The sequence below is a fragment of the Streptosporangium lutulentum genome (genome assembly GCF_030811455.1).
Classification (GTDB): Bacteria; Actinomycetota; Actinomycetes; order Streptosporangiales; family Streptosporangiaceae; genus Streptosporangium; species Streptosporangium lutulentum.
Window position 1 is genome coordinate 4,064,085 of sequence record NZ_JAUSQU010000001.1, and the last position, 57,671, is coordinate 4,121,755.

Here is a 57,671-nt window from a genome sequence, read left to right on the forward strand (position 1 = left end):
GGAACCAGTCCGACAGCAGGGCGACGCACGCCTTGGCCGCCGCGGTCGGGTCGTTGATGTCCCAGCCGAGCGGCGCCTTGGCGGGCCAGCTCTCCTCGAACTCGGTGAAGCCGGGAATGCTCCTGGCAGCCATGGTCCGGATCGGACCGGCGGCCACCAGGTTGACCCGGATGCCGTGCTTGCCGAGATCGCGGGCCAGGTAGCGGGAGCAGGACTCCAGGCCGGCCTTCGCCACGCCCATCCAGTCGTAGACCGGCCAGGCCTTGGTGGCGTCGAAGTCGAGGCCGACGACCGCGCCGCCCTCCTTCATCAGCGGAAGCGCGGCCACCGCGAGCGACTTGAACGAATACGTGGAGACCTGGACGGCTGTCGCCACGTCCTCCCACGAGGTGTTCAGGAAGTTGCCGCCGAGTGCGCTCTGCGGGGCGAACCCGATGGCGTGCACCACGCCGTCCAGGCCGTCCACGTGCTCGCCGACCCGGTCGGCGAGGGATTCGAGGTGCTCGGCGCTGGTGACGTCGAGCTCCAGCACCGGAGGCGGCTCGGGGAGCCGCTTGGCGATGCGCTCGACCAGGCTGAGGCGGCCGAAGCCGGTCAGCACGACCTTCGCGCCCTGCTCCTGGGCCAGCTTGGCCACGGAGAAGGCGATGGATGCGTCGGTCAGCACCCCGGTGATCAGAAGCCGCTTGCCTTCAAGGATTCCCATGAGTGCCGTTCCTCATCTGGTGTGTCGGTTCGTGTGTTCCAACGGGCGGGATCGGTCCGCCGCCCACCTCCCGTCTCCTGGCGCAGGGCGGGAGACCGCTCTCGCCGGGAGGCGGGGGACGTCAGGTCAGTGACCCATTCCCAGTCCGCCGTCCACGGGGATGACGGCGCCGGTGATGTAGGAGGCGTCCGCGCTCGCCAGGAAGGCGACCACCTTCGCGACCTCCTCGGGAGTGGCCTGCCTCCCGAGCGGGATGGACTTGCGGATCTGCTCCTGATAGGCCGCGTCCAGCTCGGCCGTCATGTCGGTCTCCACGAAGCCCGGGGCGACGACGTTGACCGTGATGCCGCGCGAGCCCAGCTCCCGGGCCGCCGAGCGGGCGAAGCCGATCATGCCCGCCTTGGAGGCGGCGTAGTTGGTCTGCCCGGCCGAGCCGAGCATGCCGACCACCGAGGAGATCAGCACGATGCGGCCGCGCTTGAGCCGCAGCATGCCGCGCGTGGCGCGCTTGGCCACCCGGTAGGCGCCGGTGAGGTTGGCGTCGATGACGTCGGTGAAGGTCTCCTCCTTCATCATCGGCAGCAGCGTGTCCTTGGTGATGCCGGCGTTGGCCACCAGCACCTCGACCGGGCCGTGCTCGGCCTCGACCTTCCCGAACGCCGCGTCCACGTCGGCCATGCTGGTCACGTCGCAGCGCACGCCGAACAGCCCCTCGGGGGGCTCTCCGGAGCGGTAGGTCACGGCGACGGCGTCACCGGCCCTGGCGAGTTCGCGGGCGATCGCGAGGCCGATGCCGCGATTGCCACCGGTTATGAGAACAGATCGAGCCATGGAGCTGACGTTATCGTCTATCCGGGGGTAACCCTCTTGTTCGGGGGGGACAAGATCGCAGGGTTAGGATCGTCGACATGCGCCAGATCGATTCCGACTTTCTCGCCCTGCCCCTGAGGCAACTGGCGGACGCGGCTCTGCAGCGCGCCCGTGACCTCGGCGCCGAACACGCCGACTTCCGGCTCGAGCGCGTCCGCGCGGAGACCCTCCGCCTGTCCGACGCCTCGCTCGAAGGCTCCATCGACGCCGACGACCTCGGCTACGCCGTACGGGTCGTCAAGAACGGCACCTGGGGTTTCGCGGCCGGCATCGAGCTGACCCCCGAGGCCGCGGTCAAGGTCGCCGAGCAGGCGGTGGAGGTGGCCGTCATCTCCGCGGCCGTCAACCGCGAGCCCATCGAGCTGGCCCCCGAGCCTGTCCACTCCGACGTCACCTGGGTCTCCTCCTACGAGATCGACCCCTTCGATGTGCCGATGCGCGACAAGGTCGCGCTGCTCGCCGACTGGTCGGGCGGCCTGCTGAGAGACGCGCGCGTGAACCACGTCCAGGCCTCGCTGATGCAGGTCAAGGAGCAGAAGTTCTACGCCGACACGGCCGGCACCTCCACCACCCAGCAGCGGGTGCGCGTGCACCCCGAGCTGGAGGCGATGAAGGTCCAGGACGGCCGCTTCGAGTCGATGCGCACGCTCGCCCCGCCGGTCGGCCGGGGATACGAGTACCTCACCGGCCCCACCTGGGACTTCCCCGGCGAGCTCGCCCGCATTCCCGAACACCTCCAGGAGAAGTTCGGCGCCCCCTCCGTCGAGGCGGGGCGGTACGACCTGGTCGTCGACCCGTCCAACCTGTGGCTGACGATCCACGAGTCCGTCGGGCACGCCACCGAGCTGGACCGGGCCCTCGGCTACGAGGCGGCCTACGCCGGCACCAGCTTCGCCACCTTCGACCGGCTCGGCACGCTGGCGTACGGCTCGCCGGCGATGAACGTGGTCGGCGACCGTACGACCGAACACGGCCTGTCCACGATCGGCTACGACGACGAGGGCGTGGCGACCAGGGAGTTCGACATCGTCTCGGGCGGCGTCCTGGTCGGCTACCAGCTCGACCGGCGGATGGCGCTGCTGAAGGGCATGGGCGCCTCCAACGGCTGCGCCTTCGCCGACTCCCCCGGGCACATGCCGATCCAGCGCATGGCCAACGTCTCGCTGCGGCCCGCCCCCGACGGCCCCTCCACCGAGGAGCTGATCTCCGGGGTGGACCGCGGCATCTACGTCGTGGGCGACAAGAGCTGGTCCATCGACATGCAGCGCTACAACTTCCAGTTCACGGCCCAGCGCTTCTACAGGATCGAGAACGGCCGGCTCGCCGGTCAGCTCCGCGACGTCGCCTACCAGGCCACGACCACCGACTTCTGGCGGTCGATGGAGGCCGTCGGCGGGCCGCAGACCTACGTGCTGGGCGGCGCGTTCAACTGCGGGAAGGGCCAGCCGGGCCAGGTCGCCCCCGTCAGCCACGGCTGCCCGTCCGCGCTCTTCCGCGACGTGCGCATCCTCAACACCGTGCAGGAGAGTGGCAGTTGAGCGAGCAGCGCGTGCGACCAGACGGACCCGACGGACCCGGCACACCGGCGACCGCCTCGACGAGCGGTGAGGACAGGAGTGGGATGAGCCCTCAGGAGATGATCGAGAAGGTTCTGGACCTCTCCACGGCCGACGACGTCGTCGTCATCGTGGACGAGGGCTCCAGCGCCAACCTGCGGTTCGCGGGCAACACCCTCACCACCAACGGCGTGTCCCGCTCCTCGCAGCTCACCGTGATCTCGATCGTGGGCCGGGGTGTGGGCGTGGTGTCACGGGCGGCGGTCCGCCCCGAGCAGCTCGCCGACATCGTCGCGGCGGCCGATCACGCCGCGGAGGACGCCCAGCCGTCCGAGGACGCCCGGCCGCTGGTCGAGGGCGGCCGTTCCTCCGACTGGGACGCCCCCGCCGACCCCACCTCGATCGGGGTGTTCGGCGAGTTCGCGCCCGCGCTCGGCAGGGCCTTCGCCACGGCCGAGGCGGGCGGGCGCAAGCTGTACGGCTTCGCCGAGCACATCGTCACCACGACCTTCCTGGGCACCTCCACCGGAACCCGGCTCCGCCACACCCAGCCCACCGGCCGCCTGGAACTCAACGCCAAGTCCCCGGACATGAAGCGTTCCGCGTGGACGGGCGTGGCCACCCGCGACTTCACCGACGTGGACGTGGCGGCGCTGGACGCCTCGCTGGCCCAGCGCCTCGAATGGGCGAAGAAGCGGATCGACCTGCCCGCGGGCCGGTACGAGACGCTGCTCCCGCCGAGCGCGGTGAGCGACCTGATGATCTATCTCTACTGGAAGGCCGGAGCCCGCGACGCGCTCGAGGGTCGCACGGTCTTCTCCAGCCCCGGGGGCGGGACCCGCGTCGGGGAGGCCCTCTCCGAGCTGCCGATCAACCTGTCCGCCGTCCCCGCCGCCCCGGGCATCGAGTGCGCGCCGTTCGTGGTGGCGCACGCCTCCAGCCGGCAGAGTTCGGTGTTCGACAACGGCCTGCCCCTGGAGCCCACCGACTGGATCGCCGGCGGCAGGCTGACGAACCTGCTGCAGACCCGGTACTCGGCCGAGCTGACCGGCCTGTCCGTGACTCCGGAGATCGACAATCTGGTCATGACGGGTCCCGAGGGCGGGCGCTCGCTGGAGGAGATGATCGCCTCCACCGAGCGCGGCCTGCTTCTCACCTGCCTGTGGTACATCCGCGAGGTGGACCCGCAGACCCTCCTGCTCACCGGACTGACCCGTGACGGCGTCTACCTGGTGGAGAACGGGGAGGTCGTGGGCGAGGTGAACAACTTCCGCTTCAACGAGAGCCCGGTCGACCTGTTGCGCCGTCTCAGCGAGGTCGGCGCCTCCGAGCAGACCCTGCCGCGCGAGTGGAACGACTACTTCACCCGCGCGATCATGCCCCCGGTCCGGGTGCCCGACTTCAACATGTCGACGGTCAGCCAGGCCAGTTAGGGCGATCCGGGGCCCGCCTCACGCGGACGCCGGCGGCCTCCGCGTGAGGCGTCTGAGCCGAATCGCCCGCCTGGACCGGACGCGGCCCTGACCCGCGCCGATCGCCTGCGGACGCCCGGAGACGGAGACGGGCGTCCGTGGCCGTCGTCACCCGGTCCGGACGGAGCGTTCGCGTCCGGACAAGGCACCGCTAAGCTTCCAATCGCCACAGCGCGCGGGGAGGCCAGCCTTGGATCGCACGGGAACGAACCTTCCCGCCGTCGGTGAGTACAACCAGACGGTCGTTCTCGACGCCATCCGCCGGCGCCCCGAGGGAATCACCCGGTCCGAGCTCGCCGCCCTGACCGCCCTGAGCGGGATGACGGTGACGAAGGTCTGCCGGCGGCTTCTCGACGCCGGTCTCGTCGACGAGCACGGCAGGCGCACGAGCGGCCCCGGCAAGCCGGCGGCGGTCGTCAAGCTGAACCCGAGCGGCGGTTTCGCGGTCGGGGTGCACATCGATCCCGCGGCGGTGACCTATGTGCTCGTCGACCTGTCCGGCACGGTCCGGGACCACTCGCGCACCGGCACCCCGACCGCGGGAGACCCGAGCGCGGTCATCAACGAGATGGCGGACGCGATCGAGGCGCTCATCGCGGGTTCCGCCGTCGACAGGTCCCGCATCCTCGGTATCGGTATCGCGTCGCCCGGCCCGGTGAACGTCGAGGACGGCGTGCTCCTGAACCCGCCGATGATGCCCAACTGGCACCGGGTGGCCTTGCGGCGCTCGCTCGCCGAGGCGACGGGCCTGCCCGTGCTGCTCGAGAAGGACGCGACGGCCGCGGTCGTCGCCGAGCTGTGGTTCGCGGGCCCCGACAGCAGCCGCGACTTCGCGTTCATGTACTACGGCACCGGTCTCGGCACCGGCCTGTCGGTGTCGGGCGAGGTCATTCGCGGCATCAGCTCCAACGCGGGCGACGGGGGCCACATCACCGTCGATCCCGACGGTCCGATGTGCACCTGCGGCCGGCGCGGCTGCGTCGGCTACATCACCGTTCCGCGGGCGCTCGTCGAACGCGCGGTGCTCGACGGCGTGCTCTCGGCGGCCGAGGCCGGCAACTTCGAGGACACGGTCGACGTGGACGCGGCGTTCAGCAGGCTGGCGGCCCTCGCCGCGGCCGGGAACCCCGCGGCGACCGCGATCCTGACCGACGCCGCGCGTTCTCTGGCACGCGCGATCGTCGTGATCGTGAACCTTCTCGACATCGACGAGGTCATCTTCGGCGGGCCGTTCTGGGCGCGCATCTCTCCGGTGATCCTCGGTGCGCTGCCGGACGCGGTGCGTAGCGATCCCGCCCTGGTTCCGCCGCATCCCATCCGGTTCGCCCAGTCCGCGATCCCCGTCGACGTCGCCGCCGTCGGGGCCGCGACTCTCGTGCTCGACAACACCTTCTCGCCCCGGCCGTCCGCCCTTCTTCTCGCGGCGGAGTGATCACCTCCACCTTTGTCCTGACAAAGTTTTGTCCCCGCAGGTGTTGCGGGCGATTATGAACACATGATTTGCTAATTCCCGCCACGGCGCTCGGCGCTGAACTGACACCGTCGCGTCCTGTCGATGCCCGCCAGAAGGCATTCCGGCATCCCCCTCGCCTGAGATGTCAACGTCGACCGGTCTAACGCCGTCACCAGTCGTTCCTCTGGAAGGAAAACATGAGCAACACCGTCACGCGCATCCGGATCGCGGGTGTCGTCATCGCCGCGGCAGCCAGTACCGCCGGACTCGCCGCGTGCTCGTCGCCCGCTCCGTCGAGCGGCAGCGCCGCAGCCGCCCCCGCGGCCGCCTGTGAGCCGGCGAAGGGCAACGTCACCCTCCAGTACTGGAACACCGTTCCGGGTATGGACCAGGTCGTCGCCCTGTGGAACCAGAAGAACCCGAACATCCAGGTCGAGATGAAGAACATCTCCACCGACCAGTACGGCACCATCGGCAACGCCCTCAAGGCGGGCAAGGCGCCGGAGCTCGCCCAGGTCGGTTACGACCAGCTCCCCAGCCTGCGCACCCAGGACGCCTTCGTGGACGCCTCGGCCTGCGCGGACGCCGTCGCGGCCAAGTCGAAGTTCGTGCCGTGGACCTGGTCGCAGTCCAGCTTCGGTGACACCGGCGTGTTCGCCTTCCCGCAGGACACCGGCCCGATGGCCCTCTTCGTGCGCAGCGACATCTTCAAGAAGCACAACCTCGAGATCCCCAAGACCTGGGACGAGTACGCGGCGGACGCGCAGAAGCTGCACGACGCGGACCCCAACCTCAGCATCACGTTCTTCGACCCGAACAACGCCGAGTTCTTCAACGGACTCCTCTGGCAGAACAACGCCAAGATGTACGGCTACTCCGGCGACAAGTGGCACGTCACCGTCGAATCCGACCAGAGCAAGCAGGTCGCCGAGTACTGGCAGAAGCTGATCGACGCCAAGCTCGTCCGCACCGACCTCGCCCACGGTTCGACCCCGATGTACGCCGCGTACCAGAAGAACCAGATCGCCAGCTACGTCGGCGCCGCCTGGGGCTACAGCATGTTCCGCGACAACCTGCCCGACCAGTCCGGCAAGTGGTCGATCGTCCCGATGCCGACGTGGGGCTCGAGCGCCGCGTCCGGCGACTGGGGCGGATCCACCGTCGCGTTCATGAAGGGCAACACGCACCTGTACGAGTCGGTCAAGTTCAACTCCTGGCTGAACACCGACCCGGAGGCCCTCGCCCTGGAGAACAAGCTGGGCGGCCTCTACCCGGCGGCCACCGCCGGGCTGGAGCTTCCCGCGCTCTCGGAAGGCGTCCCGTACTACGGCAACGAGAAGATCTTCGACGTCTTCGCCGAGTCGTCGAAGAACATCGACACCTCCTTCGCCTGGGGCCCCACCCAGAAGACGGTGAACCTGGCGCTTCAGGACGCGCTGGCCAAGGCGGCAGCCGGCGACGGCAAGCTCGCCGACGCGCTCTCGGCCGCCCAGGCGTCCGCACTGAAATCGATGCAGGATCTGGCGATCCCGGCTGTCGCGGGCAACTGACCGCGGCATGACTGACACCGCAACCCGCGCGACCCGCGTGGTGGCGACGCCCGGAGGCCGCAGTCGTCACAACGGCGGCGGCCCCCGGGCGGGCACCATCGCCGCCTTTCTGATCCCGTTCTTCCTCCCGTTCGTGCTGTTCTACCTGGTGCCGATCGCCTACGCGATCTGGCAGAGCTTCCTCGTCGTGCGCCGCACCGGTGGCCAGTACGGCACGTCGTACACGACCTTCGGTGGCTTCGAGCAGTACGTTCAGGTGTTCCAGAACACGGAGTTCTGGAACAGCATCGGGCGCATCGGACTGTTCGGCATCGTGCAGGTGCCGGTCATGCTGTTCATCGCGCTGATCATCGCGCTGCTGCTCGACACTCCCCTGCTGAAGCTCAAGGCGTTCTTCCGCATCGCGGCGTTCATGCCGTACGCCGTGCCCGGCGTCATCGCCGCGATCATGTGGTCGTTCCTCTACTCGCCGCAGCTCAGTCCCCTCGTCGATCTGCTGAAAGCCATCGGCCTCCAGCCCGACTTCCTCGGCCCGGGCGCCGTGCTGTGGTCGGCGGCGAACGTCTCCACCTGGCTGTGGACCGGCTACAACATGCTGATCATGTTCTCGGCGCTGCAGGCGATCCCGCAGGAGCTCTACGAGGCCGCCAAGCTCGACGGTGCGAGCAACTGGGCGATCGCGTGGCGGATCAAAGTCCCGATCATCGCTCCGTCGATCATCCTCACCACGGTGTTCTCGATCATCGGCACGCTGCAGCTCTACGCCGAGCCGGCCGTACTGCGCCAGATCTCCTCGAACATCTCGAGCACGTTCACCCCGAACATGCTCGCGTACGCGGTGGCCTCCGGGAACAACTACCAGCAGGCGGCGGCGATCTCCGTGGTCATCGCCGTCATCACCTTCGTCTTGAGCTTCGGGTTCATGCGACTGACCTCGAAGAGGGCCGGACTGTGAGCAACCAGACCCCGACCCGCGAGAGCCGCGTCAGCCGTACGGCCGCCATGGCCCTGATGTTCCTCCTGGCGATCTACTTCCTGCTGCCGCTCTACTTCCTGATCGTCGCGGCGACGAAACCGCAGGGCGACCTCGCCTCCACCTTCGGGCTGACGTTCTCGCACTTCGACCTGTTCACGAACCTGAGCACCCTGTTCACCCGCAGCGACGGCATCTTCGGGCGGTGGGCTCTGAACAGCGTGATCTACGCGGTGCTGGGCGCGGCCGTCGGCACCCTGATCTCCGCGCTGTGCGGCTACGCGCTCGCCAAGTTCAAGTTCCGGGGCCGCGAGTTCCTGTTCTCCGTCATCCTCGGCGGCGTCCTCGTCCCCACCACCGCGCTCGCGCTCCCGCTGTTCCTGCTGTTCTCGGCGACCGGGATCGTCAACACCTACCTCGCGGTGTTCCTGCCCAGCATCGTCAGCCCGTTCGGCGTCTACCTCGCCCGCATCTTCACCGCCGCCGCCGTCCCCGAGGAGATCCTCGAGTCGGCGCGCCTGGACGGCGCCGGCGAGTTCCGCACGTTCTTCTCGGTGGCGCTCAAGCTGCTGACGCCGTCGCTGGTGACCATCTTCCTGTTCCAGTTCGTCGCCATCTGGAACAACTTCTTCCTGCCGATGGTGATGCTGCAGAAGGAGTCGCTCTTCCCGATCACGCTCGGCCTCTACCAGTGGAACGGCCAGACCGCCCGTGCCCCGCTTCTCCAGGAATCCGTGATCACCGGCTCGCTGGTCTCGATCGTGCCCGTGATCATCTTGTTCATCCTCCTCCAGCGGTTCTGGCGCACCGGGCTCGCCTCCGGCTCGATCAAGTGACTCCGTACCACCGCCCCCCTGTCTCCCACGTTCCCACCAGCAGAAGGTCCCCTCTCCCCATGCAGAACTCCGCCGTCTTCGTGCCCCATTTCCACTGGGACCGGGAATGGTACGAGCCTTTCCAGGTGTTCCGGCACCGGCTTGTCACCGCTCTCGACACCGTGCTGGAGACGGCCGAGGCGAACCCGGACTTCCGGTTCACCGTCGACGGGCAGATGGCCGCGATCGAGGACTACCTGGAGATGCGGCCGGAGAACCGCGATCGCGTCGCGGCCCTGGTCGCCGGCGGCCGGCTCGCCATCGGGCCGTGGCTCATCCTGCTCGACGAGTTCCTGTGCTCCGGCGAGACCATCGTGCGCAACCTGCAGATGGGGTGGGCGGCGGCGGCGGACCTCGGGGGCTCGATGCCCATCGGCTACCTGCCGGACATGTTCGGCCACGTCGCGCAGATGCCGCAGATCCTGGCGCGCGCCGGAATCGAGCACGCGGCGCTGTGGCGCGGGGTTCCCGGCTCCGTCGACGGTCACGCCTTCCGCTGGCGCGCTCCCGACGGCTCCGAGGTGCGCACCGAGTTCCTCTTCGACGGCTACGACAACGGCCTCGACGTCCTGCTGATCCCCGACCAGATCAGGCGCGCGCTCGGCGAGTACGCGGAGATGACGGCCGAGCGGTGGGGCGGCGACCCGGTGCTCGCGATGGCCGGCACCGACCACAACGCGCCCGACCCGCACCTCGCGGCCTGGCTGCGGCGAGCGTCCAGCGACGAGCGCCCCATCACCATCGCGACGCTCGACGAGTACATCCGCAAGCATGTGCGCGACGAGGTCTCCGCCGTCGTCACCGGTGAGCTGCGCAGCCACGTGCGCGGCAACATCCTCCCGGGCGTGCTCTCCGTACGGCTCGGGCTCAAGCAGCGGATGGCCGTCGCCGAGCGCACCATCGACCACGCCGAGCGGGTGAATGCTCTGTGGTCCCGGCGCGACGACTCGCCGTTCCTCTCGCTCGCGTGGCACAAGATCATCGAGTCGTCCGCGCACGACTCGGTCGTCGGCTCCGGCACCGACGAGACCTCCGACCAGGTCGAGGCGCGTCTCGCCGAGGCCACGCACGCCGCGCGGGCGGTCCGGGACGCGGCCCTCGCCGAGCCCGCCGCCCTGGTGCCGAGCGACGGCTACCTGGTCGCCAACCCGCTGCCGTTCCCGCGCGCGGCACTGGTCGAGGTGGACGTCGTGGCCCCGCCCGAGGGAACCGTTCTGGTCGCGACCGCCGCCGACGGCTCGGCGCGTCCCGTGCAGCTGACCTCGCAGGCCCCGACCGTGCTCAGCGACGAGCGCATGGACGCCTCGCGGCTCGAACGCGTGCTGCGCCGCATCCACCGCCGCGAGCTCTTCGGCCGTCTGATCGACCACTACGAACTCACCCCGGGATCGCTCGTCTTCCACCTCGCAGAGGTGCCGGCCGGCGGACCGTTCGACCTGCTGATCCTGCGCCGGGAGGTCGCCGCCGCGGCCGCCGCGCATCCGGGTGAGTGGAGGGTGCTGACGCTGGAGGAGGCCCGCGCGACCGCGCTTGTGCCCGTGAACGTCCCCGCCTCCGGGCTTGCGAGCTTCCGGGTCGAACCGAGCGACCAGGCCGCCGTGCGGCCGACGACGTTCGCACCCGCGACGGCGACGGCCCGCGCGCTCTCGAACGGACTGGTCGAGGTCGCGATCGCCGCCGACGGCACCCTGGACGTGACCGGGACCGACGGCACCGTGCTGCACGGAGTCGGCCGCCTCGTCGACGGCGGTGACCGCGGCGACAGTTACAACTACGCTCCGCCGGCACAGGACGTGCTCGTGTCGGAGCCGGCGGAGGTCGCCGTCGAGATCCTCGAGAACGGCCCGCTGCGTTCGAGGACGCGGGTCACCCGCGTCTACGAATGGCCTGCCGCTCTCTCCTCCGAACGCGACCTGCGCGACGGCCGGACCGTGCCGACCCCGGTGGAGACCCTCGTGGAGGTGCGCGCGGGTGAGCCGTTCGTCCGCGTCTCCACGTCGTTCCTGAACTCCTCCGCCGACCACCGGCTGCGCTTCCACGTGCCGCTGCCCGAGCCGGCGTCCGTGTCCGCGTCCGCCGGGCAGTTCGCCGTCACCGAGCGTGGGCTCACCGCCGAGGGCGGCTGGGGCGAATACCCGATCCCGACCTTCCCCGCGAGCTCGTTCGTGTCGGCCGGCGCCGCCAACGTGCTGCTCGACCACGCCACCGAGTACGAACTCGTCGAAGACGGCTCCGAGCTGGCCATCACACTGCTGCGCGCGATCGGCTCGATCAGCGTCAACATCCATCCGCTCCGTGACGAGCCCGCGGCGAGCGAGATCCCCGCACCGGGCGCTCAGGATCTCGGCGTGCGCATCGAGAACCGTTTCGCCGTCGTGCCCTCGGCCACCGGCTGGCGGGGCGCGAACGCGGTCGCTCTCGCCGAGGACTTCCGCAACGACGTGCTGGTCGCCCGCGGGACCGCGCCCGCCGGGGACCGGCTGCCCGCCGACGCGACCGGCCTGCGGGTCGACGGCACGGACGTCCTCGTCTCGAGCATCCGCCGCGTCGCCGACGCCGATCGCGGCGCCGGCACCGAGATACGGCTGGCCGCGATGAGCGACACGGGATCGGCCGTCCGCGTGACCGGCGCGTTCACCGAAGCCACCACGGTCGACCTGCTCGGCCGGCCGCTCTCCGCGGCGCCGGTCTCGGACGGACTCGAACTCGCCCTCGGCCCATGGGAGATTCGAACGGTCGTGGTCCGGTAGACAGCCGTCATCAAGAAAGAGTTGTGACCTCGTGCCTTCTCACCTTTCCGCGTATGTTTCGGACACCGCACCGGGGCGGGGCGCGCTGCGCGCGGCGCGCTCGTGGCTGCACTCCGACGCCCCCTCTCTCTCGCTGAACGGGCTCTGGCGTTTCCGCCTGTCGCCGACGGTGCCGGCGGCCGAGGACTTCGCGGCCGGAGACTTCGACGACGGCGGCTGGGACGACGGCGGCTGGGACGACATCCCGGTGCCCTCCCACTGGGTGCTCCAGGGTGACGGGGCCTACGGCCGGCCGATCTACACGAACGTGCAGTTCCCGTTCCCGATCGACCCGCCCCATGTCCCGGACGAGAACCCCACCGGCGACTATCGCCGCCACTTCGACCTGCCCTCCGACTGGTCGGAGGCCGAGCGCGTCGTGCTGCGGTTCGACGGTGTCGAGTCGCTCTTCACGGTGTGGGTGAACGGTGACGAGATCGGCGGCGCGAGCGGCAGCCGGCTCGCCCATGAGTTCGACGTGACGTCGTCGCTGCGCCCGGGCGACAACGTCGTCGCCGTGCGCGTGCACCAGTGGTCGGCGGCCAGCTACGTCGAGGACCAGGATCAGTGGTGGCTGCCGGGCATCTTCCGCGACGTCACCGTGATCGCACGGCCGGCCGGGGGCATCGAGGACGTCTGGCTGCGAACCGGGTTCGACGATGGGCGCGGGCAGGTCGAGACGGAGATCACCGCCGACGCGGCGGCGTTCCCGGTCACCCTTCGCCTGCCCGAACTCGGCGTCGAGCAGGTCTGGGCGACGGCGGCCGACGTGGCCCCGTTCGACGTCGACGGTGTGGAGCCCTGGTCGGCCGAGCGGCCTCGCCTGTACGACGTCACCGTGTCGACGGCCGCGGAGAGCATCGCCCTGCGGGCGGGTTTCCGCACGGTCGAGATCCGCGGCGACCGGTTCCTGGTCAACGGCCGCCGCGTCGTGTTCCACGGGATGAACCGCCACGAGACCCACCCCGAGCGCGGCCGCGTCTTCGACGAGGAGCACGCCCGCGAGGACCTCGCCCGCATGAAGCGGTTCAACGTGAACGCGATCCGCACCAGCCACTACCCGCCGCATCCACGGCTGCTCGACCTCGCCGACGAGCTCGGGTTCTGGGTCGTCCTCGAATGCGATCTCGAGACGCACGGCTTCGACAAACTCGACTGGGCCGGCAACCCGAGCGACGACCCCGCGTGGCGTGAGGTGTACCTCGACCGCATCCGGCGCACCGTCGAACGGGACAAGAACCATCCCAGCATCGTGATCTGGTCGCTCGGCAACGAAGCGGGAACCGGGGCCAACCTCGCCGCGATGTCGGCCTGGGTCCACGCCCGCGACGCCGGACGGCCCGTGCACTACGAAGGCGACCACGCCGGCGAGTACACCGACGTCTACTCACGGATGTACTCCTCGGTGCTCGAGACCGAGCAGATCGGCACCGACGGCTCACGCGCGCCGCTGCTGAACTGCACCCCCGCGCAGGGCGCCCGGCAGCGCACCAGGCCGTTCCTGCTCTGCGAGTACGCCCACGCGATGGGCAACGGGCCGGGAGCGCTCGACCAGTACGAGGCGCTGGTGCACGAGCATCCGCGGCTGCACGGCGGCTTCGTCTGGGAATGGCGCGATCACGGCATCCTGACGACGACCCCGGACGGGACGCCCTTCTACGCGTACGGCGGCGACTTCGGAGAGGTCGTCCACGACGGCAACTTCGTGATGGACGGAATGCTGCTGAGCGACGACGTCCCGACCCCGGGCCTCCACGAGTACAAGGCGGTCGTGGCGCCGGTCCGCTTCGCCTTCGACGGCGACGAGGTCGAGATCGCCAACCTGCGGCACTCGGCCGACACGTCCGACCTGCGCTTCCGCTGGCGCGTCGAGCACGACGGGACGCTCGTGGACTCCGGGGACCTCCAGGTCCCCGTCGTCGCGGCGGGCGGGTCGGCGCGGGTGCCGCTTCCGCGGATCCCGGTGACGCGGGACGCGGAGACCTGGCTCACCGTCGACGCGATACTGGCGGCCGGGACCGCCTGGGCCCCCGGCGGGCATGTGATCGCGACCGCCCAGCTGGACCGTTCGACGCCTCGTCCCGCGCCTGCCGTCCGGCACCGGACCGACTGGCGGCGGAGCGACGGAACGCTGACGCTGGGAATCGCCGAGTTCGCCGGCGGGTCCCTCGTGCGTCTCGCCGGCCGCGCGGTGGCGGGCCCGCGGCTGGAGTTGTTCCGCGCCCCCACCGACAACGACGAAGGCGCGTCCCAGGAGGTCGAGGAGAGCGACGCGAGTATCGCCGGGGTCTCCAACGCCGAGCTGTGGCGTCGCGACGGTCTCGACCGGCTGACCACGCGGCGCCTGTCCGTGGAGCGCACCGCGGACGCCCTGCGGACGACCTCCAAGGTCTCGGCGGCGAACTCCGCCCTGTCGGTGATCGTGGAGTCCGTCTGGTCGCTTGAGGGCGACGAGCTCGAACTGCGTGTGGAGATCGAGCCCTCGAGGGGCTGGGCGACGGTGTGGCCGCGGATCGGGATCCGTTTCGATCTGCCCGACGGCGCGGCCCCCGTCGACGGCGCCGAGTGGTTCGGTCTCGGCCCGCTGGAGTCCTACCCCGACAGTCTCCGCGCGGCACGCACCGGCCGCTTCTCCTCCGCCGTCGGCGACCTCTCCGTCGGCTACGCGCGACCCCAGGAGACCGGGCACCGCTCCCGGCTGCGGCAGCTGACGCTGACGAGCGCCGGCACCGAGGTGCTCCGCATCGCGGCGTTCCCGGACACGCGCGGGCGCCGCCCCGGCTTCACGCTCAGCCGCCACACCCCACAGCAGATCGCACAGGCCGGACACCCGTTCCAGCTTCCGGATTCGACGACGAGTCACCTGATCGTCGACGCGGCCCAGCACGGGCTCGGCTCACGGGCCTGTGGCCCGGACGTGTGGCCCGAGTTCGCGCTTCGCCCCGAGGCTCGCACGATCAGGCTGCGCATCGCGGCGGGCTAGCCACGCGGTCCACCGCGTCCACGGCGCCACTGGGGAGCGGGCGAGCCGTACGCCGCCCGCTTCCCGGTCGCGCGGCGGCGCCGCGGCCGATCGAGACGCCCCGCCCGGCTCTCGGCGAGCCGGGCGGGATCTCGCGCGCGAGCATGACATTAAGACAGTATGTCAGGACAAAGTATTGACGTAGTATGTGGTCATCGGGCACGCCACCCCCCATCGTCGGATGCCGGAACAGGCCTCATGCCACAGCGGGCACGACCCAATCACGTATCGAAATGGGGATCACGAATGCGCATCGGGCTAGCGGGCGCCGGACGGATAGGCGCCTTCCATGCCAGGACCCTGGCGGCTCTCGACTTCGTCGACGAGCTCGTCGTGACGGACGCCGACCTCGGGGCGGCCAAGACCCTCGCCGACGAGCTCGGGGCCGACGTCGCCCCGGACACCGAGGCGCTGCTCGCGTCGGGCGTCGACGGCTTCGTGATCGCCGCGGCCACCCCCGCCCACGCACCGCTTTTGCGTCAGAGCATCGCCGCGGGGGTGCCCACCTTCTGCGAGAAGCCGGTGGCCTCCACTCTCGCGGAGACCATCGGCCTGGCCGACCTCGTCGCGTCCACCGGCGTGCAGGTGCACGTCGGCTTCCAACGACGGTTCGACGCCGGCTACCGGCGGGCGCGCGCCGCGGTGGAGTCCGGGGAGCTCGGGTTCATCCACAGCATCAGGGCCAACACCCACGACCAGGCCCCGCCGCACGCGTCCTACGTCCCGACCTCCGGCGGCATCTTCCGCGACTGCAACGTGCACGACTTCGACATCCTCCGGTTCGTCACCGGGCGGGAAGTGGCCTCCGTCTACGCGACGGGCGCCAACAAGGGCGCCGACTTCTTCTCCGCGGCCGGTGACGTCGACACCGCCGGAGCCCTGCTGACCCTGGACGACGGCACGATCGCCTTGATCTCCTCGACCCGCTACAACGGCGCCGGCCACGACGTCCGCATGGAGGTCCACGGCGAGAAGGGCACGATCGCCGTCGGGCTGGACCACTCGCTGGCGATGCGCTCCGCCGAGGAGGGCGTCGACTTCCCCAGGGGTCCCCAGAAGTGGTCGTTCATGGAGCGCTTCCTCCCCGCGTACCAGGCCGAGCTCACCGCGTTCGCGGAGGTCGTCCGCGGCGAGCGGACCTCCCCCTGCACCGTCCGCGACGCGCTCGAGGCCTCCCGCATCGCCGAGGCGTGCGAGCTCTCCCGGGCGGAGCGCAGGCCCGTCGCCCTTTTCGAGATCAAGGGAATCTGAGGACATGACCGCTGTGAGCACCGCAAGCATCCCGTCGTCGGGCGACCGCCGCCCGGTGGCCGATCGCGTCGCCGGAGCGCCCATCTCCTGGGGCGTCTGCGAGGTCCCCGGCTGGGGGTTCCAGCTCGAACCGGACACCGTGCTGCGCCAGATGCGCGAACTCGGCCTGAGCGCCACCGAGTTCGGCCCGGACGGCTTCCTGCCCGACGACCCCCAGGCCAAGGCGGCGACGCTGGCCGGCCACGGGCTGAAGGCGGTCGGGCAGTTCGTCCCCGTGATCCTGCACGACCCGGGCCACGACCCCCTCCCCGAGGTCGAGCGCGCCATGGAAGGGCTGGTCGCGGCCCAGGCCTCCACCGTCGTCATCGCCGCCGCCACCGGCCAGGAGGGCTACGACGACCGCCCGGTCCTCGACGACTCCGGCTGGTCGGCCCTGCTGGGCAACCTCGACCGCATCACCGACGCCGCCGCGGCCCACGGGCTCGTCGCCACCCTGCACCCCCACGTCGGCACGATGATCGAGAGCGGCGAGGAGACCGAGCGGGTGCTCACCGGCAGCCGCGTCGGCCTGTGCCTCGACACCGGGCACCTCCTCATCGGCGGCGGCGACCCCGTCGCCATCGCCCAGAGCAACCCCGGGCGGATCGTCCACACCCATCTGAAGGACGTCCGGGTCGACTGGGCCAGGCGCGTGCGGTCCGGCGACGTGACCTACACCGAGGCCGTGGCCGGCGGCATGTACGTCCCGCTCGGCGAGGGCGACGTCGACATCAGCGCCATCGTGGCCGCGCTCGAAGGCAGTGGGTACGCGGGGTGGTACGTCCTCGAGCAGGACACCATCCTCACCGGCCCGCCGGCCGCCGGAGGCCCGGACCCGGTGGCGGACGTGCGGGCGAGCATCGCGCACCTGCTCGCCGTGGCGGGCGACCCGAGCACCGCGGGGGCATGACCGATGGCCCCAGCGGCATACGATCTCGTGGCCATGGGCCGGGTCGGGGTGGACATCTACCCGCTCGACTCCGGCGTGGGTCTCGAGGACGTCGAGCGCTTCGGGAAGTTCCTCGGCGGCAGCGCGACCAACGTGACGGTGGCCGCGGCCCGGTACGGACACCGGTCCGCGATCATCACGCGCACCGGCCGGGACCCGTTCGGCCGATATGTCCACCGGGCGCTGCGTGACTTCGGCGTCGACGACACGTTCGTCACGGAGGTCGACGGCCCGCCGACGCCGGTGACCTTCTGCGAGATCTTCCCCCCGGACGACTTCCCGCTGTACTTCTACCGCTACCCGACCGCCCCCGATCTGATGATCGAGGCGGAGGAGCTCCCGCTCGACGCGATCCGTGAGGCGTCGGTCTACTGGGCCACCGTCACCGGCCTGTCCCAGCAGCCGTCGCGCACCGCGCACTTCGCCGCCTGGGAGGCCCGCGGACGGCGGTCGCACACCGTCCTCGACCTCGACTACCGGCCGATGTTCTGGCCGGACCGCGACGAGGCCGCCGTACAGGTCGGCAGGGCCCTCGACCACGTCACCGTGGCCGTGGGCAACCGCGAGGAGTGCGAGGTCGCCGTCGGAGAGACCGAGCCGCAGCGCGCGGCGGACGCCCTGCTCGAACGCGGGGTGGAACTGGCGATCGTCAAGCAGGGCCCCAAGGGCGTGCTCGCCGTGACCGCCGACGAGCGTGTCGAGGTCCCCCCCTTCCCCGTCACGGTCGTCAACGGCCTCGGCGCCGGGGACGCCTTCGGCGGCGCGCTCGTCCACGGGCTGCGGAGCGGGTGGGATCTGCACCTCATCCTGCGGTTCGCCAACGTGGCCGGCGCCATCGTCGCCTCGAAGCTCGAGTGCTCCAGCGCGATGCCGTACGAGGCCGAGGTCGAGGCCGTCCTCGCCGGCCAGGAACATGAGGTGGAACGATGACGACGACGTCGAGCCGGACCGGCATCGCCGAGCTGACCGAGATCCGGGTGCGCGAGCCCCGGCGGATCGCCGAAGGGTGGGCCGCGAGGCGACGCCGCGAGCTCGTGGGCGAGGACGGCCGGCTGCTCATCGTGGCCGCGGACCATCCCGCCCGTGGCGCACTCGGCGTCCGCGCCGACCGCCGTGCGATGGCCTCGCGCAGCAACCTGCTGGAGCGCCTGGCCACCGCGCTGTCCCGCCCGGGCGTCGACGGCGTGCTCGGCACCCCGGACATCCTCGACGACCTGCTGCTCCTGGGCGCCCTGGAGGGCAAGGTCGCCATCGGTTCGATGAACCGGGGCGGTCTGCAGGGTTCGGTCTTCGAGCTCGACGACCGGTTCACCGCCTACACCGCCGAGGAGATCGCGGCCAGCGGTCTCGACGGCGGCAAGATGCTGACCCGGATCTGCTACGGCGACCCCGCGACCGTCGCGACGCTCGAGGCGAGCGCCCGCGCGGTCACCGGTCTGGCCGAGCGGGGCGTGATGGCGATGGTGGAACCCTTCCTGTCCGTCCGCCAGGACGGCCTCGTGCGGAACCTGCTCGACCCCGACTCGACCATCACCTCGATCCACATCGCGGCGGGGCTCGGTGCGACGAGCCGGCACACCTGGCTGAAGCTGCCGGTCGTCGACGAGCTGGAGCGGGTCATGGACGCCACCACGCTGCCGACCCTCCTGCTCGGCGGGGATCCGAGCGGGCACCCCGACGAGACGTACGCCGCGTGGGGCCGTGCGCTCGACCTGCCCGCGGTGCGCGGGCTGGTCGTGGGGCGGGCGCTGCTGTTCCCGCCGGACGGCGACGTGGCCGCGGCGGTCGACATCGCCGCGGGTCTCGTGCACGGGAGGCGGCCGTGAGCGACAACGGACGCTGGGTCCACCCCCTCGGGACGGCCGCCTCGGGCGAGTTCGAGGTGTCGATCGACGACGCCCTGGACGGGTGGACGCACACGAGCCTGCGGGTGACCACGCTGGAGCCGGCCGGTCAGGTGACCGTCGACACCGGCGACGACGAGGTCCTCGTCGTTCCCCTGCGGGGAGGCGCCGAGGTCACGGCCGTCGACCACGCGGGTGAGCGGCACGAGGCCCGGCTCACCGGGCGGGAGAGCGTCTTCGCCGGTCCGACCGACGTCGCCTACGTGCCGCGCGGGTCGCGCCTCACCGTGCGCAACCCCGGCGCGGACCGGGTGAGGGTCGCGCTCTGCGGCGCGAAGGCGGCCAAGCGGCAGGTGCCGCCGCCGTTCCGGCACGTGGCCGTCGCCGACGTCCCCGTCGAGCTCCGCGGCGCCGGTACGGCCTCGCGCGAGGTGCGCAACTTCGGCGTGCCGCAGGTGCTCGACGCAGACTCGATCATCGCCTGCGAGGTCGTCACCCCGGCCGGCAACTGGAGCTCCTACCCGCCGCACAAACACGACGAGGAGCGCGAGGGTGTCGAGACCGAGCTTGAGGAGATCTACTACTTCGAGGTCGGGACCGAGCCCGGCGGCCCGGCCCGGGGCGCCGATCCCGTCGGCTACCAGCGGGTCTACGGCACGGACGCGCGGCCCATCGACGTGCTCGCCGAGGTCCGCTCCGGTGACGTCGTCCTCGTGCCGCACGGGTGGCACGGCCCGGCGATGGCGCCTCCGGGTTACGACCTCTACTACCTCAACGTGATGGCCGGTCCCGGCGCGACCCGGGCCTGGCTGATCTGCGACGACCCCGCGCACGGATGGGTGCGGGAGTCGTGGGCCCGGCAGGACGTCGACCCCAGGCTTCCGATCGGAGGATCGCGATGACCGCGACCGCGGGGACGGTGCGCCTGACCGTGGGCCAGGCCGTCGTCCGGTTCCTTGCCAACCAGTGGAGCGAACGCGACGGGCGGCGGCAGAAATTGTTCGCCGGCTGCCTCGGGATCTTCGGGCACGGCAACGTCGCCGGGATCGGCCAGGCGCTGCTGCAGAACGAGCTCGCCGGCGGCGAGGAGCGCCTGCCGTACGTGCTGGCCCGCAACGAGCAGGCGATGGTCCACACGGCGGTGGCCTACGCCCGGCAGAAGGACCGCCTGCGGACGTGGGCCTGCACCGCGTCCGTCGGCCCCGGTTCGACCAACATGCTCACCGGGGCCGCGCTCGCGACCGTCAACCGGCTCCCGGTGCTGCTCCTGCCCTCGGGCACGTTCGCGACCCGGGTGGCCGGGCCGGTGCTGCAGGAGCTCGAGGCCCCGTACGCCGCGGACGTCACCGTCAACGACGCCTTCCGCCCGCTGTCGCGCTTCTTCGACCGGGTCAACCGGCCGGAGCAGCTGCCCTCGGCGCTGCTCGGCGCCATGCGGGTGCTCACCGACCCGGTGGAGACCGGGGCGGTGACCGTCGCTTTGCCTCAGGATGTGCAGGCGGAGGCGTTCGACTGGCCGGTGGAGCTCTTCGCCGAGCGGGTCTGGCGGGTGGCGCGGCCCCTGCCCGAGGCCGTCGACATCGCCGACGCCGCCACTCTCATCCGCTCGGCGCGGCGCCCGCTCGTGGTCGCCGGGGGCGGGGTGCACTACTCCGGCGCGGAGGACGCGCTGCGCGCGTTCAGCGAGGCGACCGGGATCCCGGTCGGCGAGAGCCAGGCGGGCAAGGGCTCGCTGCCGCACGAGCACCCTCAGGCGATGGGCGCCGTCGGCTCGACGGGCACGACCGCCGCCAACGCCCTCGCCGTGGAGACCGACGTCGTCATCGGCGTCGGAACGCGTTACAGCGACTTCACCACCGCCTCGCGCACCGCCTTCCAGGACCCGGACGTCCGCTTCGTCAACATCAACGTCGCCCGCTTCGACGCCGGCAAGCTCGCGGGCCTGTCGGTCGTGGCCGACGCCAGGGAGGCGCTCACCGCGCTGACCGCCGCCCTGGACGGGTACGCGGTGGAGCCGGCGTACCGCGCCCGGCAGGCGGAGTTGTGGCGGGACTGGGACGCCCGGGTGGAGGCGGCCCACAACCCGCCCGTGGAGGTCACCGACGCGCTCGCCGACGGCGTGCTCACCCAGGGCACCGTCCTCGGCTGCGTCAACGAGCTGTCCGACCCGAGGGACGTGGTGGTGTGCGCGGCCGGCTCCATGCCGGGAGACCTGCACAAGTTGTGGCGGGTCCGCGACCGCAAGTCCTACCACGTCGAGTACGGCTTCTCCTGCATGGGCTACGAGATCCCCGGCGGCATCGGCGTACGGCTGGCCGACCCGGACAGGGACGTGTTCGTCCTGGTGGGCGACGGCTCCTACCTGATGATGCCGACCGAGCTGGTCACCGCGGTGCAGGAACGACTAAAGATCATCGTCGTCCTGGTGCAGAACCACGGCTTCCACTCCATCGGCTCGCTCTCGGAGTCGCTCGGGTCGCAGCGGTTCGGCACCGCCTACCGCTTCCGCGACGACGCCACCGGCCGCCTGGACGGAGAGCGGCTGCCCATAGACCTCGCCGCCAACGCCCGGAGTCTCGGCGCCACCGTGATCGAGGCGCACAGCCGCAAGGAACTCGAGCAGGCGATCAGGGACGCCAAGGCCGCTCCCGCGGACGGCGGCCCCGTCGTCATCCACGTCGAGACCGACCCCACCGTCCACGCTCCGGACAGCGAGTCCTGGTGGGACGTCCCGGTCAGCCAGGTCAGCGATCTCGACACCACGCGGCGGGCCCACGACGCCTACACGGCGCACAAGGCCACTCAGCGCCCCTACCTGGCACCGACGGAGAGGACCGGCCGGACCGGCCGATGAGCGGGCCGGCGCGAGGCCGGCCGTCCTCTTCGGCGCGGGGTCAGCCGTCCTCCAGGCGGAATCCGACCTTCATCCCGACCTGGAAGTGGCCCACCTCGCCGTCGACGATGTGCCCTCTGACCTCCGTCACCTCGAACCAGTCGAGGTGACGGAGGGTCTGCGAGGCGCGCCGGATGCCGTTGCGCACCGCGCCCTCGATACTGTCCCCCGATGTTCCGACTATCTCGGTCACCCGATACGTTCGATCTGTCATCACATCTTCCTGCCCCGGAAGCCATGACCGTATGACCGTTCGCATCCATCTGATCCGAGGTCTAAATTGGGAACTGTGAGGGGATGGCTCAGACGACCGGTAGTGCACCGGGTGACCGATGCCAAACCGTCCCTGAGCGAAGACATCGGTAAGCGGGAGAAGAGCTACTTCATCAAGATGGGGATCCGGCTGATCTGCCTGGTCCTCGCTTTTACCGTGCCCGCTCCACTGCCCGTGCGCCTGCTGCTCTTCGCGGGGGCGATCTTTTTACCATACGTTGCCGTGATCGGGGCAAACGCACCCCAGCAGGGGCCTTCACATGGTCCTGACGTGGAAGATTCGGGACAAAGTGAGATTCCACGCCACCGACGCGAGATCGGGTCGTGACTAAGTCTTGACGCATCTCAGGGGTTGTAGGTGTACGCTTTAGCCAAGTGCCCTGGTCCCCCGTCGGGGCACTGGTGCCGGCGTTCCGGGCCCCCGTCGGAACGCCGATGAAGCGGCGCCGGGTGGTTTGCCCCCGTAACCACCCGGCGTTGCCTTTTCCCAAACTTTTACTTTCTCCTGACAGACCTTTACTTGTCGCCCATCGTCTCCGTGGTCGCCTGTTCCCAGTTGTGCGCCAGCGTGGTCAGCCGTTCCACGGCGTCCGGCGGCGCCGTACCCGCTCCCTGGGCGAGCCCCAGCAGATACGCCGTCAGCGGCGCGGCCGGGCGGGCAACCCCGTGTGCGACCTCCTTCGTCAGGTCGAGCAGCTCATCCCGATCGATCTTCGCGGGATCGACGCCCAGCTCCCGGCAGACCAGCGCGGTCCACTCCATTAGCACGTTCAACTCTCACTCCTCGTCCGCGGTCGCGATCGTCTCGCGTTCCCGCCGTTTTTCACGGCCCTCGCTCAGTGCCCGTACTTCCGCTCTGGAACCCGGCTCACCGTCCCGGGCACGCCGCAGATCATCCAGGGTGTCGCAATCGAACCACGGTTCTCCGGTGAGATGCAGCTTGACCGGGGACAGCGGGGCGAGCAGCCCGTGCAGCGACCGCTCCTCGTAACCGGCCAGCGCCCGCACGAGGCTCGCCGTACGCCAGACTCCGGCGAGCCACTGCTCCCGGCCGTCGTCGTCGACGAGAACCGCGCCCGTCGCGGCTTCCACCGGGTCACCGCCCGGACCGCCATCGCCCGGACCGCCACCGCCCGCCGCCTCCAGCAGCGCCGACACGTGCTCGGCGGTCAGGAACGGCAGATCGGCCGCGAGCAACGCCACCCAGGGCGCGCTCACCTCGGCCAGTCCGGCACGCAGCGCGGGGACCGGACCGCCGCCGGGCGGATCCTCCCGCCGGAAGATCGCGTGCGGCAGCCCCGGGCGGATCGGCCCGACGACGATCAGCCTTTCCGCGTCCGCCACCGCCGCGGCCACCGTCTCGATCAGCGAACGGCCCAGGACGCGCAGGGCGGGCTTGTCCTGCCCTCCGAGCCTGCTCGCGCGTCCGCCCGCCAGGACGCAGGCGTCATAGCGGGAACTCATCCGCCGATGGCAGACATGGGGCGGGCCGGCTGCAGGAAGGCCGGGTCGTCGATGCCGTGCCCGGCCTTCTTGATCCGGACCGCGGCCAGCCAACGCTCGGCGAGCTCGTCGTCACCCGCGCCCGAACGCATCGCGGCCCGCAGGTCGGACTCGTCGGTGGCGAACAGGCAGTTGCGGATCTGCCCGTCGGCGGTGAGCCGTACCCGGTCGCAGGCTCCGCAGAACGGCCGGGTGACCGAGCCGATCACTCCGACCCTGGCCGGCCCTCCCCCGACGAGGAACAGCTCGGCCGGGGCGCTGCCGCGCTCCACCGGATCGTCGTCGGTGAGCTCGAAGGCGTCCCGTAATCTGGCGAGGATCTCATCGGCTGTGATCATGTTTTCCCGGCGCCAGCCGTGCTGGGCGTCCAGCGGCATCTGCTCGATGAACCTGAGCTCGTATCCGCGCTCCAGGCAGTAATTGAGCAGCGGCACGGCCTCGTGGTCGTTGATCCCCCGCATCAGCACCGTGTTGATCTTGACGGGGCGCAGTCCGGCGGCGTCGGCCGCCGCCAGCCCCTCCAGCACGTCGGTCAGCCGGTCGCGGTGGGCGAGCGTCTTGAACGTCTCACGGTCGAGGGTGTCGAGGGAGACGTTCACCCGGTGCAGGCCCGCCTCGGCGAGCGCGGCGGCCGTACGGCTCAGCCCGATGCCGTTGGTGGTCAGCGAGACCTGCGGGGCGGGACGGAGCATGGCGGTGCGGGTCACGATGTCGACCAGCTCCCGGCGGAGCAGGGGCTCGCCGCCGGTGTAGCGGACTTCGGTGATGCCCAGCCGTTCGACTCCGATGGTCACCAGCCGGACGATCTCGTCGGCGGTGAGCAGCTCGGGCTTCGGCAACCATTCGAGGCCCTCGGGCGGCATACAGTATGAACAGCGCAGATTACAGCGGTCCGTGAGGGACACCCGCAGATCAGTCGCCACACGGCCAAACGAATCCTGCAACATGGGCGTCACCTCCCATTCGGCTACCGATTCAAATAGGGGGCCAGCCTACGGCCAGCCCCCTGCCCGGCCCAAAACGCGGGCTCCATCTTCAAACAACATCATTTGCCGATGGTTGATTCCTTGAGAAGACGATCCATCAGCCCTTGATGTGGATGAGCCGCCTGAGGTGAGCGCGGATCTCGCCTCGGTGGTCGGCCACGAGCGGGCGAATCCAGGATGAAACCCCCGTCGCCGATCAGGGCAAGGTGTGCCCCGCATGACTGACGCGGCCTACTCCGTACCGTAGGCCGCCCACCGTCCGAGGACGAACCCGCCGCCCTCCTGCCGGACTTCCACGGCACCCGCCCCGCCGAAGTGCGCGGGGACGACCAGCTCCCGTTCGGCGGCCGCCCGTTCGAGAATCCGGCGGCGGCTGGCCACCGCCTGTTCCGCGTCCAGGCAGAAGCAGCTGTTGCAGGAGGGGCTGAGGATCTGCACCGGGCTGTGCAGAAGATCGCCGACGAAGACCGCCCGGTCGCTCCCGGATGCGAGCCTCAGCACGGACGAGCCGGGCGTATGGCCGGGCGCGGACTCCAGGGTGAGATGTTCGTCGATGCGGTGGACGCCGTCCCACAGCACGGTCCGCCCTGCCCGGTGGACGGGCGCGATGCTGTCCTCGTAGATCAGCCGGTCGTCCTCACGCAGGCCGTTCCCATATGAATTGTCCGGGCCGAAGTGGAAGTCGTCCACGGCCGGGATGAGGTACCGGGCGTTGGGGAACGTCGGCTCCCACCCCCCGTCGGCGCCGACGGTGTTCCAGCCGACGTGGTCAGCGTGGACGTGGGTGTTGACGACGACGTCGACGTCCTCCGGCCGGACGCCGGCCCGCGCCAGCCCACCCAGAAAATCGCCCTGCCAGTGGTGGAACTGCGGCGAGCCGGGCCGCTCGCGCCCGTTGCCCACCCCGGTGTCGACCAGGACGGTCCGTCCGCCGCTGCGCAGCACCCAGGTCTGCAGCGCCATCACCGCCCTGTCGCCGTCCGGCTCCCAATGATCCGGCGCCAGCCAGTCCTCGTTGCCCTTCCACACCTCGGCATCGGACTCCGGAACCAAGCCGCGCGCGGGCGCGAACGCCCCTTGCCACTCGACGACCCGGGTGACCTCGACCTCACCCAGCACGATTCTCTCGATCTTCATGCCCTCGACCCTAGGATGGACTGGTGAGCTCCTCAATGCCTGTTCGACTCATTGGAATACGCAAACGTCTCATCACTGACACCATTGATATCCTGACCCGATGGATGTGGTGAGCGACGCCGTCTCGGCCGTACGCATCGGGCGACCCTCCTCCCACCGGGTGCGGGTGAGCGGGAGCTGGTGCACGCGGCTCGCCCCCTATGACGGCGCGGGATTCCACGTGGTGCTGGAGGGCGGTTGCTGGCTGTTGCCCGATGGCGGCTCCCCGGTCTCGCTCGGCGTGGGTGACGTGGTACTGCTGCCGCACGGCACGGGACACGTGATCGCCGACACCCCCGCCGACGCCGTGGCCGTGGAACGGGCGGTGCCGTTCGACCGATGGCTCGACGGGAGTGAGCCGCGCCGGCCCCGAGCCGCCTCCGGCGAGGTGGAGATGCTGTGCGGCAAGTACCGGCTCGACCGCAGCCGCGTACACCCGCTCATGGCGGAACTGCCGAAGGTCGTCCACCTGCCGAACCGCGTGGGCAGTCACCCCGAACTGCGCGCCGCCGTCGACCTGCTGGGCCACGAGCTGGGCGCGCAACAACCCGGCTCCTGCATCGCGGTCCCCAGCCTGCTCGACCTCCTCCTCGTCTACATGATCCGTTCCTGGATGGCCGAGGGCACGACCGGAGCCTGGCCGGCCGTACTGGGCGACCCGGTGGTGGCCGCCGCCCTGCGGGCGCTGCACTCGGACCCGGCCGCCCCATGGACCAACGACCGCCTGGCCGCCGAGGCGGGCGTCTCCCGTCCCACCCTGGCCCGCCGGTTCACCACCCTGGTCGGCCGCCCTCCGATGGCGTATCTCACCTGGTGGCGGCTGACCTTCGCCGCCACCCTGCTCCGCGACACCCCGGACCCGCTGGTCATCGTCGCCCGCCGCGTCGGCTACGGCACCCCGTACGCCCTCTCACACGCCTTCAGCCGGGAGTTCGGGATCACCCCGGGACGGTACCGGGCAGAGGCCGCGGAGCGATCGGCGTCCGCGTGAGAACCCGGGCGAAAGCCGGCCTCTACGACCGTCGGCTGAGGCCGGACGACTCGTTCCTCGGTGGGAACCGACCGTACCTCATCTTGGGGGCACGCGTTCTAGTCGACCGTGACCGGCTGTTTCGGGCTGGGGATGCCGGCTCGGTCCTGCTCTCGGCGTGGCACATCGCCGTGTTGCCCGGGGCGTTTGCGTCGCAGCTGCAGGACAGCCACAGACGACAGCACCAGCAGCCCACCCGCCCACTGGACGGGGCTGAGGATCTCTCCGAGCGTGAGCGCCGCCAGCGCCGTGGTGACGACCGGTTCGAACGTCGACATGATGGCCGCCGTCGACGGTCCCGTGCGCCGCAGGCCGGCGAAGAAGGTCAGCATCGCCAGGACGGTGGACACGACAGCGATGCACGCGAGCCAGAACCAACCCTGCCATCCGAAGCCCAGGTCCGTCCCGTCCGTCACCAGTGCGCGGACGGCCATGGTGAGAGCGGCCCCGGTCATCACCAGCGCGGCCAGTATCACCGGTGGCAGCCGGTGCACGACGGTGTCCGCGACGAGGATGTAGACGGTGTAGGTGGCGGCGGCACCGAACGCCAGGGCCGTGCCGAGCGGGTGAAAGGTGACCTCACCGGTGCCCAGCAGGACGAGTAGCGTCCCGCAGGAGGCGACCACCAGCGCCGCGCAGCGTCCGGGTGTCAGACGGTCCCGGCCGAGCAGCACGGCGGCGAGGGTGACCAACAGCGGGTAGGTGTAGAAGACCAGGGACAGCAGCGAGGCGTCCATGAGTTCCAGCGCGGAGAAGTACAGGCCGGCCTGGGTGGCGTATCCGACGGCGCCCAGACCCAGGGCGGTCACCAGCACCACCGGTGTGCTTCGTGTCGCCGCCGTCCGGTCGGGGATCATCGGGTCGCGGCGCAGACCCGGCCGCAGAAGCAGCAGCATCCCCAGCAGCACAGCGCCCAAGGCGAAGCGCACCAGCAGTAGCGCACCGGGCGAGACGCCTGCGGCGTACGCGAGTTTCCCGAAGATCGCCATGGCGCCGAAACACGCGGCGGACAGAAGGCACAGAGCTGGACCCATGCCCTTCAGCATCGAGGCCACAACACTTCGAGTCCAGTGACGATTCCTGGGTGTCATTCATTAGTATTTCCGCATGGTCACGTTGGATCTCCGCCGTCTTCGCCTGCTTCGCGAGCTCGAGGAACGCGGGACCCTGGGCGCGGTGGCCGCCGCCCTGGACTACAGCCCCTCCTCTGTGTCGCAGCAATTGACCGTCCTGGAGAAGGAGGTCGGCGCACGCCTGCTGGAAAAAGCCGGGCGCGGGGTGCGGCTCACCGACGCCGGCCGACTGCTCGCGCAGCACGCCGGCATCCTGCTGGCCGCAGCCGAGGCCGCAGCAGCGGATCTGGCCGCCCTGGGCGTTGAGGTGCGGGGCACCGTACGCGCCGGCGGCCTGCAGTCGGCGACTCGCCGGCTGCTGGTTCCCGCGGTGGCACGCATGCTGGTCCAGCACCCCCAGGTACGCACCGAGGTCACCGAACTCGAACTCGAACAAGCCCTGCCCGAACTACGTCTCGGAACGATCGACCTGGTGATCAGCGACGAGTACGACGGCCACCCACGCCCCCGGCCGGCCGGACTACGATTCGCGCTGCTGCACGAGGAACCGCTGAAGCTGGTCCTGCCGTCCGATCACCGGCTGGCCAGGCACGGAGGGCCGGTCGCCTTGTCCGAGCTTCAAGACGAGGTCTGGGTGGCCTCGGACCGGGGGACCGGCCATCACGACATGGTCGTGGGAAGCTGCCGGTCCATCGGCGGCTACGAACCCGACGTACGGCACCGATCCAGCGACGCGGACGTCCAGCTCGAACTCGTCCGCGTCACCGGAGCCGTAGCTCTGCTGCCGGCCCTGACCCTGCCCACCGCAGCGGACCCGGCACTGGCGATCCGAGACGTCGCCAAGCAACGGCTCGGACGGCGACTGGTCATCGTCCGTCGAGACGGCCCCTCAACCCCCGCGCTCACAGCCTTCCTGACTGTCGTGACCAGCCAGGCGCACCACCTCGACAACAAGGACGGCCGAAAGCGGTAGGCAGATGTAATGCGGCCGTCGAGGCGCCATCGGCCGCCTTGGCAGAGAGCCGGTGAGCGACAACGGTGAAAGGTCCGCACGATCAACTGCCACCACGACTTCACCCAGCAGGAGAACCACCACGGCAAGAACCTGTGGATCACCCGCAAGGGAGCCATCAAGGCCGACACCGGCGACGAGGGCGTGATCCCCGGCTCCATGGGCACCCGCTCCTACATCGTGCGCGGCCTCGGCAACCCCGCTTCCTACACCTCCTGCTCACACGGCGCAGGCCGCCGCATGTCACGCGGCCAGGTACGCCGCTCCCTCTCCCCCGAGTCACTGACCCAGGCCATGAAAGGCCGGACCTGGAACGCCAACCGCGCCGCCGCACTGGTCGACGAACACCCCAAGGCGTACAAGTCCATCGACCAGGTCATGGCGGACCAGAAGGACCTGGTCACGATCCAGCACACCCTCCGCCAGATCTTCAACTACAAGGGCTGACCCCGTAGACCACGCGCCTCGTCGCCAACCACAGGCGGCGAAGCTCCGCGTTTGCCGACTCCCGAGCCGGCACCCACTAAGGCCCCACGGCTATCTTCCGGGCTCCAAGCGGCCCGAAGTCATAGATCGTGTTGTTCACCTGCAGTCCGTCGATCGCGCCGATGAAGGCGGTGTCCATGCTGAAACCAAGACTCAGTGTGATCACCGCATCCGGCATCGCGGCCTTGAGTTCGTCGAACGAACACGGAGAAGCCAAAGTGCAGTTGATCAAGATGCCCGTCGCCCCAGTGGCATACCACTGGCTGCCGGCTGCGCCGGCGTCGTATTGCTGCCAAGTATTGGGCAGCCGGGGGTCGGGAGTCGACGGGCTGACAGAGGTGTCAGGCAGATAGATCACGGTCGCGTAGCTCGCCGAGCCCACGTTGGGATCAACCTCTATGCTCAGTCTCGGCACGGAGACCGCCTCCGAAGAGTTGGTGCCCGCGAACGCCCAATATTTCAGCGTGATGAGATCACTGATCGACAACTCCGCGAAGTCCGTCTCGTTGCCGAAAGTGATCTTGTCTGGGCTGTCGCCAACGATGATTCCCAAGCTGCCGACGCCATAGGGCGGCGGTACGGTGGCCGCGGAGCTACTGGCAGGGTCTCGGCCATACGGGCCAACACGGTAGACGGCACTCGGCCCACTCTCTGATTCGCGGCCGATGACGCCCCACCTGTCGGTGCAACAGATGGCCGACCCAGGAGGTCCTTGAGGTCCCGTCTCTCCCTGCGGTCCTGCCGGTCCTTCCGGTCCGGTCGCGCCGGCCGCGCCGGTCGCACCCACCGGTCCTGCCGGTCCCGTCTCCCCCTGCGGTCCTGCCGGTCCCGTCTCCCCCTGCGGTCCTGCCGGTCCCGTCTCCCCCTGCGGTCCTGCCGGTCCCGTCGCGCCTTCCGGTCCTTCCGGTCCGGTCGCGCCAGCCGCGCCGGTCGCACCCACCGGTCCTGCCGGTCCTGCCGGTCCCGCCGATCCTTCCGGTCCTGCCGGTCCTTCCGGTCCGGTCGCGCCGGCCGCGCCGGTCGCACCCACCGGTCCTGCCGGTCCCGTCTCCCCCTGCGGTCCTGCCGGTCCTGCCGGTCCCGCCGATCCTTCCGGTCCTGCCGGTCCTTCCGGTCCGGTCGCGCCGGCCGCGCCGGTCGCACCCACCGGTCCTGCCGGTCCCGTCTCCCCCTGCGGTCCTGCCGGTCCCGTCTCCCCCTGCGGTCCTGCCGGTCCCGTCTCCCCCTGCGGTCCTGCCGGTCCCGCCGGTCCCGCCGATCCTGCCGGTCCTTCCGGTCCGGTCGCGCCAGCCGCGCCGGTCGCACCCACCGGTCCTGCCGGTCCTGCCGGTCCCGTCTCCCCCTGCGGTCCTGCCGGTCCTGCCGGTCCCGCCGATCCTTCCGGTCCTGCCGGTCCTTCCGGTCCGGCCGCGCCGACCGCGCCGGTCGCACCCACCGGTCCTGCCGGTCCCGTCTCCCCCTGCGGTCCTGCCGGTCCCGTCTCCCCCTGCGGTCCTGCCGGTCCCGTCTCCCCCTGCGGTCCTGCCGGTCCTTCCGGTCCCGTCGCGCCTTGCGGTCCTTCCGGTCCTTCCGGTCCCGTCTCCCCCTGCAGTCCTGCCGGTCCCGTCGCGCCTTGCGGTCCTTCCGGTCCTTCCGGTCCTTGCGGTCCTGCCGGTCCCGCCGATCCTTGCGGTCCTTCCGGTCCTTCCGGTCCTTCCGGTCCTGCCGGTCCTGCCGGTCCCGCCGGTCCTTCTGCACCAGGGCCGCCGGTCGCGCCGGTCGCACCCACCGGTCCTGCCGGTCCCGCCGATCCTTGCGGTCCTGCCGGTCCCGCCGATCCTTGCGGTCCTTCCGGTCCCGCCGGTCCTTGCGGTCCTTGCGGTCCTTCCGGTCCTGCCGGTCCTTCCGGTCCTGCCGGTCCTTCCGGTCCGGCCGCGCCGACCGCGCCGGTCGCACCCACCGGTCCCGCCGGTCCTGCCGGTCCCGTCTCCCCCTGCAGTCCTGCCGGTCCCGTCGCGCCTGCCGGTCCTTCTGCACCAGGGCCGCCGGTCGCGCCGGTCGCACCCACCGGTCCTGCCGGTCCCGTCTCTCCCTGCGGTCCTGCCGGTCCCGTCGCGCCTTCCGGTCCTTCCGGTCCTTCCGGTCCGGCCGCGCCAGCCGCGCCGGTCGCACCCACCGGTCCTGCCGGTCCCGTCGCGCCTTCCGGTCCTTCCGGTCCGGCCGCGCCAGCCGCGCCGGTCGCACCCACCGGTCCTGCCGGTCCCGCCGCTCCTTCCGGTCCTGCTGGTCCTTCCGGTCCGGCCGCGCCGACCGCGCCGGTCGCACCCACCGGTCCTGCCGGTCCCGTCTCTCCCTGCGGTCCTGCCGGTCCCGTCGCGCCGGTCGCACCCACCGGTCCTGCCGGTCCCGCCGATCCTTGCGGTCCTTCCGGTCCCGCCGGTCCTTGCGGTCCTTCCGGTCCTGCCGGTCCTTCCGGTCCGGCCGCGCCGACCGCGCCGGTCGCACCCACCGGTCCCGCCGGTCCTGCCGGTCCCGTCTCCCCCTGCAGTCCTGCCGGTCCCGTCGCGCCTGCCGGTCCTGCCGGTCCTTCTGCACCAGGGCCGCCGGTCGCGCCGGTCGCACCCACCGGTCCTGCCGGTCCTGCCGGTCCCGCCGGTCCTTCCGGTCCGGTCGCGCCGGCCGCGCCGGTCGCACCCACCGGTCCTGCCGGTCCTGCCGGTCCCGCCGATCCTTCCGGTCCGGTCGCGCCGGCCGCGCCGGTCGCACCCACCGGTCCTGCCGGTCCTTCTGCACCAGGGTCACGGGCCTTCACCCCGAGGTGTGGACATCTTGAGTGCCAGATCATAGAGATCTGGAGACCAAGGAGTTCCTCGTGGCCATGAAGGCCTACTCAGTTGAGTTCAAGACAGACGCCGTCGCGTTGTATCTGTCGGACCCGTCGCGGACGTACGCGTCGGTGGCCAAGGACCTGGGCGTCAACCGTGAGACGTTGCGCCTGTGGGTGCACCAGGCGCGGTCTGCCGGCACTGCTCCGAAGACGGGCTCGGTGAAGAGGCCGCCGACGGGATTGGTAACCTCCGGCAACGTGCTGGAAGAGGAGAACAAGCAGTTGCGGGCCCGGATCCGGGAACTGGAGCTGGAGCGCGAGATTTTGCGGCGGGCGGCCAAGTATTTCGCCGGGGAGACGAACTGGTGAGTCGCTTCCAGTTCGTTGCCGATCACCGTGACGCCTTCGGGGTGAAGCGACTGTGCCGAGTGCTGGAGGTCTCCCGGTCGGGGTTCTATCGGTGGGTGGCCGCCACACCGGCGAGGGCGGTGCGGACGGCGGCCGACGCTGCGCTCGCGGCGGAGATCAGGCAGATCCACGCCGACTTCGATGGCACCTACGGCAGCCCGCGGGTGACTGCCGAGCTGCGCGATGCGGGCCGGCGGGTCAATCACAAGCGGGTGGCGCGGATCATGCGGGTCTTCGGCATCGTCGGGCTGCATCTGCGTAAGAGGGTCCGCACCACGGTGCCCGAGCCCTCCCATCAGAAGATGCCCGACCTGATCAAGCGGGACTTCACCGCGGCCGCGCCGAACCAGCGGTACGTGGGCGACATCACCTATCTGCCCGTCGGTGAGGGACAGTTCTTGTATCTCGCGACGGTGCTGGACCTGCATTCACGTCGCCTGGCTGGTTGGTCGATCGCCGATCACATGCGCACCGAGCTGGTGACCGACGCGCTGCGGGCAGCCGCCGCCACGCGGGGTGGTGACCTGGCCGGGGCGGTCTTTCACTCCGATCACGGGGCGCAATACACCTCCGCCGACTTCGCCGCCGTGTGCAAGGAGTTCGGTGTTCGCCAGTCGATGGGCGCCGTCGGGACAAGCGCGGACAACGCTGCCGCCGAGGCGTTCAACGCCACTCTCAAACGCGAGACGCTGCAGGGCGCCAAACGCTGGTCCTCGGCCCGCCAGGCTCGCCTGGAGGTCTTCAAGTGGATCACTCGCTACAACACCCGAAGGAGGCACTCCAGCCTGAACTACCTCAGCCCGATCACCTACGAGCAGCGGTCCGATAGGGTCCTGCTCGCCGCATGACAGCTGGTGTCCACATTTTGGGGCCAAGGCCCCACCGGCCGTGCCCTGCGGTCCTGCCGGTCCCGTCGCGCCTTCCGGTCCTGCCGGTCCTGCCGGTCCTGGCGTACCAGTTTCACCTACGGGGCCTTCTGGGCCCTGAGGGCCATGTAAGCCGGTTCGACCCGTCGCGCCCTTCGGTCCTTTCCTGCCTTTCGGTCCGCGCGGACCACGCAGGCATACGCAAACCTCGTTCCTGCACCTACATGGCTTGCAGCACCTCTTCCGGCAATGCCCCCCCGCATAGACGTGCGGCTTTCGGGAGACGGCAACAGGAGGGCAAGCCAGAACCGACTTACTCTCCTTAACTTGTGCGATCAAGCGAACGCTGCTCAGCTTTTGCTTGGGGACGATTGCCTGCACTTGGAATGATATGGATAAAAAAACACCGATCAGAATCACCGTAACGCCTCGATTTTGAGCGCGTCTGCTGGACCATGGGATCACAATGCGCCTGCTATCGATGGAATTCATATCATTCCGTGTCATTCGGGGTCTTGAGGAGGGGCCTCTACGACGCATGGATAGTGATCATGGGATACCCGATGAATACCCTTAAATGCATCCCCCCGACCACCAAACCGTAAATTGAGAATATGGTGACAGGAAAGCGGCAGAGGAAAGCCTGTCGAGGTTTATATTCATGCACATAAGGACTTTATGTTGCGATCTTTGGCCTGTATGTCATTGAATTCGCAGTGAAGGCGTTTGGTGCATTTTGCGGGGGAAGGTGGGGGAACCCCTAGAGCTCGTCGGCGGCCATTGCGTTCACAGAGGATTGGCGTGGCGGGCAGGTCATACGCCCCGCTGTCGTGGACGGCAGATTGACTTGAGGCTCGCTGCCACACGTTGGCCCGCATTCCTCTAGCAGGCAGAAGCCCTGGGAGTCGACGGCCTGGATGAAGGCCGGTGACGTGCCGCCGTCCAGTTCGGTCGTGCCGGGGAAAACGGCGACGATCTCATGTACGCCTTCGGAGAGGGGAGCGACGGTCAATTCGGCGTGGCCTGTGCCATCGAGCTGGGCTGTGCCCAGGCTCACTCCGTCGCTGAAGAATTCGACCGGGCCGGTGGGAACGATCCCGCTCGGAGATCTCACCGTCGCGGTGAAGGTGATCGGGCTTTGCTGGCTGATGGCGCACGACGAGTTCACCGCGGTGGTGGTGGACCTGTCGGGAGGACCCGCGCAGGTAGACAGGATGATGGTGTTCGTGTCCAGCGTGACGGTGCCATTGTGAGCCAGGGTTCGACCGTCCACGGTCACGCCGCTGCCCACCGTGATCGAGGTCAGCGCGAGAACGTCGCCGGCGAAGTCGGTAGTGGCTCCGAGCGTGGCCGAGCTGCCTACCTGCCAGAAGACGTTGCATGCCTGTGCCCCCCCGGTGAGGGTCACCGTGCTGGCGGCCGCGGCGATGAGGGTGGAGGCGGTCTGGAAGATGAAGACCGCGGTGGGGTCACCCTGGGCGTCGAGTGTCAGATTTCCTGTGATCTGGAATGTGCCCGCGGCGGAATTGTAGACGCCGGGAGTCACGGTGGTTCCACCCAGCTGTGTCGGGATGGTGGCGTCAGGAGTGCGAGAGGCAGCGTCGTTGTAGGCGGCGAGCAGATCCGCCTGAGCCTGTGCGGCGGTGGCGTCGGCGGCGTGGAGGGTCCCGATCAAGGTGCCGGGCGGGAAGCCGGTCACCACGGAGCCCGGGCTGGTCCCCAGATCTCCGGTGACGATGGTGGGGCCGGTATTCATGACAGAGGCCCCGCCCAGGACTGCGAATTTCGCAGCCGTGCCCAGCGCGACCGGTGCCGCCAATGCGTTCGCGGCACAAGGTGTCGCAGCGATGCTTCCTGTCGCGATCAGGACCGCGAGGACCCATGCCGGCAAGGAGCGAACGATGCTTTGTGATACAAGACGGGGGCCACCGGCGTCTGTCATCAAACTGCTCTTTTCCTTTAGTGCGACTCAGTCCAGGCGCATTACCGATGACGCGTCATATCCTCCAACTTACTAATCGGCAGTTTGGTTCCTTGTCATCCGACATGCGGAAGAAAAATGCCGGGTGTCATTTCTGGGCAAAAGATGGGATCGCCATGGTGTCCGATAGTGCTTTTAATCATTCAGACGCTGAATGGCACTCATTTCCCGACATTTCGATATTAACAATTCAATATCCTCCAGAGGTGAGAGTCGACTGCCAGGCGATCGCCCATCCTGCACATGGAACCGCGCCAAGAGGCGAGGAGGCGTCGCACCTTAGCCTCGATCTTTCGTGATTTTTGTGTGATGGGTCTGTCGATCAAACGGCTCTGTCGCAGATTCGGTGGTGACGGAACGTCTCCTGCGTCATGGTGAGTCATGCGTGATGTCGACGAGCTTGTGAGTGTCGTGTTCTCGGGCTTCTTGCCGTTGGCCGTAGGGGATATGGCGGACGAGGGGGGAACATATCCGGTGCGGGCGCGGCCTCCTCCAGCGCCGGCACCAGGTCCACGACTCGCCCGGCAAGGGCGTCGGCCTGCTGGAGTGCGCACGCAGCCTGAACGTGTCCCTGGGTACCGTCAAGCGCTACGCACGCGTGTCCGAACCCGAACATCTGCGACGCGCCCCGCAGTACCGTCCCACCCTTGTCGACCCTTACCGCGACCACCCACGGCACAGCCGCGCCGACGACCCCGCTGTCCCCGTGCCGCACCTGTTCACCGAGATCAAAGCTCTCGGCTGTCGGGGCAGCTTCAACCTTCTATATCGCTACATCACCCCAGGGCCGGGCCGAGGGCGAGCACTCGCCAATTTCACCGCGTCGCCTGGCCCGGCTCTTGCTCACCTGGCCCGGCAATCTGACCGACACCCGTCGGCGCCTACTGGACGACCTCATCACCGCCTGCCTGGAGATGATCGACCTGGCCGGGTTCGCGTGTGCCTTCGCCGGCCTACTCCGGCCGCGTGACGGCAACGCCGTCCGTCTCGACGGTCGGATCGCCACCGCCCGGGCCGCCGATCTCCCTCATCTGCACGCTTTCACCCGCGGCCTCGACCAGGATCGCGATGCCGTCCGCGCGGCCCTCACCCTGCCCTGCCACAACGGTGGCGCCGAAGGCGTGAACGCCAAGACCAAGCGGATCATGCGCCAGACGCACGGCCGAGCCGGCTTCACGCCGCTCCGCCACCGCATCCTCCTGGGATAAACACACGGCTCTGTCACCACCGAAAGAGAGGCAGAGCCGTTTTTTCCACGGTCCCTGACGTAGAGAGCTCCGCACCTTGCTCAAGCGGCGGGCAGGAACCGGAGCCCGGCCCGTCTACCCGGCCGGGCGGCCCGACCAGCACGCCGATCACTACATCCGCGCAAGCAGATCGCGGGCATCGGGCGGGCTGAGCGTATCCGGCGAGGGCATCATGGCGAAGCTGTCCTCCAGCCCGGTGAGCTGAAGCAGTCGCCGTACCGCGGCCGAGACCCCGGCCAGCGTCAACGACCGGTTCAGCTCGGTGGCGTGCCGCCGGCTCACCATCAGAGCCGACAAACCTTGGGCGTCCATGAAGGACACTCCGGACAGGTCGATGACCAGGGGGCCGTCACCGGTGCGCAGGGCGTCGTCGATTCGCGTGCACAGCAGGGGCTTGCCGACGATGTCCAGCTCTCCACGCACCGTAACGACCGTCCACCCGTTCATCTGCATAGTGGAGATCATCAGTTCGTCCATCACCGCTCCCACCATCTAGGCGTTAAGCGGGGTCGGGCGGGGCACCCTCCGGGAACTCTCACCCGGACCTGCGCCCTCGCCGACGCCGCACCTACACGTGTGTCGCGGGTCCGGGCGGCACGGTCCACCACGAAACCTCGCGATGGACCACATGACCAAATCATTACTTTAGGCGATCGGTCATATACATAGCGCAGCATACGCCTTGAGAGGTAGCAGCCACACCCCCTGGTCCGGAGCTCTCACCCGGGAGGGCAGACCAGATACGTCGAAAAGGAGCAAGCAGGCCGCCGCGAAGACAATTCATGTGGCTGACCGACAGAAACGCCGAGCTGACGCCGATTAGCGGTATCGGGGCCGGGGTCTCACTCGGAGAGTGCGGCGGCGGCTTCGGCGCTGAGCTGGGAGGGTCTACCCCGCCGCCGGTGTCGACCGCCGTGCAGCCATGCATGGCTGCGGGTGCCAGGTGAAGCGGACCCGTGGTGACTCCCTGCCGCATCACCGGAAGGTCACGGGGCCAAGGCGGCTCAGGGAGCCGGTGATATCCGTGACGCACCGTGCGAAACATATAACACTTTGTGCGACTTTTAGGATGCATTCCGTAATACATGGCGTGTCGACCGGCGAACCAGTTATATGTCGGATCTGTCGATGGGGGAGGACCGCTGGATGTACATCAGCTCTGCCACGATCGCGTCCTGGTTGATCACTTGGCGGGCGATGGCCGACAGTTGCTGGTTGTGGTTGCGGGCGTAGGCACGTAACAGGATGAACGCCTCGCCGACGTCGATCTGACCGCGTTCGGCCAGCATGCCCTTGGCCTGTTCGATGACGATGCGGCTGTTGAGGGCGTGTTGCAGCTGCTCGGTGATGAGCTGATGCTCACGCAGGGTCCGCTCGTGGGTGATGCCGATGGTGGCCACGTCCGCCAGCGCCTGAGCGACGGAGGTGTTCTCCGGGGAGGGAACGCCGGGGGCGGAGCTGAACAGGTTCATCGCTCCCAGGACCTGGTCGCGTAGCCGCAAGGGGAAGGCCTGCACCGCGGCGAAGCCGGCATGGTGAGCCGCCGTGGTGAAGCGCGGCCACTGCTGCGGGTGGGCGGCCAGGTTGGAGCAGGTCACCATCTGACCGCTGTGGTAGCAGTCCAGGCAGGGGCCTTCCTCGTCCTGCAGCTGGAACAACTCCAGCAGCCGGGCCTGTTCGGTGGAGGCCGCCACCAGGGTCAGGCTCCCCCGCTGGTCTGCCAGCAGGATGCCTGCCGCGTCGACGTCGAGGAGATCCACGCAGCGTTCAGCCAATGTCTGCAGCAAATCGATGACGTCGAAGCCGACCACCAGTGTGTCGGCCAACTCCACGAAAGTCTGCGCTGTCCGTCGGTCGAGCACTGTCCTTCACCTTCGTTCTGAGGTTCATGCCCTATCCGGCGGTTCGTTGTCCGTGGCCGCCTTACACCGAATCTGGTTCGAATCGCAGCCGTCGCGCCACCACGTCACGGGCCACCTCCAGCAGGCTGCGCTCGTCGGCGAAGGCGTGGGCACGTAGCCGTACGAACGCGGCGCTCAGGTCGGTGCGGGACTGGACCGCGACCATACCGGTGGCCTGGTGCACCTCCGCCCAGCGTTCGGCTGTACCCCACCGTAACTCCTTCGACCCCCCGGCGGCGCCGTCGGGGGTCGCCAGTTGCTGTACCTGCACCAGCAACGCCGCATCAGCGAACACCAGCGCATCAGCCGCCTCCTGCGACGTCAGCCATCCCGCGCCGGCACGGCTGATCTCCAGCACACCGACCGAGATCGCCCCCAGCAGCAGCGGGAACGCGAAGATCGCGCGAACGCCTGCCTGCACGGCGGCCGGGGCGAACATCGGCCAGCGCCGCTGCGTGCCGTCCTCGGCCAGGTCGCCGACCAACACGGGCCGGTCCCTGGCGAGCGCGTCACATCCCGGGCCCTCGCCCAGCGTGACGTGTAAGTCCATCAGCCCATAGGCGCCGGAACCGCTCGCGTACACCGGTTCGTAACCCATGCGCCGGTCGTTGAGGGCCACGCCCACCCCCTGGGCGCGCAGCACTTGCACGCAGATCAGGCACACCGTGTCGAGGGAGACCGGCTTACCGTCATCGCGAGCGCGAGCGTTGATCGCCGCCCATACCGCTGACGGCCGCTGCTTGTCCATCAATCTCCACCGTCTACGGCGCGGGCATTCGTGGCGATCAGGAAAAGGCCGTTGTTCGGGGCGACCGGGATAGGGCTGTGTTCGTCGGCGTCGAGCTGCGCCTCATCCAGGCACACGGCAGGCGCTGGATCCCATCCAGGCGCCTCGTCCCAGCCGGTGAGCCGTAACAGACGGAGCACCATCGCCGGGGCCGCCACCATCCGGACGACACCCGCACTGCCACCACCCGGGCCGAGGCCGGCGGTGACCAGCACGCGCAGGCCGCTCACATCGATGAACTCCAGCCCGCTCAGATCGACGGACAACAGGCCATCGCCATGAGCCGCCCTGTGGGCCGCCCCGGCCAGCGCCGCCGTCAATGCGGGCACGCCGCTACGGTCCAGCTCTCCCTCCAGTCGTATCCCCGGCGGGTGCACCGTCGACGTGATACGCAACGTCTCGTCGTCGTAGACCGGTGAGCAGGTGGCGCCATCGGTATCGTCCATGCCAGATCCCCCAGAGGCTCGTCAAAGAGACAATCCGCGAGGTCAAGACGGCACGAGATCAATGCAAGTAGGGCGCCGTAGGCTCGGGGGCCCACCAGCGAAAGACACCGCTCTCTCAGGCTACTCGCCAACTGGGTGCCTGACCATCTCCACACCGACGCCATACCCCTGGCAGGGACGCGGTTGCCGGTCGCCGATGGTTAAGCAGGCAAGAGCGGGTAGTCACCCTCGTGTAGTTCGTCAGCAAGCGCCCTGAGTCTGGTAGGCGAATCCGTTAGCCCCTGGTGAGATCCAGCAGATACGGCATCCGCATGAGGGGATCTGTGTGAGCACCAACCATCGAGAACCTTGGCCGATCACCACCAACCTGGCCGCCCTGCGGCAACGGATCCACCACCGTGCGACGGATGCAGGGTTGACCGGAGCGCGACTGGAGGACCTCCTGCTCGCCGCCAACGAAACCGCCGTCAACGTCCTGGAACACGGCGGTGGAAGCGGCACCCTGGCCGTCTGGCACGACGAGACGGAGCTGACTGTCGACGTCGTCGACACCGCCGGTCGGCTCATGCCTCAGGGTGTCTACCACTGGCGCTCATCTCATCAGGCGGGCCGGGGCGTCGGATTGTGGCTGATGGGCCGACTCTGCGATGAGTTCACCATCCACCAGGACAGCGGACGATCACGCGTCCGGCTGCGGATGTACCTGCACACCCCGGCCTCACCGCCACTGGTGGCCGAGCCCCGCCGTACCGCCTCGAACTCCGTGCCACAGCGGAGTTCACGACAGAACACCCCTGTGGCCTGCGGGTACGACCCGGCCTCCGTCCTGGGACGGAGTTCGCCGTGAGCAGGTCGCCACATCAGCCGACGGCGCTGGACAGCATGCTCGGCACCGGGGCCGCCTGATCCTGCTGCAGGCCGGAGCGGCCGCCGCTTCCCCGTTCGAGGACAGCCTAAGACAGGAGATCAGAAGCAGAACCGATTAGCCCGACGCCCAATCGTCGCCCGTCCCACTTACCGAAACGAGTCACCGTCCCGATCGGACCATCACCACGTCATCCGATGGCAACCCGACCCGGAGCACCGGGCCGCCAGGCCCGAGCACCGGAGGCGGGGCGGCGTGACAGCCCCAACAACTCACCCGAAAAACGACGCAGCGGGGCCGAGAGAGAACGGAAAGCCCCCATGATGTGCTTCGCTCGCCTGAAAACTAGTTGGATCTTGCGACAGACCTGGGCAAGCTGGATCTCGTACCCGAAGGAGACCATCATGCCGAACCAGGCCGCACCGAACCTGCTGTCGTGGGCAAGTGACATCGAGGCAGGTGCCATCGAGCAAGCCGCACGCGCCTCCCGCCTGCCTTTCGTGGCCGGCCATGTCGCTCTCATGCCAGACGCGCACGTCGGGATCGGCGCGACGGTCGGATCGGTCATCCCGACCAAGGGTGCCATCATCCCGGCCGCCGTCGGCGTCGACATCGGCTGCGGAATGATCGCGACCGAGACGACGCTCACCGCCGCCGACCTACCCGACAACCTGGCCGCGCTGATGCCGCTGGTGGAGAAGCGGATCCCCGCGGGTGTCGGGCAGGGACACGACGACCCGGCCGTGGACCAGGCGCTCAGCGAACTCGACCGTCCGCACACCGACCTTTCTCCCAAGCAGGAGAAGACGGTCTCCTGCCAGTTCGGCACCCTCGGATCCGGCAACCACTTCGTCGAGGTCTGCCTGGACGAGCAGGACCGGGTGTGGACCGTGCTGCATTCGGGGTCGCGTGGCATCGGCAACCAGCTCGCGACCAAGCACATCGCCGAGGCCAAGAAGCTGATGCAGCGCTACTTCATCGAACTGGAGGACCCGGACCTGGCCTACCTCGTCCAGGGGACGCCGGAGTTCACCGCCTACATCGAGGACATGCTGTGGTCGCAGCGCTACGCCATGGCCTCGCGCGCCCGGATGGACAAGACGTTGAGCGCCGCGCTGTTCAGCGTCGCCGGTAAGGGCTCCAGGGTCCGCACGATCAACTGCCACCACAACTTCACCCAGCAGGAGAACCACCACGGCAAGAACCTGTGGATCACCCGCAAGGGAGCCATCAAGGCCGACACCGGCGACGAGGGCGTGATCCCCGGCTCCATGGGCACCCGCTCCTACATCGTGCGCGGCCTCGGCAACCCCGCTTCCTACACCTCCTGCTCACACGGCGCAGGCCGCCGCATGTCACGCGGCCAGGCACGCCGCTCCCTCTCCCCCGAGTCACTGACCCAGGCCATGAAAGGCCGGACCTGGAACGCCAACCGCGCCGCCGCACTGGTCGACGAACACCCCAAGGCGTACAAGTCCATCGACCAGGTCATGGCGGACCAGAAGGACCTGGTCACGATCCAGCACACCCTCCGCCAGATCTTCAACTACAAGGGCTGACCCCGTAGACCACGCGCCTCGTCGCCAACCACAGGCGGCGAAGCTCCGCGTTTGCCGATCTCTCGACCAGCACCTGTATGAGGAGATCGGGAATCGTGCTCATCGCGCGCACGGTCCAACACCGGTGGCACCCGCGTCACGCGCTTGATCATCTCGCGCGCGTTCCATGCTCGGTAGTCAGACAACTACAAAATGGAGCGGCCTGGCTGACGCCTCGAAGCAACGGGGTCGATAGCACCGCGCCCTCATAGAACTGCCGAGCCGGAACGGTGAACGGCGGTCACTCCGTCCGCGTCGGCTCGCCAACGCCACTGGGTTTCCCCCGTAGCACGGCCACCTCGACACCTGCAAAGCCCTGCGCAGCCGCTGAACATCAAAAATCCGGCGAACTCTGGACGGGGACCTGCTCCCGAGCGTGAGAACGACCTGAGGGAGTATGTGAAGATGCATTTTTCGATCAACATCCCGAACTTCGGGGACTTCGCGGACGCCAGGACCGTCGCATCGGTGGCCGTGGCGGCCGAACGTGCGGGCTGGGACGCGTTGTTCGTCTGGGACCACATCGTGCACCGCAAGCAGCTCCGCCGTACCTTTGGCGATCCGTGGATGCTGCTGACCGCCGCGGCGCTGGCCACCTCGCGGATCCGGCTGGGCACGCTGATCACCCCGGTCGCCCGCCGGCGTCCCCAGCAACTGGCCCGCCAGGTGGCCACCCTCGACGCGCTCAGTGGTGGGAGGGTGATCTTCGGGGCGGGCCTGGGCGCGCCGATCGACGACGAGTTCGGCAGTTTCGGGGAGCCGACCGACCCGGTCGTGCTCGCCGAACGCCTGGACGAGGGGCTGGACCTGCTGCGGCGCTATTGGTCGGGCGAGCCGGTGAACCATGAAGGAGCGCACTTCCAGGTGCGCGATGTGACCCTGCTGCCCGCCACGGTGCAACGTCCCCACCCGCCGGTCTGGATCGCGGGGTACTGGCCGCGTCAGCGCCCGATGCGCCGAGCCGCCCGCTGGGACGGTGCGGTGCCGCTGTTCGCCTCCGCCACTCATGGCGAGCCGCCGCCTGTAGAAGAGGTCCGCGACCTCGCCGCCTTCGTCCACCGGCACCGCGACGACAGCCGAGGCACCCCCTTCGAGATCGTCGTCGGCGGTGTGAGCCCGGCCGACCCCGCCAAGGCGCGCGACCTGATCGGCCCGCTGGCCGACGCCGGCGCGACGTGGTGGGACGAGCGGCAGCACATCAGGGGCGATGACCTCGACAAGCTCGGGCCGGTGATGCGCCGCATCGAACAAGGCCCACCGGTCATGTAGGCCGCGGACGGCGCCAGGCGAAGATGAAGATCGTGCCGCCCACCATCGACAGCGGCTCGCGCCGATGGTGGGGGGCTGAACAGCGGGCCAGAGGGGAGCCCCGTCACGCCGGTTTCATCGGCCGGGTCTCCTCGCGCTCGCCGGCGCTGTCCGCTCTGGCGGGCAAGAGCAGGGCGGTGACGACCACGGCCACGGACAGCACCGCGCCGATGATGAAGGCCAGCCGCATGCCGTCGAGGTTGGCGAGCGCCTCCGTGACTCCCTCGGATCTCAGGGCCTCGGTTCGCGCGCTCATCACGGTGATCACGAGCGCGGTGCCGATGGCCGCGGAGACCTGTTGCAGCGTGCTCAGGATCGAGCTGGCGTGGGAGTAGAGCGGCGGTGGAACCGCTCCGAGCCCGAGAGTGAACACCGGGGTGAAGGTCGCGGCCAGACTCACCATCAGCAGCGCGTGCAGAGCGAGGAGCTGCCAGAACGGCATGGTCATCGTGACCAGGGTGAAGCCGGTGAGCGCGAGCGTGATCCCGATCGCGCCGGGGATGACCAGGACCCTGCCGCCGAACCGGTCGAACAGGCGGCCGACGGTCGGACCGAGCAGCCCCATCGCGAGACCGCCCGGCATCACGAGGAGTCCGGCCTGCAGGGCACTGAGCTCGCGGACGTTCTGCAGGTACAGCGGCAGCAGGACCATCGAGCCGAGCATCGCCATGAAGGACACCGACATCAGGATCAGTGCGACCGTGTAGGTGCGGTAGCGCAGGGTGCGCAGGTCCAGCAGCGGCACACCGCGCTTCTGCAACGACAACTGGCGGAAGACGAAGACGACGATGGCGACCAGGCCGGCCGCCACGATCGCGGCGGCGACGCGGGCGTCACCGCCCTCGAACCGGCTGAGCCCGTAGACCAGGCCGCCGAAGCCGAGGGCCGCGGTCACCACGCTCAGCCAGTCGACGGTGCTGAGCTCGGGCTCTCCGACGTTCTTGAGCTGTTTCAGGCCGCGCCATGTGATCACGGCGGCGATGGGGAACACCACGGCGAACAGCAACCGCCAGGACCCGAACTGAAGGATCACCCCCGAGACCGTCGGGCCCATGGCGGGCGCGACCGAGATGGCCAGGGAGACGGCGCCCATCACCCGGCCACGTTCCGCCTCGGGCACCACCTGCATCAGCGTGGTCATCAGCAGCGGCATCATCACAGCTGTCCCGGACGCCTGGATGATGCGAGCGCCCAGCAGCACCTCGAACGACGGCGCGACGGCGGCCAACGCCGTGCCGAACAGGAACAGGCCCATCGCGGTGGTGTACGCGCTGCGGGTGGACACCCTCTTCAGGAACCATCCGGTGATCGGGATGACGGCGGCCATGGTCAGCATGAAGGCGGTCGAGAGCCACTGTGCGGTCTGCTCGGTGATGTGCAGCGCGCCCATCAGCCGCGGGATCGCGTTGATCATGATCGTCTCGTTGAGAATGACCACGAATGTGGCGAGCACCAGCAGCCGGATCACGGCCGGGGTACGACCCGGAACGGCGGTCGCCGGCTTGGCGGGTGAGTCGAGCTGCGGGCTTAACACGGAACCTCAATCGGGGTTGTCGGACATGACGTGGTCGTGGCCGGCGTCCCGGCCTCGGGTCTCACAAGAAGTCGTGGTCATGCAAAGACTGACCTACACCACCGACAAAACTCATCGCCCGCCCCCAGCATTCCGGCAAGTGCCGCGAAATGTCACCTCGTTTTCACCGGCGGACGAGGCAGGATGACCGTCCGCTTCTCAAGCGGAGCGATCACCCCGCTCACCCGCTGAGAACCGGGAGCAGTGGGGTGCCGACGGTGCCTGCCGTATGCCTCTGGCGGGGGACGTCGCCGTCGGCGTTCAGCGGGGAACGGTCTACGCCCGGGTCCCGGGTACGGCGTCGAACACGGCGGACGGATTCGTTGTGATCACGATCCTCCCGGTGACGACGGCCGTCGTGGTGATCAGCGGATCGGACTTCTGGTTGGCTGATGTCCATGACGACGAATGTGAGCATCCCGGGCCAGGCCCACCGGGACCCTTGGCGCATCTGCGCGGCGATCGGTACCGGCACCCTGATTCCCACCACCGTGTTCGCCTGGGTCCTCGTGCTGAGCACCTATGAGGCTTCCCGGTGCCTCACCTACGGGGAATGCAACCGGAACGTGGACGCACTGTTGTCGGTGGCATGGTGGGCCTTCTTGGGGAGTGTCGCCGCCGGCCTGCTCGCACTCGTACTTCCGAAACGGTGGCAGGCGATGAAACGGCTCCGGCCGGTGTTGGCCATCACCCAGCTCCTCCTGCAGGCGATCACCTTCGCCGCGATACTCGGCAGCGCGTGACGGTCGCGAGCACCGCCATGGACCGGCACAGGTCGCGGATCACCGGGATATCGGGCAGCAGCCGGGCCACGTCATGAGCGGTCATGAGCCCCATTCAATCGGACGCGGCGTCCTCCTCGCCGGGGCATGACGGTCGTCTCATCACGCCGGAGCAGCGACAAGAACACGACCAGCACCGCGCCGCCCACATAATGCATGACCGGCCCGGCCGCGATGATGTTCCACCCCCTGAAACGAAGCGCGTTCCGGCATTCATCGGTGACGACCTCGATGGCGAAGGGGATCGTGAACACCACGGCGATCACCACGAACAGCGCCGCCGTCGCCCAGCCGGCGATCGTGCCCCACCTCCCGCGAAGGGCGAGAACCGCACCCAGACCAAGCACCATCACGGCGGTGGGCCAGCCGTTCGACTCCGCGGAAACGGTCCGCCAGCTGATCTCCGTCAGCCAGCCGACATCCTGAAGGACGTACGACTCCGCGCTGAGAGGGCAGGTGAATCCTCTCGTGTAGGTCGACCATTCTTGGAGGTGCCACCAGACGGTACGCGATGCGGGGGCCGCCAGAGCCGCCAGGGTCAACACGGGTATCCCCCAGCGCGGGGGCGTCTGCGGTAATGGAAGCAAGATCGCCGCCGCTTCATCGTGAATGGAGGCGCCCAGCCTAGATCATTTGCGACAACGGAGACAGAGGCCATCCACCTCACGCCCGCCCGCTCCTGTCCATGGCGTCAACCGGTCAGCACTGCCATAAAAAACGACCCTCCTGCTCGTCGGCGCTGAGGAAGCCGTAGCCCATGCCGCCGTCGCCGAAGTTCAGTTCGTACATGTGCCGCTGGGAGGATCTGAGCTGGAAGAAGAACGTCCATGGACCGCCGTCCGGGTACTCCTCGAACTGCAACCAGGTGGGAGCGCCCAGAAGACGGGATTCCCACCGGTGACGCGGCTCCACCTGCTCGACCTCCTCCAGGTCGGCGAACAGCTCGCCGACGAGGCTCTCACCCCGGTCGGTGGCGACCGTCTGGACGAACCGCGGGATCCGGCCCGGCTGCACGATGAGTGCGTTCTCGCCCCCCTCCGGCCGCCACGACTCCTCGCAACCGTCACCCATGAACAGGTAGGCCATCCGGATGGACCCACCGGGCAACCTGAACTGCCCGATGAACCCCATCGGACGCTCGTGCCGCGCGCAGAGCGGCCATCGCGGCTCCTCCAGCCAGATCGGCTGACCGCCGAGTTTGGTGGCGAACTCCTCGATCACCTCGTCGACGCGAGAGAAGACCATCTCGTACGCGAGGCCGTCGTCACCGTCGATCACCGGGACATCTTACGGCGAGGCGCCGGTCCGGCTCATGAGACGAAAAGCCGGCCCGATCACCGAAAGCGGAATCGCCGGCTCTGTGCGCCGCCGTGAAGGTTCCGCTACATGCGGTTGGCCGGTCTGGGACGGGCGCGGCGGCGTCGGTAGTGCCGTACCAGCGCAGGCAGCCATGGCACGGCGCCGAGTGCGAGCAGTAACGACAACAGCGGCATCCACCACCATGGCGAGACACGCGCCGGTGGTGGGGACGGCGTCGGTGTCACCCATGGCCGTGCGGTCTTCGACCATGCCAGGAACGCGTCACCGATCGGGAGCAGACCGAAGGCGTACCGCTTGGTCCACGGGGTGCCGAGCGGCAGGCCCGCCACCTCGCCGTAGTTAGCCAAGGCTGCGGCCAGCGAGGCGTCGCCGTGGACCTGGGCCGCACCGAGAGTGACCGCGGTCGCCGACAGGCTCACCCCGAGTGGGAGCGGGCCGGAGTCGACGTCGGCCGGACCGTCCACACCGTCGGGGTATTCCCGCACGGCCGGCCCGAGGCCGAACGGGGAGATGACGTACTGGTCGCGGAAGCGCAGGTACTGCTCACCGGCGAAGACCGGGTCGACGTCGAGCAGGAAACGTTGAATGAGGCTCTGTGAACTGCCCCTGGCCATCTCGACCGGGTCGCCGGTGTCGGGGTCGACGCTATGCGGCAGCAGCCCAGTGCGTGGATCAAGCCGCTGGCGTACTTCTCGAAGCCACCGTTCGACGGTACTGGAGAAGCGCGGCGGCAGCAGCAGATCGTGCAGCCGTAGTGACGCCATCGCCACGGTCGAGTCGACCGGCCATGCCTGACCCGGGTACGCCGCCAGGTACGGCGACGCCGAGGTGTCGAACGCCACGCCGAGCGAGGCGGAATCATCGGCGAACCGGCGCAACTCGGTCGGATCGCGTTGCCCGGCCGGTTGCAGGCTCAGCACCCCGCCACGCAGCCAGTTGCCCCAGCCGCGGTAGAAGACACCATACGACGGGGTGAGATCGGGGCTGAACGGGGCGCGGCCGGATGGCGATTCCAACCGTCCCAACGCCCACCGTGCTTGTCGCAACGGCTCCGACCGCTCGCCGGCCGGTAAGCGCATCCCGAGTTCGACCCAGCTCAGGCCGTACAGCACGTGCAGGAAGAAGTACCCCTCCGGGAACAGACGCTGCGCCTCGTCGCCGGCACCGCCGTCCAACGCCGAGCGCAGGAACGCCAACTGCCGCTGGACCCCGGCCGGCTCACCGGTCGTCCCCGCGGTGGCCGGCGCGACCAGTCGCACCGCGGCCGCCAGCGCGCAGACGCTGACCACGACGGCGACCAGTCGACGCGACCATCGCAGCACCTGACGCATGGTTAACGGCGGCTCGGACATCCGATGATCTTAGCCCGGTGGGCACCGTCGGTGGGACGTCTCTCACCCCGATGATCAACATGCTTCGCAAGGGAACGCGCCGCATCCATCTCGAGACGGATGCTGTTGGTGATCTTCCTTGGCCTGCGGACATGGAGCGACGACGGTACTTGCCTGGGCATCTGATCCGCAGCAAGGTCGAGACGGTGCCGGAAAGGCCGGTTCGGAGACACCTCGCTCTTGACCGCCTTCCTCGGATGTCCACTCACATCCGGGGACGGTGTCAGCACTTCCGTTAGGAAGATCACATTCTGGGTGCCGTCCGCACGAGTTGACGGCCTCAGCGTTCACGCGGAGAAGCGTGATGCGGGTCATCGACCGTGACCGCCGAGCCGCGTGCACCGCCTCCGCGGACGCAGCCCGCTGCGCACAAAAATCAAAAGTCACTTACACCGCGCCCGCACTCCTTGATCGGAATACGATGCCTTCCACTGTTTCCTGGCTTGAGGTGCTGAATGGAACTGTTTCCTGAAGAGAGTCAGTGGGAGCTGCTGACCGCCGCAGGGCTGCGGCAGGATTTCCAGGCGGTGTGGATCGAAGGCGACGACCTCGACGCGATCACCGCCGAGTTGAGGATCGACCCCGCCGCAACGCTCGAATGCGATCTGGCCACCGCGCTGCGCTGGAACAGTATGGACATGCGTACCCTCATCCTCTGGATGGGCGGGCACTCGCCTGGCTGGACGTTCGCTCTGGTGCTCACCGGCATGGGGTCCGACCTGAACCTGCCGGGCCGGCGGGTCTTCGACTTCTGCTACGCGCGGGAGATCGACGAGTTCTACGGCGTCAGCGGCCTCTATGACGAGGAGGGGCTCGACGACCTGGAGCTCAACGACGACCAAGGCGGCGAAGAGGACCTCGACCCCCACCTGATCGCCATCGGGCGGGTCACCGGCCGGTTCATCGACCAGGACTGGCTCGCCGAACGACGAACCCTGTGCCGGGTCCCGATGAAAGCGAGAGCCTCATGACGTACGGAGAACAGTGGGCCCTGCTCTCGGCGCGTGGGTTCGATGACATGTTCGCCGGAACCTGGATCGAGGGCGACGACCCCGACGAGATCGCCCGCATCCTGGGCTCCGACCCGGCGGCGGCGGTGCCCTGCGGGCTCGACGAGGCGATGCGGGAGTACGAGCCGTACGCGTTCAAGGAACTCGTCTGGCTCGGCGAGCACGCCCCCGGCTGGACCCACGCCGTCACCATCGCCGGGCCGCGTCCGCGCACCGACCTGCTGGCCGCCAGTGGGCGCAGGTTCGTCCAGGTCGTGTGGGAGCCCCATGGCTTGGGCGTGCACGATCTGTACTATTCGGACGGGGTCACCGCCGGGCGGCAAAGCCCGGTCGCCATCGCCGAACCCGGCTGGCCCTTCCACGAGTACGTCGAAGGCCTCACGCGAAGCCGCCCCGGCCTGATCGACGTGTTCACCGGAGGTCCGGCCAAGCCGGTGGGCAGTCTGGGACTGTGGCTGGACAACTGGCTCATCCTGGCGGGTCGTGTCTCCGGGCGTCTCATCGACGAGCGGTACCTCGACGCCACCCGGCGGCTGTATCGCATTCCGATCTGACCGGCCGTACGGCCGACCATGTCCGGTCTCCCGTGGTTCACTCGTGATGGACGGACCTCCCCGGGGGACATGTCCGCGGCCCGGAACCGCGGCCGCTGCCGCTCGGCTGCGGACAGTCCCCCGGCCCTGTCGGATCGACTCATCCTTCAAGGCTGTCACCTGGACAAACGGCCGCCACCAGGTCACGCCCGCATTTCCCGATCGGTACAGCGGCCCCTACGCCGCCCGCTTTCGGCACCCGTCGGCGGCACGGCCGGGCTTCATGCCGATGTTTTCGGCCTGCCGGTCGTCATGGTCCGTGCGTCCGGCGGACGAGGACGTGGCGGGTGGCCGTGAGCCCCCGCCATCGGCCCTTGCTATTCGTCAGGCAGCAGGTACCGCCAGGAGAGCACGAAGAGTGCCCCCGAACCGGTCTTGAAGAGTGGCCGGCCGTGCCCCTGCCCGGCGGGCACCGCCTTGGTGATCGCGCTCACCGCCGCCCCCTCGATGTCCTTCTGCCAGATCGGGTCCACCGTGCCCGAAGGCTCCGGGACCCCCGCGGGCCACGGCGCCGGCGTGTCCTCCGCCGACGCGGCCCCTTCGGCGACCATTCGGACGCGGGTGGCGACATAGTCGGTGCCCTCGGCGGTGGCCCGGGTCGCCAAGCCGTCCATCAGCTTCCTCGCCTCCGAAAGCCCCTTCGGGTAGAAGCCCGCGACCTGGTCCAGGGCCGGGGCCCGGACCTCCAGCAGCTTGCCGTCCTTCCCCCGCACCCCGAGGACGGTGGTCGGCACGTCCGTCACCATCGGCGCGCCCGGCTTGGGCTCCGCGGTCGGCGGTTGCCCGGTCAGATATGTCTCCATCGACGCGACCGTCTCGCCCGTCTCGGCCTCGGCGAGCCTCAGTTGCCTGCTCGCGTCAACGATCACCAAGCCGTCGCTGTACAGCACCACCCTCGGCGGACGCAGCACGTTCGTGGTCGCGGTCACGAACCCGCCCTCGGCGCCCCACAAGGCGACCGGCTTCGCCGGCTCGGCGTCGGCCGGGGTCGCCGTCATATCCGCTTCCGCCCCTCCGCAGGCCGCTGTCAGGGACAGCAGCGCCACAAGCAGGGTCATTCGTAGTCTCATGCCCCACAAACGTACGTTTCCCTCAGGCGGTTCAGCCGGTGTCGTTCGAGGTCAGGCGGATCCGGCGAAGGGGAACACCACCCCGTCGGCGGGGATGACGGCATCGGTGTCGTCGACGAACGCCACGCGCACTGGTCGTCCGTGGTCCGCCGAACGCCTGAGAACGCTTGGTCCCGAGGTCGGGGGCCTGTTCTCGTCGCCCCACTGCTGCAGCGCGGCGAGCACCAGGAGCAGCTGTTCGCCGGCCGGAGTCAGGTGGTAGCTGTACCGGGTCCGGGCGCCCGGCTCTCGATAGGGCTGCTTCTCCATGACATCCGCGTCCACGAGAATGTTCAGGCGGTTACTGAGCACGTCCGGGGCGATCCCGAGTCCGTCGCGGAAATCCGCGAACCGGGTCACCTTCCCCAAGGCGGCCTCTCGCAAAACGAGGAAGGTCCACTTGTCGCCCACGATTTCGAGCGTGCGCGCGATCGAGCACACCTCTTCTGTCTTGTGATTGACATTGACAGTACCCATGGCGCTATTCTAGCCCCTGAGTTGCACATTCCTACCCAGTGGTGCTCGATCAACGCGACAACGCGGATCAGGGCGAGGGTGCGACGACGATCCGCCGCGGCGCGGCGTTCACGACATCCCCCTCGGCGGCCGGCGCGGCATTCATGACGACCCGGCCGGCCGTATGGGCATGTGGCTCACAGGCCGGCCCGCGGCGTCTCGCTGTCACCGCCCCATCTCGGAACAGGAGCTACCGGGCCGCGGGCAGACCGGGGTAGAGCTGGTCCAGCCCGCCGGAGAGCGCGGCCCTGGCGTTGCGGCTCTTGTCGTCGGCGACCACTTCGAGGGCGCGCGCCTGAACACCGTCCAGGGCCAGGCTCGCCACCCAGGCGGGATCGACCTTGTCCGAGCCGTCGACGTAGTCGGCCATGTCCGTGTCCATGTAGCCGACGTGGAGAGCCGTGACGTCGATACCGGCAGGGGCCAGTTCTTGCCGGATCACGTTGGTCATCGCCAGCTCGGCGGCCTTGGCCGCGCTGTAGCCGCCGTACGCCGGGTAGTGCACCCAGGACAGGACGGACAGGATGTTGAGGATCGCCCCGCCTCCGTTGGCGGTGATGACGGGGGCGAAGGCGCGGGCGACGTCGAGAGACCCGAAGAAGTGCGTCTCCATCTCGCGCCTGATGTCCGCGATGTCGCCGTCGATCAGTCCCACGTGCGTGCTGATGCCGGCGTTGTTGATCAGCAGTGTGGTGTCCGGCGCGCCTTTCGCCGCCTGCGCCACGGAAGCGGGATCGGTGATGTCCATCTGAAGCGGCACGACTCCCGGGAGGTCGACCGAAGCCGGACGCCGGACGCCGGCGTACACCTTCCTGGCTCCGCGCTTGAGCAGTTCCTCTGCCAGGTGCCGTCCCAAACCGCGATTCGCCCCTGTCACCAGTGCGACAGCGTTCTGAATGTCCACGTGCGCCTCCTTCTGGATCCTGAATACCTATCCAGAACCTAGCCTGCCTGAATAGGCATACGCAACTCAGGGGGGCGCCCGGCATGGATGTCGATCGGCAGACCGCGTGCGCAGTGCCGGAACTCACGTGGGCATCCGACCTGGCCTTCCACCCTCAGCACTCGTGTCCCTACGCCTATATCCACCGATGGCCCGGTTGCTCGGCTGATTGACGCTTTTCGCACGGAGTTATGCCTCGAAGGAGGTGAAGATTTTGGTGTCACGGCCTGAGGCCGCGATCCTGCGCCGCCAGGTCGTCTCCCCCGCGCGGATCGGGCCGAGCGGGCTTTTCCGGCCGCACCGGTACGGCCGCCGCCCCAGCGGCTTCGGCTCCATCGGATCGGACGCCGGGCGGGCGCCACCGATCGGGCACCGAACGCCGGGCTTATCCGGAGAAGGCCGGGCGTCCGCCGATCCCGGACGGACTCCGGGATCGGCGGACGCCCGGCCGGGGAGAACCCGCGATGAGACGGCTCTCACCGCGCCATCCGGAGGCCCCTCATCCGCGGCTGCGAGCGCTCCCGCTTCGGACGCACCGCCGGGGCCAGGCGGCGTCACGCATCGCGATGACCGGACCCGCCGTCACGCCCGTCCCGTGACGCGCCTCCGGCGTCGAGCGGCGGGCGGGGCGGGTGCGGTCACTTGCTGAACCCGGCCGTCAGGCCGCTGAGCAGCTGACGGCGGCCGATCACGTACATGGCCAGGATGGGGATCGTGGTCAATACGACGGAGGCGAGTACGGCGGGCACGTTCACGCTGTACTGCCCCTGGAAACTCCACAGCGCGAGCGGCAGCGTGCGCTTGTCGGGGCTCTGGGTGAGGACCAGCGGCAGCAGGAACCCGTTCCAGATCGTCAGTGCGTTGTAGATCGTCACCGTCACCACGGCCGGCATGGTGAGCGGCAGGGCCAGGCGCCAGAGCGTCGCGATCTCGCCCGCACCGTCCAGCCGCATCGACTCGAACAGCTCCTTGGGCACGTCACGGATGAAGTTGGCCAGGATCAGCACCGAGAGCGGGATCGCGAAGGCGATGGACGGGAGGACCAGTCCCAGCAGCGAGTCGTAGAGGCGCAGCCGGATGATGATCAGGAAAACCGGGATGATGGTGGCCTGCAGCGGGATGGCCAGCCCCATGAGGAAGAGCGAGTTCACCCCCCGCAGGAAGCGGCGGCCGCCGCCCCGGACGATCGCGTACGCCGCCATGAACGAGACCGCGACCGCCGGGACGACCGCGCCGACGGTCACGATGAGGCTGTTGAGGAAGTACAGCGGGAAGTCGGACTCGACGACCAGCCGGTAGTTGTCGAGGGTCGGCTCGGTGGGCGGCGCCAGCGGGTTGGTGGCGTAGTAGCTGCTCTGCGCCTTGAAGCTGGTGATGAAGATCCAGTAGATCGGCACGATCACGATCGCCAGCCACAGCCAGCTCACGGCCCCGCCCAGCCAGTTGGGGCCGTCGCTGCCCGGACGCCGCCGCCGCCGGCGCCGGCGGCGGTGCCCGTGTGGTTCTGATTCGAGCGTCTCGGCCCGCCGGAGCTTCGTCGTGTGGGTCAAGCTCATGGTCAGGCCCCTTCCAGCTGACTTGCGTTGGCGTCGCGGCCGCCGAGCCGCCGCAGGAGCAACGCGAGGGCGAGGCCCACGAGGACGAGGATGACGGCGATGACACTGGCCGGTCCCATGAGGCTGGCCTGGAACCCGCGCTTGTACATGTCCAGGGCGAGCACCCGGGTGGCGTCGGCGGGGCCGCCCGCGGTCAGTACGAAGATCAGGTCGAAGAAGGTCAGGGACCCGACGACCATGAGGGTGGAGGACGTGATGATCGTGTACTTGAGCTGCGGCAGCGTGATGCTGAAGAACTTGCGGACGCGGCCCGCCCCGTCTATTTCGGCGGCCTCGTACAGGGAGCGCGGGATCTGCCGCACTCCGCCCTGGTAGATCAGCGAGTGGAAGGGGATGAACTGCCACGACACCACGAAGATCACGACGCTGAAGGCGAGGACGGGCTCGCCGAGCCAGTCCTGTATGAGCAGATCGACGCCCAGCCCGGCACCGAGCCCGAAGTTCGGATCGAGCAGCGCCTTGTAGGCGATGGCGATGGCGGCCTGGCTGAGCAGCAACGGGATGAAATACAGCACCGCCAGCACCGCGCGGTAGCGCTGGCGCCCGGCCAGGAACACCCCGAGCAGGATGCTGGCCGGGGTCTGAACCGCCCAGGAGACGACCATCACCAGCAGCGTCACCCACAGCGCGTGCATGAGGCCGGGGTCACCGAGCACGGCCCGCCAGCTCGTCAACCCGGACATCTGGATTTCGCCGAGCCCGTCCCAGGACGTGAAGCTGAGGAACAGGACCCCGACCAGCGGAATCACCCCGAAGGCGACGAAGAGCGCCAGGGCCGGCACGGCCAGCCACGGAAGGACGCCGCCTCGGGTCCTTCGCGTGGCGGCCGGCGGCGTCCTCCGAACGGGGGTGGCGAGCGCGCTCAACTGCCGATGACCGCGTTCATGTTGGACGCGAACTGCTCCGGTGTGATCGACAGCTGGAACAGCTTGGCGATGTTGTCCAGCAGCACCTCGGCCGCGGCGGGGCTGAGCGCCTGGTCCCAGGACTGGGCGAACGCCTTGGCGTTGCTGGCGATGCCGTAGACGAACTTCAGGAAGTCCGCGTCCTCGGAGGCGGCGAACGCGCTGTCGGCGCCGTTGACGATCGGCACCGCGCCCGTGCCGGCCCACTCCTTGACGTCCTCATCGTTGAGCACGGCGGTGGCGAAGAACTTCTTGGCGACCTCCTTCTGCTCGGGGGTCGCCTTGGAGGAGATCGACAGGTACTGGCCGGGGTTGCCGACGGTGTTGCTGGGGTCGCCCTTGCCGCCCTCGACCGGCGGGAAGTTCATGTAGCCGAGGTGGCCGCCGGAGACGAAGTCACCGCCGTCGGTCTTCATGCCGCCGTACGTCCAGCCGCCGTGCAGCATCATCGCGGCCTTGCCGGTGTACAGCAGGGCCTGGTCGGCGTTGGAGTCGGCCGTGATCGAGGAGAAGCCCTTGATGAACCCGTCCGCCTTGACGAGGTCCTGCAGCTTGGTCAGGGCGTCGAGGGCGGCGGGGTGGGACCAGGCGTCCTTCTTGGCGTCGAACACGGCCTGGAACACCTCGGGGCCGCCGATGCGGTCGAAGAGGAACTCCAGCCACATCATGTTCGTCCAGCGGGACTGGCCGCCGAGGGAGAACGGGGCGATGCCGGCGGCGTTGAACTTGGGGACCAGGGCCATGATGTCGCCCCACGACTCCGGCGGCTGCACGCCCACCTGGTCGAAGATCTTCTTGTTGTAGTATAGGACGATGGGCTGCATGGTCTCGGCCGGCATCGCGTAGATCTTGCCGTCGATCGTGGCCGCCCCGAAGGAGGAGGCGAACAGCCGGTCCTTCACGGCGGGGTTCTGCTCGAACCAGGGGGTGAGGTCCTCCACCTGGCCGGCCTGCACGTACGTGCGCAGGGTCCCGCCGCCCCAGCCCCAGATGATGGTGGGGGCCTGGCCCGCTCCGATCGCCGTCTTGATCTTCGTCTTGTACGCGTCGTTCTGCATGGCCGTGAAAGCGATCTGCTCGTTGGGGTTGGCCTTGTTGAACCGCTCCACGGCCCTGGTGCGCACGCCTTCCTGCGGCTGGACCGAAAGGAACCAGTAGCTGGCCTTGTTCGCGGCGTTCCCGCCGCTCGCACTGGCCCCGCCCCCTGCCGGGGTGGGACCGGAAGTGCCGCAGGCCGCCAGCGCGGCTCCCAGGGGAATGCCCATGGAGAGGCTGAGGAAGGTGCGGCGAGATGGTGTCTTTGACTCCACGCTGATCTCCGTATGTCGAATGCCGAGCTGGGCGCGGCTCCATGTGAAACATCAGTGGCGGTGGTCGTCGGTCCTAGATCAGCACCTCCGCTGCCAGGCATCCACTCTTCTTGAGCCCGGCATGTCGAAACATTTCCGAAACAGGCCGCGTGGCACGTCAATTTAGATTTCCGCTACCCCCCTGTCAAGGGGTGGTCTGATATCGGTACAAGCTTCACATCTGACGCATGTAAGGTACTCTCATTTGGGGCTTTTCCTGGTCATATCGTGTGCGCCAGGATTCGAGCAGAGCCACCGCAACACACCGAAAAGTTTCGGAAACTTGTGGGGGGATGTTTTTCTTGAGGAGAGAGCAGATGACGGCGCTAGATGGGACCTCCTCGGCGGACCGGGTCCTCCGTCCATGGCAGGACCCGGCACTCCCCGTGGCCGACCGGGTCGAGGCCCTCCTTGAGGAGATGACCCTGGAGGAGAAGGTCGGCCAGCTCGGCAGCCGGTGGCTCGGCAACGCCATGGAGGCCGACCAGGGCGGGGAGCCCGAGGAGGAGACGGAGGGCACGGCGAACGTGGCTCCGATGCAGGACGTCTTCGCGGCCTCGGGGAACGTGC

Annotated in this window: 50 protein-coding genes and 1 pseudogene (2 of these 51 cut by a window edge); 27 read left to right on the forward strand and 24 right to left on the reverse strand. The window is 69.0% G+C overall.

What is annotated here, in order from left to right:
• Both fabI and J2853_RS18190 read right to left on the reverse strand, forming a co-directional pair.
• Positions 1–706, reverse strand: the 5' portion of a protein-coding gene (gene fabI / locus J2853_RS18185) for an enoyl-ACP reductase FabI (RefSeq protein WP_307559468.1). 59 nt of this gene lie to the left of the window's left edge; the window shows 706 of its 765 coding nt (coding positions 1–706); its start codon is at positions 704–706; its stop codon lies off the left edge, out of view.
• Positions 707–832: 126 nt separating this feature from the next.
• Positions 833–1,537, reverse strand: a complete 705-nt coding sequence (locus tag J2853_RS18190) for a beta-ketoacyl-ACP reductase (protein ID WP_307559470.1) — start codon at positions 1,535–1,537, stop codon at positions 833–835.
• 77 nt (positions 1,538–1,614) lie between these two features.
• Here J2853_RS18190 and J2853_RS18195 point away from each other — a divergent pair, with 77 nt between their 5' ends.
• The 14 genes from J2853_RS18195 (at position 1,615) to iolD (ending at position 22,203) form a co-directional block, all read left to right on the forward strand.
• Positions 1,615–3,114, forward strand: a complete 1,500-nt coding sequence (locus J2853_RS18195; RefSeq protein WP_307559472.1) for a TldD/PmbA family protein — start codon at positions 1,615–1,617, stop codon at positions 3,112–3,114.
• 83 nt (positions 3,115–3,197) lie between these two features.
• Entirely contained in the window at positions 3,198–4,565 is a 1,368-nt protein-coding gene (locus J2853_RS18200) for a TldD/PmbA family protein (protein WP_307559475.1), read from the forward strand.
• A gap of 229 nt (positions 4,566–4,794) precedes the next feature.
• A complete protein-coding gene (locus J2853_RS18205) occupies positions 4,795–6,036 on the forward strand; it encodes an ROK family transcriptional regulator (RefSeq protein WP_307559477.1) in 1,242 nt (413 codons plus the stop codon).
• A 218-nt stretch (positions 6,037–6,254) separates the two neighbouring features.
• Positions 6,255–7,607: an ABC transporter substrate-binding protein gene (locus J2853_RS18210; protein ID WP_307559479.1), complete on the forward strand. Its 1,353-nt coding sequence runs from the start codon at positions 6,255–6,257 to the stop codon at positions 7,605–7,607.
• Between the two features lie 7 nt (positions 7,608–7,614).
• On the forward strand, positions 7,615–8,562 hold the full coding sequence (locus J2853_RS18215) for a carbohydrate ABC transporter permease (RefSeq protein ID WP_307559482.1): 948 nt from the start codon (positions 7,615–7,617) through the stop codon (positions 8,560–8,562).
• Positions 8,559–9,416, forward strand: coding sequence for a carbohydrate ABC transporter permease (locus J2853_RS18220; RefSeq protein WP_307559484.1), 858 nt, complete (start codon positions 8,559–8,561; stop codon positions 9,414–9,416). The genes J2853_RS18215 and J2853_RS18220 overlap by 4 nt, the downstream gene beginning before the upstream one ends.
• 59 nt (positions 9,417–9,475) lie before the next feature.
• Positions 9,476–12,205 (forward strand): glycoside hydrolase family 38 N-terminal domain-containing protein, encoded by a 2,730-nt coding sequence (locus tag J2853_RS18225; RefSeq protein ID WP_307559485.1) that lies wholly within the window; start codon positions 9,476–9,478, stop codon positions 12,203–12,205.
• 31 nt (positions 12,206–12,236) lie between these two features.
• A complete protein-coding gene (locus J2853_RS18230) occupies positions 12,237–15,227 on the forward strand; it encodes a glycoside hydrolase family 2 TIM barrel-domain containing protein (protein ID WP_307559487.1) in 2,991 nt (996 codons plus the stop codon).
• Between the two features lie 285 nt (positions 15,228–15,512).
• Entirely contained in the window at positions 15,513–16,517 is a 1,005-nt protein-coding gene (locus J2853_RS18235; RefSeq protein WP_307559489.1) for a Gfo/Idh/MocA family protein, read from the forward strand.
• A 13-nt stretch (positions 16,518–16,530) separates the two neighbouring features.
• Entirely contained in the window at positions 16,531–17,466 is a 936-nt protein-coding gene (locus J2853_RS18240; protein ID WP_307559491.1) for a sugar phosphate isomerase/epimerase family protein, read from the forward strand.
• 3 nt (positions 17,467–17,469) lie between these two features.
• Positions 17,470–18,435, forward strand: a complete 966-nt coding sequence (gene iolC, locus J2853_RS18245; RefSeq protein WP_307559493.1) for a 5-dehydro-2-deoxygluconokinase — start codon at positions 17,470–17,472, stop codon at positions 18,433–18,435.
• Positions 18,432–19,331, forward strand: a complete 900-nt coding sequence (locus J2853_RS18250) for a Cgl0159 family (beta/alpha)8-fold protein (protein ID WP_307559494.1) — start codon at positions 18,432–18,434, stop codon at positions 19,329–19,331. Before iolC ends, J2853_RS18250 begins: the two co-directional genes overlap by 4 nt.
• Positions 19,328–20,251: a 5-deoxy-glucuronate isomerase gene (gene iolB / locus J2853_RS18255; RefSeq protein ID WP_307559496.1), complete on the forward strand. Its 924-nt coding sequence runs from the start codon at positions 19,328–19,330 to the stop codon at positions 20,249–20,251. The genes J2853_RS18250 and iolB overlap by 4 nt, the downstream gene beginning before the upstream one ends.
• On the forward strand, positions 20,248–22,203 hold the full coding sequence (iolD, locus tag J2853_RS18260; protein ID WP_307559498.1) for a 3D-(3,5/4)-trihydroxycyclohexane-1,2-dione acylhydrolase (decyclizing): 1,956 nt from the start codon (positions 20,248–20,250) through the stop codon (positions 22,201–22,203). The genes iolB and iolD overlap by 4 nt, the downstream gene beginning before the upstream one ends.
• Positions 22,204–22,243: 40 nt before the next feature.
• Here the strand turns inward: iolD and J2853_RS18265 are convergent, their stop codons facing one another.
• The gene (locus J2853_RS18265) at positions 22,244–22,456 is read right to left on the reverse strand and encodes a dodecin (RefSeq protein ID WP_307559500.1); all 213 of its coding nucleotides are present in this window, start codon (positions 22,454–22,456) and stop codon (positions 22,244–22,246) included.
• A 111-nt stretch (positions 22,457–22,567) separates the two neighbouring features.
• Here J2853_RS18265 and J2853_RS18270 point away from each other — a divergent pair, with 111 nt between their 5' ends.
• On the forward strand, positions 22,568–22,843 hold the full coding sequence (locus J2853_RS18270) for a DUF3099 domain-containing protein (protein WP_307559502.1): 276 nt from the start codon (positions 22,568–22,570) through the stop codon (positions 22,841–22,843).
• Positions 22,844–23,031: 188 nt separating this feature from the next.
• Here J2853_RS18270 and J2853_RS18275 read toward each other — a convergent pair whose 3' ends face one another.
• From J2853_RS18275 to J2853_RS18290, 4 genes are all read right to left on the reverse strand, one after another.
• A complete protein-coding gene (locus J2853_RS18275; RefSeq protein WP_307568720.1) occupies positions 23,032–23,283 on the reverse strand; it encodes a DUF6457 domain-containing protein in 252 nt (83 codons plus the stop codon).
• A gap of 9 nt (positions 23,284–23,292) precedes the next feature.
• Positions 23,293–23,979: a molybdenum cofactor guanylyltransferase gene (gene mobA / locus J2853_RS18280; RefSeq protein ID WP_307559503.1), complete on the reverse strand. Its 687-nt coding sequence runs from the start codon at positions 23,977–23,979 to the stop codon at positions 23,293–23,295.
• Positions 23,976–24,965, reverse strand: a complete 990-nt coding sequence (gene moaA / locus J2853_RS18285) for a GTP 3',8-cyclase MoaA (RefSeq protein WP_307559505.1) — start codon at positions 24,963–24,965, stop codon at positions 23,976–23,978. The genes mobA and moaA overlap by 4 nt, the downstream gene beginning before the upstream one ends.
• 270 nt (positions 24,966–25,235) lie before the next feature.
• Positions 25,236–26,141: an MBL fold metallo-hydrolase gene (locus tag J2853_RS18290; protein ID WP_307559507.1), complete on the reverse strand. Its 906-nt coding sequence runs from the start codon at positions 26,139–26,141 to the stop codon at positions 25,236–25,238.
• A 100-nt stretch (positions 26,142–26,241) separates the two neighbouring features.
• On the opposite strand from J2853_RS18290, the gene J2853_RS18295 reads away from it, so the two are divergent.
• On the forward strand, positions 26,242–27,171 hold the full coding sequence (locus tag J2853_RS18295) for an AraC family transcriptional regulator (RefSeq protein WP_307559509.1): 930 nt from the start codon (positions 26,242–26,244) through the stop codon (positions 27,169–27,171).
• Positions 27,172–27,269: 98 nt separating this feature from the next.
• Here J2853_RS18295 and J2853_RS18300 read toward each other — a convergent pair whose 3' ends face one another.
• Positions 27,270–28,244, reverse strand: a complete 975-nt coding sequence (locus J2853_RS18300; protein ID WP_307559510.1) for a DMT family transporter — start codon at positions 28,242–28,244, stop codon at positions 27,270–27,272.
• 73 nt (positions 28,245–28,317) lie between these two features.
• Between J2853_RS18300 and J2853_RS18305 the strand changes: the two genes are divergently transcribed.
• Entirely contained in the window at positions 28,318–29,256 is a 939-nt protein-coding gene (locus J2853_RS18305) for a LysR family transcriptional regulator (RefSeq protein WP_307559512.1), read from the forward strand.
• Between the two features lie 81 nt (positions 29,257–29,337).
• Positions 29,338–29,742 carry an RtcB family protein gene (locus tag J2853_RS18310; protein ID WP_307568722.1) on the forward strand — a complete coding sequence of 135 codons (405 nt, stop codon included), beginning with the start codon at positions 29,338–29,340 and terminating at the stop codon, positions 29,740–29,742.
• Positions 29,743–29,818: 76 nt separating this feature from the next.
• On the opposite strand, the gene J2853_RS18315 is transcribed toward J2853_RS18310, so the two are convergent.
• The gene (locus tag J2853_RS18315) at positions 29,819–30,334 is read right to left on the reverse strand and encodes a hypothetical protein (protein WP_307559514.1); all 516 of its coding nucleotides are present in this window, start codon (positions 30,332–30,334) and stop codon (positions 29,819–29,821) included.
• A 2,298-nt stretch (positions 30,335–32,632) separates the two neighbouring features.
• Here J2853_RS18315 and J2853_RS18320 point away from each other — a divergent pair.
• Positions 32,633–33,843, forward strand: a protein-coding gene (locus tag J2853_RS18320; protein ID WP_307568558.1) for an IS3 family transposase whose coding sequence is annotated in 2 segments (ribosomal slippage) — positions 32,633–32,942 and positions 32,942–33,843 — 1,212 coding nt in all. Because the reading frame shifts where the segments join, the coding sequence is not laid out codon by codon here.
• A gap of 778 nt (positions 33,844–34,621) precedes the next feature.
• Here the strand turns inward: J2853_RS18320 and J2853_RS18325 are convergent.
• Positions 34,622–35,752, reverse strand: a complete 1,131-nt coding sequence (locus J2853_RS18325) for an ice-binding family protein (RefSeq protein ID WP_307559516.1) — start codon at positions 35,750–35,752, stop codon at positions 34,622–34,624.
• A 580-nt stretch (positions 35,753–36,332) separates the two neighbouring features.
• Between J2853_RS18325 and J2853_RS18330 the strand changes: the two are divergent.
• Positions 36,333–37,050 (forward strand): annotated as a pseudogene (locus J2853_RS18330) (transposase); the annotation flags it as partial.
• Between the two features lie 150 nt (positions 37,051–37,200).
• Here J2853_RS18330 and J2853_RS18335 read toward each other — a convergent pair.
• The 4 genes from J2853_RS18335 to J2853_RS18350 all read right to left on the reverse strand — a co-directional run bounded on the left by J2853_RS18335 (position 37,201) and on the right by J2853_RS18350 (position 40,223).
• The gene (locus J2853_RS18335; RefSeq protein ID WP_307559517.1) at positions 37,201–37,566 is read right to left on the reverse strand and encodes an STAS domain-containing protein; all 366 of its coding nucleotides are present in this window, start codon (positions 37,564–37,566) and stop codon (positions 37,201–37,203) included.
• Positions 37,567–38,198: 632 nt separating this feature from the next.
• Positions 38,199–38,951, reverse strand: a complete 753-nt coding sequence (locus J2853_RS18340; protein WP_307559520.1) for a GAF and ANTAR domain-containing protein — start codon at positions 38,949–38,951, stop codon at positions 38,199–38,201.
• Positions 38,952–39,012: 61 nt separating this feature from the next.
• A complete protein-coding gene (locus tag J2853_RS18345) occupies positions 39,013–39,738 on the reverse strand; it encodes a GAF and ANTAR domain-containing protein (protein WP_307559522.1) in 726 nt (241 codons plus the stop codon).
• Positions 39,738–40,223 carry an STAS domain-containing protein gene (locus tag J2853_RS18350; RefSeq protein ID WP_307559524.1) on the reverse strand — a complete coding sequence of 162 codons (486 nt, stop codon included), beginning with the start codon at positions 40,221–40,223 and terminating at the stop codon, positions 39,738–39,740. Before J2853_RS18350 ends, J2853_RS18345 begins: the two co-directional genes overlap by 1 nt.
• A gap of 325 nt (positions 40,224–40,548) precedes the next feature.
• Here J2853_RS18350 and J2853_RS18355 point away from each other — a divergent pair, with 325 nt between their 5' ends.
• From J2853_RS18355 to J2853_RS18365, 3 genes are all read left to right on the forward strand, one after another.
• A complete protein-coding gene (locus tag J2853_RS18355; protein WP_307559526.1) occupies positions 40,549–41,070 on the forward strand; it encodes an ATP-binding protein in 522 nt (173 codons plus the stop codon).
• A 422-nt stretch (positions 41,071–41,492) separates the two neighbouring features.
• A complete protein-coding gene (locus J2853_RS18360) occupies positions 41,493–42,647 on the forward strand; it encodes an RtcB family protein (protein WP_307559528.1) in 1,155 nt (384 codons plus the stop codon).
• Positions 42,648–43,091: 444 nt separating this feature from the next.
• Positions 43,092–43,955, forward strand: coding sequence for an LLM class flavin-dependent oxidoreductase (locus J2853_RS18365; RefSeq protein ID WP_307559530.1), 864 nt, complete (start codon positions 43,092–43,094; stop codon positions 43,953–43,955).
• A 103-nt stretch (positions 43,956–44,058) separates the two neighbouring features.
• On the opposite strand, the gene J2853_RS18370 is transcribed toward J2853_RS18365, so the two are convergent.
• Positions 44,059–45,528 carry an MDR family MFS transporter gene (locus tag J2853_RS18370; protein WP_307559532.1) on the reverse strand — a complete coding sequence of 490 codons (1,470 nt, stop codon included), beginning with the start codon at positions 45,526–45,528 and terminating at the stop codon, positions 44,059–44,061.
• Between the two features lie 437 nt (positions 45,529–45,965).
• Here J2853_RS18370 and J2853_RS18375 point away from each other — a divergent pair, with 437 nt between their 5' ends.
• Positions 45,966–46,310, forward strand: a complete 345-nt coding sequence (locus J2853_RS18375) for a hypothetical protein (protein WP_307559534.1) — start codon at positions 45,966–45,968, stop codon at positions 46,308–46,310.
• 71 nt (positions 46,311–46,381) lie between these two features.
• Here the strand turns inward: J2853_RS18375 and J2853_RS18380 are convergent, their stop codons facing one another.
• From J2853_RS18380 to J2853_RS18390, 3 genes are all read right to left on the reverse strand, one after another.
• Positions 46,382–46,894, reverse strand: a complete 513-nt coding sequence (locus J2853_RS18380) for a hypothetical protein (protein WP_307559536.1) — start codon at positions 46,892–46,894, stop codon at positions 46,382–46,384.
• Between the two features lie 154 nt (positions 46,895–47,048).
• Entirely contained in the window at positions 47,049–47,627 is a 579-nt protein-coding gene (locus tag J2853_RS18385) for a hypothetical protein (RefSeq protein ID WP_307559538.1), read from the reverse strand.
• Positions 47,628–47,731: 104 nt separating this feature from the next.
• Complete coding sequence (locus J2853_RS18390) at positions 47,732–49,021, reverse strand: hypothetical protein (RefSeq protein ID WP_307559540.1); 1,290 nt, start codon at positions 49,019–49,021, stop codon at positions 47,732–47,734.
• A 494-nt stretch (positions 49,022–49,515) separates the two neighbouring features.
• On the opposite strand from J2853_RS18390, the gene J2853_RS18395 reads away from it, so the two are divergent.
• Positions 49,516–50,031, forward strand: a complete 516-nt coding sequence (locus J2853_RS18395) for a hypothetical protein (RefSeq protein ID WP_307559542.1) — start codon at positions 49,516–49,518, stop codon at positions 50,029–50,031.
• Positions 50,028–50,624: a hypothetical protein gene (locus J2853_RS18400; protein ID WP_307559544.1), complete on the forward strand. Its 597-nt coding sequence runs from the start codon at positions 50,028–50,030 to the stop codon at positions 50,622–50,624. The genes J2853_RS18395 and J2853_RS18400 overlap by 4 nt, the downstream gene beginning before the upstream one ends.
• A gap of 356 nt (positions 50,625–50,980) precedes the next feature.
• Here J2853_RS18400 and J2853_RS18405 read toward each other — a convergent pair whose 3' ends face one another.
• The 6 genes from J2853_RS18405 to J2853_RS18430 all read right to left on the reverse strand — a co-directional run bounded on the left by J2853_RS18405 (position 50,981) and on the right by J2853_RS18430 (position 57,062).
• The gene (locus tag J2853_RS18405; protein WP_307559546.1) at positions 50,981–51,721 is read right to left on the reverse strand and encodes a hypothetical protein; all 741 of its coding nucleotides are present in this window, start codon (positions 51,719–51,721) and stop codon (positions 50,981–50,983) included.
• 63 nt (positions 51,722–51,784) lie between these two features.
• Positions 51,785–52,249, reverse strand: a complete 465-nt coding sequence (locus J2853_RS18410) for a winged helix-turn-helix transcriptional regulator (protein ID WP_307559548.1) — start codon at positions 52,247–52,249, stop codon at positions 51,785–51,787.
• Positions 52,250–52,478: 229 nt separating this feature from the next.
• Positions 52,479–53,192: an SDR family oxidoreductase gene (locus J2853_RS18415; RefSeq protein ID WP_307559550.1), complete on the reverse strand. Its 714-nt coding sequence runs from the start codon at positions 53,190–53,192 to the stop codon at positions 52,479–52,481.
• 677 nt (positions 53,193–53,869) lie between these two features.
• Entirely contained in the window at positions 53,870–54,787 is a 918-nt protein-coding gene (locus tag J2853_RS18420) for a carbohydrate ABC transporter permease (RefSeq protein ID WP_307559552.1), read from the reverse strand.
• Between the two features lie 2 nt (positions 54,788–54,789).
• Positions 54,790–55,713: a carbohydrate ABC transporter permease gene (locus J2853_RS18425; RefSeq protein WP_307559554.1), complete on the reverse strand. Its 924-nt coding sequence runs from the start codon at positions 55,711–55,713 to the stop codon at positions 54,790–54,792.
• Positions 55,710–57,062 carry an extracellular solute-binding protein gene (locus J2853_RS18430; RefSeq protein ID WP_307559555.1) on the reverse strand — a complete coding sequence of 451 codons (1,353 nt, stop codon included), beginning with the start codon at positions 57,060–57,062 and terminating at the stop codon, positions 55,710–55,712. Before J2853_RS18430 ends, J2853_RS18425 begins: the two co-directional genes overlap by 4 nt.
• Before the next feature lie 356 nt (positions 57,063–57,418).
• Between J2853_RS18430 and J2853_RS18435 the strand changes: the two genes are divergently transcribed.
• Positions 57,419–57,671: the beginning of a glycoside hydrolase family 3 N-terminal domain-containing protein gene (locus J2853_RS18435; RefSeq protein ID WP_307559557.1), read on the forward strand. 2,204 nt of this gene lie beyond the right edge of the window; 253 of the gene's 2,457 nt are visible here — the first part of the coding sequence; it begins with the start codon at positions 57,419–57,421; the stop codon falls past the right edge of the window.

Bases quoted from the DNA above. Each gene is read 5' to 3' on its own strand.
- J2853_RS18395 (WP_307559542.1), top strand. From the start codon at position 49,516: ATGGAACTGTTTCCTGAAGAGAGTCAGTGGGAGCTGCTGACCGCCGCA.
- J2853_RS18200 (WP_307559475.1), top strand. From the start codon at position 3,198: ATGAGCCCTCAGGAGATGATCGAGAAGGTTCTGGACCTCTCCACGGCC.
- moaA (WP_307559505.1), bottom strand. From the start codon at position 24,965: ATGTTGCAGGATTCGTTTGGCCGTGTGGCGACTGATCTGCGGGTGTCC.
- J2853_RS18250 (WP_307559494.1), top strand. From the start codon at position 18,432: ATGACGACGACGTCGAGCCGGACCGGCATCGCCGAGCTGACCGAGATC.
- J2853_RS18265 (WP_307559500.1), bottom strand. From the start codon at position 22,456: ATGACAGATCGAACGTATCGGGTGACCGAGATAGTCGGAACATCGGGG.
- J2853_RS18295 (WP_307559509.1), top strand. From the start codon at position 26,242: ATGGATGTGGTGAGCGACGCCGTCTCGGCCGTACGCATCGGGCGACCC.
- J2853_RS18190 (WP_307559470.1), bottom strand. From the start codon at position 1,537: ATGGCTCGATCTGTTCTCATAACCGGTGGCAATCGCGGCATCGGCCTC.
- J2853_RS18420 (WP_307559552.1), bottom strand. From the start codon at position 54,787: ATGAGCTTGACCCACACGACGAAGCTCCGGCGGGCCGAGACGCTCGAA.
- J2853_RS18305 (WP_307559512.1), top strand. From the start codon at position 28,318: ATGGTCACGTTGGATCTCCGCCGTCTTCGCCTGCTTCGCGAGCTCGAG.
- J2853_RS18365 (WP_307559530.1), top strand. From the start codon at position 43,092: ATGCATTTTTCGATCAACATCCCGAACTTCGGGGACTTCGCGGACGCC.
- J2853_RS18405 (WP_307559546.1), bottom strand. From the start codon at position 51,721: ATGACCCTGCTTGTGGCGCTGCTGTCCCTGACAGCGGCCTGCGGAGGG.
- J2853_RS18375 (WP_307559534.1), top strand. From the start codon at position 45,966: ATGACGACGAATGTGAGCATCCCGGGCCAGGCCCACCGGGACCCTTGG.
- J2853_RS18215 (WP_307559482.1), top strand. From the start codon at position 7,615: ATGACTGACACCGCAACCCGCGCGACCCGCGTGGTGGCGACGCCCGGA.
- J2853_RS18410 (WP_307559548.1), bottom strand. From the start codon at position 52,249: ATGGGTACTGTCAATGTCAATCACAAGACAGAAGAGGTGTGCTCGATC.
- mobA (WP_307559503.1), bottom strand. From the start codon at position 23,979: ATGAGTTCCCGCTATGACGCCTGCGTCCTGGCGGGCGGACGCGCGAGC.
- J2853_RS18400 (WP_307559544.1), top strand. From the start codon at position 50,028: ATGACGTACGGAGAACAGTGGGCCCTGCTCTCGGCGCGTGGGTTCGAT.
- J2853_RS18225 (WP_307559485.1), top strand. From the start codon at position 9,476: ATGCAGAACTCCGCCGTCTTCGTGCCCCATTTCCACTGGGACCGGGAA.
- J2853_RS18300 (WP_307559510.1), bottom strand. From the start codon at position 28,244: ATGGGTCCAGCTCTGTGCCTTCTGTCCGCCGCGTGTTTCGGCGCCATG.
- J2853_RS18345 (WP_307559522.1), bottom strand. From the start codon at position 39,738: ATGGACAAGCAGCGGCCGTCAGCGGTATGGGCGGCGATCAACGCTCGC.
- iolC (WP_307559493.1), top strand. From the start codon at position 17,470: ATGGCCCCAGCGGCATACGATCTCGTGGCCATGGGCCGGGTCGGGGTG.
- iolD (WP_307559498.1), top strand. From the start codon at position 20,248: ATGACCGCGACCGCGGGGACGGTGCGCCTGACCGTGGGCCAGGCCGTC.
- J2853_RS18390 (WP_307559540.1), bottom strand. From the start codon at position 49,021: ATGTCCGAGCCGCCGTTAACCATGCGTCAGGTGCTGCGATGGTCGCGT.
- J2853_RS18195 (WP_307559472.1), top strand. From the start codon at position 1,615: ATGCGCCAGATCGATTCCGACTTTCTCGCCCTGCCCCTGAGGCAACTG.
- J2853_RS18210 (WP_307559479.1), top strand. From the start codon at position 6,255: ATGAGCAACACCGTCACGCGCATCCGGATCGCGGGTGTCGTCATCGCC.
- J2853_RS18350 (WP_307559524.1), bottom strand. From the start codon at position 40,223: ATGGACGATACCGATGGCGCCACCTGCTCACCGGTCTACGACGACGAG.
- J2853_RS18360 (WP_307559528.1), top strand. From the start codon at position 41,493: ATGCCGAACCAGGCCGCACCGAACCTGCTGTCGTGGGCAAGTGACATC.
- J2853_RS18335 (WP_307559517.1), bottom strand. From the start codon at position 37,566: ATGGACGAACTGATGATCTCCACTATGCAGATGAACGGGTGGACGGTC.
- J2853_RS18290 (WP_307559507.1), bottom strand. From the start codon at position 26,141: ATGAAGATCGAGAGAATCGTGCTGGGTGAGGTCGAGGTCACCCGGGTC.
- J2853_RS18235 (WP_307559489.1), top strand. From the start codon at position 15,513: ATGCGCATCGGGCTAGCGGGCGCCGGACGGATAGGCGCCTTCCATGCC.